Raw genomic sequence first — 56050 nt, 5'->3', positions numbered from 1 at the left:
CTGAGCCTGAACCCGGCCCGGCCGCAGACGGCAGGGATCGCCGGGGAACCCGATGCCGGCGGCAGCCGGGCTCTCGCCGCAGCGGCCCGACAGCTTGCCGGTCACCGCAGCGGACCCGAGCTGCATCTGCTCGACGGGGACAATTCGCTGAACGGCCTCTCCGGCCACCCCGCAGTCGCCTCCCTGCTGACGCCGGAGACGCTTCCAGAGGCGGAGCGGCTCATCAGTGAGCTGCGCACGGAGATGAACGCCCGCCGTCTCCTCGGCAAGGAGGATGCCGCACCCGTGGTGCTCATCCTGACCGGCTACAGCCAGTGGCATGCCGCCCTGCAGTCGAGCCCAGCGGAGCACGATCTCCTCACCCTCGCCGGGGAGGGTCCCGCCGCGGGACTCTCCGTGCTGGTCTCCGGGGGCCGTGAGCTGGCGATGGGCAAGCTGGGCGGCCGGCTCTCCACTGCGATCTACCTGCCCTTCGGGGCCAGCGAGGACATTCGCTACGTCTGGCCCAAGCTGCGCCGCGTCGACTCCCTGCCGGGCCGCGGCGTCGTCATCGACCCGGCGACCCCCTCCCCCGGCTTGGAGGTCCAGCTGGTGCACGACGTCGGCGCGATCCCCGCACCAGCGCCGCGCACCCGCCCACCTGCCGTCAGAGTGCGGCCGCTGCCGGAGCGCCTCAGCTCAAGCGACCTGAAGGATCCTGAGGCCGACGACGACGTGCTGACCGTCGGAGTCGAGCAGTTCAGCCTGGCCCCTGCCCAGCTTCGTCTGGGCCCGGTGAATCTTGTGGTCGGCTCCCCCAGCACCGGCAAGACCTCAGCGCTGCGGCTCCTGGAGAACAGAATTCGTGGGTCCGTTCTGCTCAGCGGCGGGACGGACTGGCAGCTGCCCGCGCAGCCTGGGGCGCTGCTGGTCGACGACGCCCACCGGTGCACCCCCGAGCAGCACGCCGCTCTGCAGCGCGCCTCTGCGGCCGGGACCGTGATCGTGGCCTCCGCTCTGCCGAGCCCCGCTGTGTTCAGCCACCTGCCGTGGTCCCATCCGGCCCGCACCCAGGGCGCGAACCTCCTGCTCAGCCCAGTGCATCGCTCTGAGGCGGACGCGTTCGCGATGATGGTCCCGGTCCTTCCGCGGCCGATTCCCGGGCGGGCGGTGCACCTGCGCCCTGAGGGACCGCGGATCATCCAGGTGGCCCACCGCGAAGACCTTCTGAGCGGATGAGGCCATACGACGCTCCTCATCCAAGCTGATGTTCAGCGGCTCCTAGGTGCTTTTGCAGACTCCGGGCGTACCAATGGGGGCATGGAGATCAAGAGCACCACTTTCGGAATCCTGTCCGTCGCTGCCGCCACCACCCTGGCCCTGGCCGCCTGCGCGCCTGACGAGGAGAACGGCGCCGGCACCGCGGACGACCAGAACGGTGCCCAGGAGGACACCGCTGACAACGGAGAGGCCGAGTTCGAGGAGGACGGCGCCGACGACGCCGAGACCGCGCCCACCGACGAGGCGACCGACACGGACGGCGCGGCGAACGAAGCCAACGGGGACGGCGCCGACGACCAGGCCGGCGGAGAGGGAGCGGCCTACGAGGCCGCCGAGGCGATCGCTGAGGAGTACCCCGACGCCGTGGTCAGCCAGTTCGAGGTGGAGTCCGACGAGATCGAGGTGGACCTCTACGACCTCGAGGCTGACGCCGAGCTCGAGCTGGAGCTGGACCCGGAGACCTACGAAGTCATCGACGAGGAGCAGGACGACCTCGACTCTGACGACCGTCAGAAGGCTGAGGCCGTGGAGATCGACTTCGTCGAAGCCCTGCAGGCCGCTGAGGACGAGGGCGGCGCTGAGCCGGAGGATGCCGACCTCGACGACGAGAACGGAACCGTGGTCTGGGAGATCGAGCTCGTGGACGGCACCGAGGTCTACATCGACGTGTCCACAGGCGACGTCGTCGAGAGCGGCTCCTGACCCCTCCCTGCCCCTTCCCCGCAGAGGGCCCGCACTCGGCCGCGGCTGGTGCGGGCCCTCTGCAGTCCCACGCTGTTCCACGCTGTCAGGGAGCCGATATAATGACGCTTCCATATGACGAGCACGCCTGAGGAGAGCCCTGTGACCGCCGAGCCCCGTTCAGCCGAGGAGCACGGCCGCAGCCTCACCGGCCACTCCCCCAAGGCGAAGGCCTGGCGGTCCTTCTTGGAGGCTTCGGCGCTGATCACCCAGCAGATGGAGAAGCGGCTGCACGCGGCCACCGGGCTGAAGCTGGCTGACTACAACCTTCTGCTCACCCTCGCGGAAGCTCCCCAGCAGGCGCTGCGCATGGGCGAGCTGGCCGAGCACATGATCTTCTCGCCTTCCCGCATCTCCTACCAGGTGAAGGTGCTCAGCGAGCGGGGACTGGTGGAGCGTTTCCACTGCTCCCAGGACAAGCGCGGGATGACGGCCCGCCTCACCCCAGCCGGCCAGGAGGCATTCGCCGCGGCGTCCAAGGTTCACGCTCAGCACATCAGGGAGCTGTTCCACCCCGCGCTGGACGATGCTGAGGCCGAGCAGCTCCGCGTGATCTCCGAGAACATGCAGCGGCACCTCGGCTCTGTCTGAGCCGATGAGCCGGACGGTGCCGAACTAGACGGCCTCGGCCGGCACAACCTCCGCCGAATCGGCCCGGCGCCGCAGCAGCGGCACCTCCTCAAGCCCGCTGGAAACAGCCGCGAGGGCGAGCCGACGGGCGACGTCGTCAGTCCCCTCATCCATCACCACGCCGATCCGCAGCTCCGGGCCCGTGCCGCCGCCGAGAACCGTCCGTCCTGACGGGGTGCGGGTGATGGTGCCGGGGCCGGGCTGAATGACCAGCTGGGCGACGCCTGGGGCCGTCTCAACCAGCTCGTGCAGCGCAGCGGCGAGCTCCTGGTCCTGATAGGCGGGGGTCCATGCGGTTCCCTGCGCGAGAGCCTCCACGGCGGGGCGGCGGACCACGAAAGTCAGTTCGGGCGCACTGTCAGCCTCGGGTCCTGCGGCCCCTGGGTCCAGGACCACCAGTTCGGCCCCCTCGGCCAGGGCTGCGAGGAAGACCCGTTCGGTCTCCGCGGCTACGGGACGGGCCTGTGGATGCCAGGCGGTGAGCGCCTCCACGGAGGTGAAGATCGGCATCGCCGAGCGTCCGTCCGAAGCGGTGAGGGTCACCAGGGAGATGTCTGCCTCTTTGTCGCCGTGCTCGGCGTCCCCGTGCCCGGCGGCGATCACCGGGGCGAAGAGGCGCTGCCCGGCCAGGGCGTTGACGAATTCTGCCTCGTCCGCCACGCCGTCGATCAGTGCTGAGCGCGCCTGCGCCACCGCGGGCGCGGCGAGGCCGTCGTCGCCGTCGAAGGTGTGAAGCGGGTTCCCCTCGCCGGAGAGGTCCCGGTGCTGCCACGGGATGCCCGCGGAGTCCGCCGGCCTCCCGTCGGCGCTCCGATGCTGCCTGCCCAGCAGGTTGGCGATGTGGGCGGGGAGCTCCTTGGCGCTGTCGTTCTCAGCCACGGACTGGGGTCGGCTCAGGCACTCTGGCGGGCGGCTTCGAGCGCCTGGGGAAGGGTGAACTTGCCCGCGTAGAGGGCTTTGCCCATGATGGCGCCCTCCACGCCGGTGGAGACCAGCTGGGCGAGGGCCTCAATGTCCTCGATGGACGAGATCCCGCCGGATGCGATGACGGGCTTCTCCGTCTTCCGGCAGACCTCGGCGAGGAGCTCAGTGTTGGGGCCGCGCAGGGTCCCGTCCTTGGTCACGTCAGTGACCACGTACCGGGGGCAGCCGGCATCCTCGAGGCGCTGCAGCACCTCCCAGAGGTTGCCGCCCTCCTTGGTCCAGCCGCGTGCTGCGAGGGTCTCACCGCGCACATCGAGGCCGACGGCGATGGCGTCGCCGTGCCTGCCGATGACCTTGGCGGTCCAGTCGGGGTCCTCCAGGGCGGCGGTGCCGAGGTTGACCCGGGCGGCGCCGAACTCGAGAGCCCGCTCGAGGGACTCGTCGTCGCGAATGCCCCCGGAGAGCTCAATCTTCACGTCGATCTGCTCGACCACGCGCTTGAGGACCTCGCGGTTGTGCCCGCGCCCGAAGGCAGCGTCGAGGTCCACCAGGTGGATCCACTCAGCTCCCTCCTGCTGCCACTTCATCGCCGCATCGAGGGGGTCGCCGTAGCCGGTGGCGGAGCCGGCCTCACCCTGGACCAGGCGGACCGCCTGCCCGCCTTCGACGTCGACGGCGGGCAGGAGTTCAAGGGCTGCAGTCATGGGGACTCGCTTTCGTTCTCTTCAGCTCGGTGGAGATGGCCGCCTCACGCGGCCTGTGCGTCAGCTCTTCAGGGAATCGATCCAGTTGCGGAGCAGCTTCTGGCCGGCCTCGCCGGACTTCTCCGGGTGGAACTGCGTGGCGGACAGGGGGCCGTTCTCCACTGCGGCGACAAAATCTGCCCCATGGTGGGCCCAGGTGACCCGGGGGGCGGCCATCTGCGGAATGGAACGGTCGAACTCCCACTTCTGCACCGCGTAGGAGTGGACGAAGTAGAACCGCTCGTCCTCAATCCCGTCGAAGAGCACGCTGCCCTCCGGAGCGTTCACGGTGTTCCATCCCATGTGGGGCACGACGACGTCCTGAGGCAGGGCCGTGACTTCGCCGGGCCACTCCCCCAGGCCCTCAGCGACGATGCCGTGCTCGACTCCGCGCTCGAAGAAGACCTGGTGGCCGACGCAGATGCCGAGCACGGGGCGGCCTCCGGCGATGCGCTGACCGATCCAGCGGGGGGCCTCGGTGGAGGTCAGAGCTTCCATGACGGCGGCGAAGGCGCCGACGCCGGGGACGACGAGCCCGTCGGCGTTCAGCAGCCTCTGGCGGTCCTGGGTGAGCTCCACTTCGGCGCCGGCCTGCTCGAGGGCACGCACCGCGGAGTGGACATTGCCGGACCCGTAGTCGAGGACAGCGACGGTGGGCAGGGTGCTCACAGTGCTCCCTTGGTGGAGGGAATCTCGTCAGTGCGGGGGTCAGATTCCACAGCCGCGCGCAGGGCTCGGGCGAACGCCTTGAACTGCGCCTCGACGATGTGATGCGGGTCGCGGCCGCCGAGGACCTGCATGTGGAGGCAGATTCCGGAGTGGTGGGTGATGGCTTCGAAGACGTGCCGCGTCATGGAGCCGGTGAAGTGCCCGCCGATGAGGTGGTACTGCTGGCCGTCGGGCTCCCCCGAGTGCACCAGGTAGGGCCGGCCGGAGACGTCGACGACCGCCTGGGCGAGAGCCTCGTCCAGCGGGACCATGGCGCTGCCGAACCGGCGGATGCCGCGCTTGTCGCCCAGTGCGGCGCGCAGGACCTCGCCGAGGACGATGGCCGTGTCCTCCACTGTGTGGTGGACATCGATGTGGGTGTCGCCCTGAGCCTGGACATCCAGGTCGATGAGGGAGTGCCGGCTGAGCGCAGTCAGCATGTGGTCGTAGAAGGGCACGCTGGTGGAGATGTTCGAGGTGCCGGTGCCGTCCAAGTCCATGCGCACGCTCACCTGCGACTCGCTGGTGGTGCGCTCCATCCGGGCGACGCGGCCCTCAATCAGTTCAGCTCCCATAGGTCCTCCAGTCTAACGGCCCAGTGAGCGGCGCAGTGAGTCGAGGAAAAGGGTGGTCTCCTCCTCGGTGCCGGCAGTGACCCGGAGATGGCCGGCGATGCCGACGTCACGGACCAGCACTCCGTCGTCAAGCAGGTGCCGCCAGACTGCCTTCTCATCCTCGAGGCCTCCGAAGAACACGAAGTTGGCGTCCGAGGGGCTGGGTGCCAGACCCATGGCGGTGAGCTCCTCGACGATCCGGTCCCGCTGAACCTTGATCTTCTCCACATTGGCCATGAGGCTCTCGGCGTGATCGAGCGCGGCGCAGGCTGCCGCCTGGGTGTAGATCGACAGGTGGTAGGGAAGACGCACCAGTCGCAGTGCGTCGGTGATCTCCGGCGCTGCGGCGAGATATCCGAGCCGGCCCCCAGCCATGGCGAAGGCCTTGGACATGGTGCGGGTGACGACGAGCCGGGGGCGGCCCTCCAGAAGCTCCAGAGCTGAGGCCACGCCGGGCTGGCGGAACTCACCGTAGGCCTCATCCACGATCACGATGGTCGCGGACTCGGCCGCGGCCTCATAGGCGGCCCGCACCACATCAAGGTCCAGAGCGGTGCCGGTGGGGTTGTTGGGCGAGGTGAGGATGACGACGTTCGGCCGGTGCTCGCGGATCTGCGCAGCGACATCCTCGGCGGACTGCGTGTAGTCCTCGTTGCGGGTGCCGGGAATGTAGTCGCTGTAGGTGCCCCGGGCATACAGCGGGTACATCGAATAGGTGGGAGGGAAGGCCATGACGGACCGGCCCGGGCCGGCGAAGGCCTGGAGCAGGTGCTGCATGATCTCGTTGGAACCGTTGGCCGCCCAGATGTGCTCCGCGGTAAAGTGAGCCTGCGGCAGGTCCCTGCTGAGGAAGTCTGCGAGCTTCTCCCGCAGAACGGTGAACTCGCGGTCCGGATACCGGTTCATCTGCGCGGCGGCCACGCGCACCTCTTTGGTGATGGCGTCCACCACGTCGGCGGGCACCTCATGCGTGGTCTCGTTGACGTTGAGCATCGCCCGCACGGTCAGCTGAGGAGCGCCATAGGGCTGCTGCCCCTTCAGCTCCTCACGGATGGGCAGTGCGGCCAGGCGGTCAGCGCGTGCATTCGAACTCTGAGCGTCAGTCACCGCTCCATCCTATGGCCGAGCGGTCAGGCAGGGTGTCCGTTACTGAGCAGCAGGCAGGTACAGGGTCTGTCCCGCCTCCACCTGGGAGGAATCCAAGTCATTGATCTCCGCGATGCGGGTGATGGTCTCCTGCACCGGAGCCTGCGACTCAGCCCGCTGGGCCAGTTCCCACAGAGTCTCCCCCGGTGCGACGGTGACCTCCACAGCCTCCACCCCAGAGACCTCCTGCGAAGAGGCCTGGGCCTGGTTCGTCAGGCCCGACAGGCCGAAGAGGAGAAGGGCCGCCAAGGCCGCAGCAGCAAGCATGGAGGGCAGGCCCAAGAGCACGAGCCGCCCCCTGCGGGTCAGCTGGATGCCCGAAGTCTGCGATGCGGTGCTGGTCATGGTGTCCTCCTGTAGTGAGCTCGAACGTCGATTCGAACATCTGTTCTATTTTTAGCACACATCTTCGATAGCTTCTACCTCGAATCGAACACAATGATGGAAACTGTGTCCGAACTCCCGTAGGCTTCGAACCAGCATTCGAGAGCGCTCGAAGACACAGACCATCCAACTGCGGGGGTATGACATGGAAAATGACGCGGCATCGCTGACGGAGCGGCAGCGGAGGATCGTCGACATCATCCAGGAGGCGCTGGCCGAGCGGAGCTATCCGCCGTCCATGCGAGAGATCGGCGACGCCTGCGGCCTGGCCTCCCTCTCCTCCGTCACCCATCAGCTGGGCAGGCTCCAGCAGCTCGGCTACATCCGCCGCGATCCTGGGCGGCCTCGGGCGATGGAGGTGCTCCGCGACTCCTCCGGCCGCCCCCTCGCCGAGCCGGTGAGCGCAGACGGCCCCGCCGGTTCAGCCGCAGACGCCCCCGAGGTGCGCGAGGACCCCTCCGGCGTCGTCGACCTCGACGCTTACCGGCAGCAGGTCGACTCGCGCGTCTCCCAGGTGCCTCTGGTGGGACAGATCGCCGCCGGCGGGCCCATCCTCGCCGAGCAGAACGTGGAGGACGTGATGGCCCTGCCGCGGCAGCTCACCGGAGAGGGCGAGCTGTTCATGCTGCAGGTCCGCGGCGACTCGATGATCGAGGCCGGAATCTTCGAGGACGATTGGGTGGTGGTGCGCCGCCAGGCCGATGCCGACAACGGGGACATCGTCGCGGCGCTTCTGGACGAGGAGGCCACCGTGAAGACCCTCAAGCGGCGGGACGGCCACCAGTGGCTGCTCCCGCAGAACCGGCAGTACGAACCGATCCTCGGCGACGAGGCCGCCATCATGGGCAAGGTCGTCACCGTCCTGCGCAGCCTCTAGGGGCGATGCACTCGGCTCCGCAGCCCGAACGGAGGCTAGCCTGAGCCGGACAGCCGACGGAGGGCGCCCTGCGCCACACTGCTGTCGGTGGTGGCCCAGAAGTCAGGCATGGACTGCTTGAGGTAGCTGCCGTACTGCTTGGTGGCCAGCCGGGAATCGAGCACCGCCAGCACTCCCCGGTCCTCCTGCGTGCGGATCAGCCGCCCCGCGCCCTGCGCCAGGCGCACCGCGGCGTGCGCCGCGGAGACCGCCATGAACCCGTTGCCGCCGGACCGTGCGACCTCCTGGCTCCGAGCGTTCATCAGCGGGTCGTCCGGGCGCGGGAACGGGATCCGGTCGATCGCCACCAGGCGGCAGGACTCCCCCGGAACGTCCACCCCCTGCCAGAGAGACATCGTCCCGAACAGGCATGTCTCCTGGTCCTCTGCGAACTCTCGCACCAGGGCAGACATCGTCGCATCGCCCTGGCAGAGGATCGGCACGTCCAGCTGCTCCCGGAGCTGCGCCGCGGCCTCCTCCGCGGCTCGGCGGGAGGAGAAGAGGGCCAGCGTCGCACCCTTGGACGCTTCGATGAGCCGGCCCAGCTCCTCCCTCTGGGCGTGCTGAGTATTCAGCGAGGGGGCCGGCAGATGCTTGGCCACGTACAGCATTCCCTGCTTGGGGTAGTCGAACGGGCTGCCGACATCCGCCGCATCCCAGCCCGGAGCCTTCGGGCCGGAGAGCCCCAGCTGCCCGGCCACAGGGTCGAAGCTGCCTCCCACCGCCAGCGTCGCGGAGGTCAGCACCACCGTGCGCGTGCCGAAGAGCCCCTCCCGCAGACGTTCGGCCACCGTGGTGGGCGCCACGTAGATCAGCGGCGGCTCGGTCGGGTCCGCCGGGGTGTAGCCCTGGCCGGGGGTGAAGGTTCCGGGCCGGGTGAGCCAGACGACGTCGGGCGTCTCGTCGGCCTGGAGGATGCGGTTGGCGACGTCGTAGACCGCCTGAAGCCGGGCACGTGCGGCAGTCCTTCCGGCCTCAGCCTCGCCGGCGGTGCTGTCCCCCGCGGGCTTGGAGTCGGAGAGGGCGGTCTTGGCGGCGTCACGGGCGGCCTGGACCGCGGAGAGCTGCCGCTCGCGGAGCCCCGTCGGCTTGCCGGGCGTCTTGTTCAGCAGTCCGTCCTCGATCCCGTCGAAGGCGGCGCCCACCGCAGCCGCGGCGTCCTGCAGCGGCTCCACCCGGATCGCCGTGTGCCGGCGGGCCGAGGAGGCCGCGGCCTGGATCATGGCCGCCGAGAGGTGCACCGTCACTGCAGAAGTCACCCGCTCAGCGAGCTCGTGCCCCTCATCGATGATCACGGCGTCATGCTCCGGCAGGACTTCCAGGCCCTCGAAGGCGTCGATGGCCAGCATCGCATGGTTGGTGACCACAATGTCGGAGTCAGCGGCCTGGGCCCTGGCCTGCTCCGTGAAGCACTCCTCCACCATCGGGCACTTCCGGCCCAGGCAGTCCACCGCGTTGACGGAAACCTGCCGCCATGCCTGGTCGGTGACCCCTTCGGGCAGGTCGTCGCGGTCGCCGGTCTCCGTCTTCTCCGCCCATTCGCGCAGCATCACCACCTGCTTGCCCAGCTTGGAGGTGGGCTCATAGGTCGTCACGCCCCCGCTGGGCTCAGCCGCGACGGAGAACAGCGCCTCAGCGTCGTCGTCCCCCTCGGGGAAGCCTCCGGCGAGCTTCTGCTTGCACAGGTAGTTCGCGCGACCCTTCACCAGGGCCACCTCCACCGGGCGCTCCAGCTCTGGTTCGAGGCTCTCCAGCAGGCGCGGGAGGTCCCGACCCATGATCTGCGCCTGCAGGGCGAGGGTCGCCGTGGAGACGATCACCGGCTTCTCCGCCTGCACAGCATGGGCGACGGCGGGCACCAAGTAGGCCAGCGACTTGCCGGTGCCGGTGCCGGCCTGCACCAGCAGGTGCTTGCCCCGGTCCAGGGCCCCGGCCACCCGGCGGGCCATCTCCTCCTGACCCTCGCGGCGGGTGCCCCCGAACGCCTCCACGGCGGTGCTCAGCAGCTGCTGCGCCTCCCTGCCCGCCGCGGGGGCATCCGCCGCCGTCCGGCTCATGCGGCGTCGTCCTGCACCCGGTACTGCTGCAGCTCGGCAGCCAGCGGGCCGCGCACCCTGACCTGCAGGCGGGTGCCGCCCTCCTGGTAATCGGTGTGCAGGATCTCCGCGTCCGCGGCGTGCAGTCGGGCGACCACGTCCCCCTCGGAATAGGGCACCAGCAGGTGCATCTCAATGTTCGGGCGCGGGATCGAGTCGGCGATCCGCCGCTTGAGATCCTCGATGCCCATTCCGGTGTGCGCGGAGACTACCGCCACATGCGGCTCACGGCGTCTGATCCGGTCGATGACGTGGTCCTCGGCGGTGTCGGCCTTGTTCAGGACGATGATCTCGTCGACCTCGTGGGCGTCCACCTCGGCAAGGACCGCGCGGACCGCGGCGATCTGACCCTCCGGCTCGGGGTGGGAGGCGTCCACCACGTGCAGGATCAGGTCGGCCTCGGCGACCTCCTCCAGCGTTGAGCGGAACGCCTCCACCAGCTGGGTGGGCAGCTGCCGGACGAACCCGACCGTGTCGGAGAGCGTGTAGCCGATCCCGTCCGGGGTGACCGCCTTGCGGGTGGTGGGGTCCAAGGTGGCGAACAGCGCATTCTCCACCAGCACACCGGCGTCGGTGAGGCGGTTGAGCAGGCTGGACTTCCCGGCATTGGTGTACCCGGCGATCGCGACCGACGGCACAGCGTTGCGCTTTCGGTTGGCGCGCTTGGCCTCCCGGGCCGGCTTCATGCTCCTGATCTCTCGGCGCAGCTTCGCCATCCGCTGGTTGATGCGACGCCGGTCCAGCTCGATCTTGGTCTCGCCGGGGCCGCGGGAGCCCATTCCGGCCCCGCCGGCGCCGGCCTGACCGCCGGCCTGCCGGGACATCGATTCGCCCCAGCCGCGCAGACGCGGCAGCAGGTACTCCAGCTGGGCCAGCTCCACCTGCGCCTTGCCCTCCCGGGACTTGGCGTGCTGGGCGAAGATGTCCAGGATCAGGCCGGTGCGGTCGATCACCTTGACCTTGACGATGTCCTCCAGGCCGCGCCGCTGGGACGGGGCCAGCTCGGAGTCGACGACGACGGTGTCCGCGCCCAGCTCAGCGACCGCGGCACGCATCTCCTCCGCCTTGCCGGAGCCGAAGAAGGTTCCCGGGTCCGGGGTCGCGCGCCGCTGCAGGAAGCCGTCCAGCACCGTGGAGCCGGCAGTCTCCGCGAGGGCGGCCAGCTCCCGCAGGGAGTGCTCTGCCTCCGCGGTGCTGCTGCCGGAGTAGAGGCCCGCCAGGACCACGCGCTCCAGGCGCAGCTGGCGATACTCGACCTCGGTGATGTCCTCCAGCTCGGTGGACAGCCCCTCGACTCGGCGCAGGCTCCGGCGCTCGACCAGGTCGAACTGGTCGCCGTCGTGCTCAGTGTGCTCGCTGATGTCGGCGAGCTCCCGGGCGCGGCCGTCCAGCACTGAACGGCGCAGGGAGTCACGGTTGGCCTGGGCGGTCTCGGCGTCCGACTCAGCCTGGTTGAAGGTAGCGGCTTCGGTCTCTCGGGAGGCGTCATCGGCCGCCAGGATGCGGGCGATGGTCTCATCGATGGACGCGTCAGTGGGGTGATTGTTCTGTTCAGTCATGAAAGTCCTTGGGAAGTTCTCTGGGCGTGACGCTCAACCGCAGCCGACGGCGCCGGGCGGGAGCAGGGTGCTGAAAAGCGCAGTTCAGCCGCGAAGGCGGATGAAAGCAGTACGAGCCCAGATCTTCATACGTACTACTCTAGCAACCCGTGAGCACCGCGCACTATTTCTCGTCCTCCCCCGAAGGCCCCTTCGAGCGTCAGCAGGTCAGCATCGTGCTCAACGGGCGGGAGGTCACTGTCTCCACCGCGGGCGGGATCTTCTCCCCCGGCGGACTGGACAAGGGCACCGCGGTGCTGCTCAAGCACGTCCCGGATCCGCCCCCCGCCGGGGATCTGCTGGACATAGGGTGCGGATGGGGGCCCATCGCTCTGACCCTGGCGATGCGCTCCCCCGAGGCGCGGGTGTGGGCGGTCGACGTCAACGACCGCTCCCGGCAGCTCTGCGCGGAGAACGCCGCGGCTCTGGGCCTGGACAATGTGACGGTCGCCGCACCGGAGGATGTGCCGCCGGAGACCAGGTTCAGCACCATCTGGTCCAACCCGCCCATCCGGGTGGGCAAGGCTGTGCTCCACGAGATTCTGCTGACCTGGCTGCCGCGCCTCGCCGACGGCGGGGAGAGCTGGCTCGTCGTCCAGAAGAACCTCGGAGCCGATTCGCTGCAGAAGTGGCTGGCATCGACCCTCGGCGAGCGGTACGACGTCGACCGGCCCGAGACGGACAAGGGCTTCCGTCTGCTGCGAGTGCGGCGATGAGGCCCCTGGCCGCGCTTGAGGCGCTGCCCTTCCCTGACCTGGAGGAAGCGGTGGTGTTCGCCGAGTGGGGACGGCTGCGGGCCGTCTCCTCCCGGTCGCTGGGGCGGACCCGGCAGCTGATGCGCGTGCTGCGGTATGACCCCGGCCTGGTGCAGCACCCGGTCATCGGAGTCGTCGGGTCCAAGGGCAAAGGCACCGCGAGCGCATACGCCTCCGCCGCGCTGGCCGGACTGGGCCACCACGTGGGAACAGTGATGAGCCCGGGAATCCTCAGCAACGCTGACCGCATCCGGATCGACGGGCGCGTGGTGGAGGAGAGCACCCGGCGTCGGGCGCTGCTGCGCCTTGAGGAGGCCCGCCGGAAGCTGCCCGAAGCGACCGCCGAGTCCGGGTACCTCGCACCCACGGGCCTCTTCCTGCTGATGGGAATGCTGATCTTCGAGGAGGCCGGGACGGAGGCGGCCGTGGTGGAGGCTGGGATCGGCGGGGCCTCGGACGATCTCTCCCACTGGCCGCTGGACGGCGTCGTGCTCACCCGGGTCTTCGGTGAGCACCTCGATCTCCTGGGGCCGACGGTGGCAGACGTCGCCCGGGACAAGACCGGGGTGATCAGCGAGCGGACCCGGTTCTGCGTCAGCCTGGCGCAGTCGGATGATGCGGAAGAAGCGGTGCGGCAGGCTGGAGCCGCGACGACGCTGCTCCGAGTCAGCAGCGAGGCCCGCTCCCTGGTCTGTCACCTGCCCTCCGGGTTCCAGCGCGAGAACGCCGCTGCGGGCGTCACTGCCGCCCTGCAGCTTTCGAGGGGCATCCTGGGCCATGAGGATGCTTCTTCTCCTCCAATGATGCGTGAGGGCGGGAAAGACGAGCCCGAAAGCACCATTCGAGGAGAGGCTCTGCCTGCTCTGCTGCGGTCGGTCAGCTATCCCGGGCGGCTCTCTGTTCACGACGTCCCGGGCGGGCGCTGCGTGATCGACTCGGCGGTCTCCGGGGAGGGTCTGGCCTCGGGGCTGGACTTTGCGCGGGGCGAGCTCGGCGACGTCGACCAGGTGCTGGTCTGCTTGCCACCGGGCAAGGACCTGGAGGGCTTCACCAGGACGCTGGGCCCCTTCGGCGGCGAGCGCAGGTTTGTGGAGCTGCCCGGGGCCTACACCGGCACCCCGGACCGGGAGGCCTGGCGGTGGGAGTGGGTCCGGCTGGAGGACCTCGGGGAGGCGGTGCATGAAGCCCCCGGCTCAGCCCAGCTCCAGGAGATCCTGAGGGGGCGCCGCACTCTGCTCGCCGGGACCGTCCTCTTCACCTCACTGGCGCTGCGGACCCTCGGCGCCGACGTCGGCCGGCTCTTCCCCTCTCCCCGATAGCCGGGCACGACGCGTCTCTTCGCGCAGGCCGTGTCAGGCCGCACAGGGCGCGCGGGCCAACGGCCCGGGGGATCAGGAGGTGGAGCGTTGGAAGATCCGGATGACGGAGCGCAGGGCCAGGACGCTGCCGCCGAAGGCGAAGCCGATCCCGAGGATCTCATAGAGGCTGAGGGCTCCGACCAGCTCGGGACCGCCCTCCCGGGTGATCAGCAGGGCGGCGACCAGCAGGCCGGCGACGGCGATGACCGCGCCGATTGCGTCATCCACCAGGCCCCGGACCCAGGTGCGGTCGTCACTGCTGGCGAAGGGCCGGGCGTCCACTGTGAGCCGCCCCTCGGCGAGCGCGGAGCTGACTTCCTCGACCCGCATCGGCATGCGTCGGGCGACCGCGGTGGAGACCGCCGAGCTGCCGATCGCCTGGGAGGCGAGCCGGCCGGGCGAGTTCAGGCGCCGCATGATGGTGCCCAGGCGGGTCCGGGCGGCCTCCAGCAGGGACATCCGGGGGTTGAGCAGCAGCAGGGAGGATTCGACGGCGGCGAGGCTGCGGAACGCGGCTGTCACCCCGCCGGGGATCCCGACTCCGTGGGTGCGGGCGAGCTCGAAGAGCCGGGCGAAGAGGCCGGCGTCGAGGTCGTGGGTGCCCTGCACCAGGGCGATCTCTCGGCCGATGTCGCGCTGCAGCTGGGTGTGGTCGAGCTCCTCCGGCACGTCGAAGCCGAGCACGAAGGCGTTGGTGGCGGTCACGGCGTCGTCGTGGACGATTCCGTATATGAGGGTGGCGAGCACCTGCCGAGCCTCGGAGTCCAGCACCCCGATGGACCCGAAGTCCAGCAGTCCCAGCTCCTGGCTGTCGAGCAGCATGATGTTGCCGGGGTGCAGGTCCGCGTGAAAGATCCCTTTGATGAAGATGCCCTCGATCAGGGCGGCGACCAAGTCGTCGGCGAGCTGGTCACGCAGGTCCTCATCCAGGGTGACGATCCTCTCCCGCGCCTCGCTGAGGGGGAGGCCGGCCAGTCGGGTGGCCACCAGGACCTTCGAGGTGGTGAGCTCCGCGATGGGCTCGGGGGTGCCGATCTGGTCAATGTCCTTCAGCGCGTGCTCCAGCGCCCGGGTGTTGGTCAGCTCCTGCCGGTAGTCCAGCTCTTGGCGGATGGTGTCCATCAGCTCGTGGACGAGGCTGGTCAGGTGCATGCTGCGGGCCCATTCGAACCGCTGCTCGGCGATCTCCGCGGCGTGCTGCAGCACCGCGATGTCGTCCCGGACCTGGGCCCTGGCAGCCGGCCGCTGAACTTTGACCGCCACCTCGCGGCCGTCATGGGTGCGGGCGGCGTGGATCTGGGCGACCGAGGCGGCGGCCATCGGCTCGGGCGTGAAGCTGGCGAAGATCTCCTCCGGCTCTGCCCCCAGCTCGTCGCGGATGACTTTGCGGACCTGCTCGAGCGGGACCGGGGAGGCGTGGGACTGCAGGGATGAGAGTGCGTCGGTGACGCTGTCCGGGAGCAGGTCCTGCCTGGTGGCGAGCAGCTGGCCGAGTTTGACGAATGTCACCCCGGACCGGTTGATCGCCGTGACCAGCGCGTCGGCGAAGCCTTGGTGGGCGGGGCCGGTGCGCAGGACCCTGGTCAGCCCGGAGGAGGAGGCGATCTTGGCCAGCTGGGCGATCCGGCGGGCCCGCCGGGCGCGCGCGTAGGTGCTGCGGATCAGATGGGGAAGCGAGGGCACCGAGGCGGTCGGAGCCAATGCTTCCAGGGTCACCAGAATCAGGACGGAGGCCACCTGGATCCATAGCAGCGCCAGCAGCACTGCGGCCAGCAGGGAGGGACCGCCGGCGTCCCACGCGCCGTCCGCGTCCACCAGCCCCAGGGGGCGGGCGAAGAGCAGGCCCAGCGGCCAGAGGCTCGCCACAGCCAGCACCGAGGAGACGATGGTGCGGCCCAGTCCGGTCTTGGTGCCGAGCGCGCGCCGCGCAGAGCCCACCAGGCCTGCGGTGAGCAGCAGTGCGGCAAGGATCAGGGCGGGGATCTCCATAGGCTCTAGGGGACCAGCTCTCCGGTGAAGACAATGGTGGCCGGGCCGGCGAGAGTGACCTCCTCGGCGCCGTCCTCCCGGGCGGCGAAGCTCACCGTGACCTCTCCGCCGGGGACGGCGACCTTCCAGGTGTCCACTGCGTCGTCAGCGACCCACACCCGCGTGGCAGCCGCAGCTGCGCAGGCACCGGTGCCGCAGGACAGGGTCTCCCCCGACCCGCGCTCATGCACACGCATCCGCACCTGGCCGACGCCGTGCTGCACCAGCGGGCTGCCGGGCACTACGAACTCCACGTTGGTGCCGTGCGGCGGCAGCGGCTCCACCGTGGGCGCTTCGGTCAGGTTCAGCTGCTCAAGGGAGGCTTCGTCCGGCAGCGCGACGACGGTGTGCGGGTTGCCCATGGAGATGCTTAGGGCGGGGCGCGGCTCATGCTGGCTGGAGGCTTTCACCAGTGAGTCGCTGGCCTGCTCTGCGGCCATCTGCGGGTCGATGAAGGACCAGACCCCCATGCCCACGGCGTAGCCCTCCGGGACCCGGCGGACCGCGCGCAGCCCGGCGCGTGTCATGATCGGCAGCTCCTCCCCCTCAGCGAGCTCCGCGAGGCCCTCCGCGGCGAGGAAGTGGACGAAGGCGCGGACCCCGTTGCCGCACATCTCAGCGACCGAGCCGTCCCCGTTGTAGTAGTCCATGAACCAGACCGGCGCCTCGTCGGTGCTGACGAGCTCGTGCTCGGCCAGCAGCCGGCGGCCCTTGGCCATCCAGTGGGAGGGCACCGCCCGGATCAGACCGTCGGCGCCGACGCCGAGGTGCCGGTCGCAGGATGCGGCGATGAAGCCGGCGTCCAGGTCCATCTGCCCGGCGGGGTCGGCCAGGAGGACGAAGTCGTTGCCGGTGGCGTGGGCCTTGGTGAACTGCATGCGTCTACCTAACCATGGGCGGCGGCGATGACTTCCATTGCCTGATCTGCGGCATCGCGCTCCAGGGCGGGGATCCAGGTGATGCGCCGGTCGGCGCGGAACCAGGTGTCCTGGCGGCGAGCGAGCTTCCGGGTGGCGTTGATGGTCTGCTCCACGGCCTCCTCGTGGGTGTGCCGGCCGTCCAGGACGCTGAGGAACTGCTGGTAGCCGATGGCGCGTGAGGCGGTCTTTCCTTCCCGGAGCCCCTGGGCCTCGAGGGCACGGACCTCCTCGAGCAGGCCGTGCTCGACCATCTGATGGACCCGCTGCTCGATCCGTTCCCGCAGCACAGGCCTTTCGACATGCGTGCCGATCTGTACCACCGGCTCCACGGAGGGCTCGCAGCGGTGCTCCGGCATGAAGGCGGTGAAGGTGCCGCCGGTGATCCTCACGACCTCAAGGGCCCGGATGAGGCGGCGGTCGTCCCGGATGACCGCCTCAGAGTCGGGGTCCTTGGTGCGCAGCTCCTGACGAAGCGTTTCGCTCCCCTGCTCTGCGAGCTCGCGTTCCAGCTGGGCACGGACCTGGGCGTCGGCGGGCGGGAAGTCGATGATGTCGATGGCGGCGCGCACGTAGAGCCCGGACCCGCCCACGAGGATGGGGGTCTTCCCTCGCGCTCGAATCTCTGCGATCTTCTGCCGGGCCTGCGGCTGGTACTCGGAGGCGGCGGCCTCTTCGGTGATGCTGAGGATGTCGAAGAGGTGGTGGGGCACCCCTCGCGTCTCTTCGGCGGTGACTTTTGCGGTGCCGATGTCCATGCCGCGGTAGAACTGCATGGAGTCGGCGTTGATCACCTCGCCGGGGGCACCCTCGGCCGTGAGCTGTTCGGCGAGCTCTACGGCGAGACCGGACTTCCCTGAGGCGGTGGGGCCCACGACGGTGATCAGAGGCGCGGTCACAGGCTGCTTCAGACCTGGATGCTGCCGGCCGGGCGCATGCTGGGCATCCCGAGGGAGACGGCGGCGGGCGTGTCCCCGGTGACCTGAGTGGTGCCGACGCCGCAGGAGTCAGCCTGCCGACGGTCCCAGGCGTCCCCGGCCCGGGAGCGGCGCAGGCTGTACTGGTGGGGCTCAGGGTCTGCGATGAGGTGGGTTTTGCCGGCTCGGGTGATCGGGACGGTGACGAAGTCTCCCGGCCGGGGCTGCTCGGCGCCGTCGGGGAGGCTGAAGTGGACGAGCCGGTGGTCGGGTGCCCGTCCGGAGAGTCGGCCGGTCTGCTCGAACTTGCTGCCGGAGTCGGCGGTGACCAGAAGCTCCTGGTCTGTGCCCAGGAGCTTCTGGTTCTCCTCGGCGCAGATGCGGTCCTGCAGGGCGAGGAGGCGTTCGAACCGTTCCTGGACGATCTCCTTGGGCAGCTGGTCCTCGAACTCGGCGGCGGGAGTTCCGGGGCGAGGCGAATACTGGAAGGTGAAGGCGCTGGCGAACCGGGACTCCTCGACGACCCGCATGGTCTCCTCGAAGTCCTCCTCGGTCTCCCCGGGGAAGCCGACGATGATGTCGGTGGTGACTGCCGCGCGCGGCATCCGCTCCCTGACCTTGTCGAGGATGCTGAGGAACCGGGATGAGCGGTAGGACCGGCGCATGGATTTCAGGATCCGGTCCGAGCCTGACTGCAGGGGCATGTGCAGCTGCGGCATCACGTTGGGGGTCTCGGCCATGGCATCGATGACGTCGTCGGTGAAGGACGCCGGGTGGGGGCTGGTGAACCGGACCCGTTCGAGCCCTTCGATCTCGCCGCAGGCGCGCAGCAGTTTGGCGAAGGCGCCTCGGTCCCGGAACTCGACGCCGTAGGTGTTGACGTTCTGGCCGAGCAGGGTGACCTCGACGGCGCCGTCGTCGACGAGCGCCTGGACCTCGGCGAGGATCTCGCCGGGCCGGCGGTCCTTCTCCTTGCCGCGCAGGGAGGGGACGATGCAGAAGGTGCAGGTGTTGTTGCAGCCCACAGAGATCGACACCCAGCCGGAGTGCACGGTCTCCCGCTTGGTCGGCAGGGTGGAGGGGAAGGTTTCGAGGGACTCGAGGATCTCCAGCTCAGCCTCAGCGTTGTGCCGGGAGCGTTCCAGCAGGGTGGGCAGGGAGCCGATGTTGTGGGTCCCGAAGACGACGTCGACCCAGGGCGCCTTCTCCAGGACGGTGTTCTGGTCCTTCTGGGCGAGGCAGCCGCCGACGGCGATCTGCATGCCTTCCCGGGCCGCTTTGATGCTCTTGAGCTGGCCGAGGTTGCCGTAGAGCCGGTTGTCGGCGTTCTCCCGGACCGCGCAGGTGTTGAAGACGACGAGGTCCGGGGTCTGGCCGTCCTCCGCTGGGCTGTAGCCGGAGCCTTCGAGAAGCCCGGAGATCCGTTCGGAGTCGTGGACGTTCATCTGGCATCCGAAGGTGCGCACCTCATAGGTGCGGGAGGGTCCGGTGCGCTGTGCGGGGCGGTCCAGGAGGGTGTCTGTCATCGGCTCTGCTCTGCGGTGCGTGGTACGCGGGTGCGTGAAGGGTGCGGGGTGTCCTGCGGATTCTACGCGGCGCGGGTGTCCAGGGCATCCCGGACGATGCTGAAAGCGGTTCCCGGGCTGTGCCCCCTGCGGGCGAGCATGTTGACCAGCCTGCGGGTGAGCTTGTCCCGCTCGCTGCGGTCCTCAGGTCCCATGCCGACGGGCACGACGACGCCGCGCAGCTTGTTCTCGACCAGTTCCCGGGCTGCCGCGTCCTGGTCCTCGACGGTCAGCTGATCCAGAGCAGCTTCGATGTCCTCGGGGCTGATCCCCTTCTCCTGCAGCTCCCGGCGGAGCGCGGAGGCCCCGAGGCCTTTGAGCTCGTGGCGGGTGCGCACCCAGGTATGCGCGAAGGCGGCGTCATCGATCAGCTGCACCTCCTCCATCCGGTCCAGCACCTGCCCGACGATCTCCTCGGAGTGTTCCTTCTCCCGGAGCGCTTCAGCGAGCTGGTGCCGGGACTTCGGCGATCCGGTCAGCTTTCGCAGGACCGCAGCCCGAGCTTTGGAGTATTCCGAGCCGGAGCCCTCAGCTGCTGCAGGCTCCTGCCGACTCCCCTTCCCGGAACCGGCAGGAGCCTCCGCGGCCTCCCCGTGGAAGAGGTCGGAGCGAATCTCTCCGGACTCCAGCTTCTCCACAGTCTGTCGGAGCTCTTCAATCTTGTCGTTCATCTGCCTCCCGTCTGATCTGGCCTGCGATGTGCTGGGCCGAGGAGTGCCCATTCAGTGCCCGCAGGCGTGTCAGACGGCCTTGAGCTCAGGCGCCTCTTCCTCACCTTCAGGCTTGATGATGCCGAGCTTCTCCTTGATGCGGCGTTCAACCTCATCGGCAAGGTCCGGGTTGTCCTTCAGGAACTGGCGGGCCTTCTCCTTGCCCTGGCCGAGCTGGTCGCCCTCATAGGTGAACCAGGCACCGGACTTCTTCACCAGGCCGTTCTCCACCCCTACGTCGATCAGGCCGCCCTCCCTGGAGATGCCTTCCCCGTAGAGGATGTCGAACTCGGCCTGCTTGAACGGCGGGGCCATCTTGTTCTTCACGATCTTGGCGCGGGTCCGGTTGCCGACCGCGTTGGTCCCCTCCTTGAGGGTCTCGATGCGGCGAACATCCACACGCACGGAGGCGTAGAACTTCAGGGCCTTGCCGCCGGAGGTGGTCTCAGGGGAGCCGAAGAAGACACCGACCTTCTCACGCAGCTGGTTGATGAAGATCGCGGTGGTCTTGGTCTGGGCCAGACGGCCGGCGATCTTACGCAGCGCCTGAGACATCAGGCGGGCCTGCAGGCCCACGTGGGAGTCACCCATCTCGCCCTCGATCTCCGCGCGGGGCACCAGTGCGGCCACCGAGTCGATGACGACGATGTCCAGAGAGCCGGACGAGACCAGCATGTCCATGATCTCCAGAGCCTGCTCACCAGTGTCGGGCTGGGACACCAGCAGAGCGTCGGTGTCCACACCCAGCTTCGCGGCGTAGCTGGGGTCCAGAGCGTGCTCCGCATCGATGAACGCGGCGATGCCCCCGTTCTTCTGAGCGTTGGCCACAGCGTGCAGCGCCACTGTGGTCTTGCCGCTGGACTCCGGGCCGTAGATCTCCGCCACACGGCCCCGGGGGAATCCTCCGATGCCCAGTGCGGCGTCCATAGCGATGGAGGAGGTCGGGATCGCCTCGATGGGGGCCCGGGTCTCATCGCCCAGGCGCATCACTGAGCCCTTGCCGTACTGCTTGTCGATCTGGGCCAGGGCCGCTTCCAGGGCCTTCTCGCGGTCAGGACTTGCTGCCATGGTTCACCTCACGGGTTGTGGTCTGTCGGTACGCAGTCGACACTATGACCGGCCTCTGACATGCCTTCTGACACTGCCTGGACTGCGGGCCGTTCGGCGTGGCGCCGACTGCGACTACCCTCAGTGCAAGACTCTAGCCCCACATCGAATATATGTTCGAACCAACACGCCGTGCATGCCCGGACCTTCAGCCCCTCTTGGGCGTGATGTCCCGTCCCAGCCAACGCTCTTCGGGGACATCCTGCTGAAGGCACAGCGAGGCCCATACCTGTCGCGGCTGCACACCGGCCTCCAGCGCCTGCCTGGCGGTCAGCTGGTACTCGCTGATGACCAGCTCTCCGGCGAGCACGTGGGCGTAGCCCTCGCCGAACTCACCCTCCATGAGTGACCAGAACCGGGACTCACGCACCGATGAGCTCGTCGGTGCTGAACTCCTGCTGGAACTCTGCGGGGACAGTGTCGGGGATGGTCACACCCTCAGCGACGGCGATGCGCTCGGCGACCTGGAAGAGCATGACGGCCAGCGGGACGTTCAGAGCTGCGCAGATGGAGGCGAGCAGCTCGGAGGACGCTTCCTTCTGGCCGCGCTCCACCTCCGAGAGATATCCGAGGGAGACCCGGGCGCCGTGGGAGACGTCGCGGAGGGTCCGGCCCTCCTCCTGGCGAATGCTGCGGAGCACGTCACCGATCTCCTGGCGCATGGTCACGCCCTTGGCCTCCGGCGCTTCGACGTGGGGGAGCTGCTCCTCGGTGTCCTTCCACCGGGTGACTCCGTTGACGGTGACTGGCTGTCGCACCATGTGCTGACTCCTTGCTGAGCGGCTGCGGCTGAGACTCGGATCGTTTTCGAACTGACCTGGAACAACGGGATAGGGGGCTGACTTGTTCCCACACTAGCCCGAAACCCTCTCCAGCGGGAGGCCCTACCCCTCCTGGCTTCCCGTCATGCCGGCCGGCTCGGTGAGGAGCAGGTCGTAGAGGACCTTCAGAGCCCCCTCTACGGAGGCGGACCGGATGTGGGCGCGCATGTCGTCGACGTCTTCGGCGTCGGGGGCAAGGTCAAGCAGGATCGAGCCGGTGACCCAGTCAGCGTCGATCTGATGGGGCGCGGAGTCCGGGGGCAGGGTGATGCCGAGCCGGGCGACGGCGTCTTTGGTGACCGCCGCACCCAGATAGACAGTGCCGACGTCTTTGCCGTCGTGCGAGGCGGGGCCTGCGACTCCGGTAGTGGCGATGCCGATGTCGGTCCGGCAGCGGCGGGCTGCGCCTCGTGCCATGCAGGCGGCCACCTCGCCGTCGACGGCTCCCCTCTCCTCCAGCAGGCTGCCGGGAACTTCGAGGACTTCCTCCTTGACGCCGACGGAGTAGGAGACCACACCGCCGAGCAGCACGGCGGAGGCCCCGGGGACGTCGGCGATCCGGGCGGCCAGCGAGCCTGCTGTCAGCGACTCCGCAGTGGCAATGGTGAGCCCGCGGTGGGCGCACCGCTGCACCAGCTCCACCGGGTCTTGGCGGCGGCTTGCCTCCTCGGCGACCTCTCCGGCTCCTCCCCGGACGGTCATGGAGTCTCCTTGGGGCCTGCGGCGGCCCGGCGTATCCGCAGCGCCTGGACCACGTAGTCGATGCCGGTGATGACGGTGACGACGGCGGCAATGATCATGATCCACAGGGCGAGAGTGTCGAGCCACCCGGCGATGACGGACAGGGGCAGCAGCATCAGCTGAAGGCCGATCGCCTGCAGGAGGGTCTTCAGCTTGCCGCCGCGGGAGGCGGGCATCACCTGGGTGCGGATCATCCACATGCGCAGCAGGGTGATCCCCAGCTCACGCACGAGGATGACGATGGTGACCCACCACGGCAGCTCGCCCAGCAGGGAGAGCATGATCAGGGCGGCGCCGACGAGCAGCTTGTCGGCGATGGGGTCGGCGATCTTGCCGAAGTCGGTGACCAGGTTCTTAGCCCGGGCGAGGTCCCCGTCGATCTTGTCGGTGATCATCGCGGCCGCGAAGATGGCCGCTGCAGCCCACCTCCAGGCGCCCTCGTGCGGCTCGAGCCCGTCGGCGTCGAGCAGCAGGGCGATCACGAACACCGGCACCAGCGCAATGCGAAGCATCGTGAGCGCATTGGCGATGTTCCACAGCGGGACTGGTGGCTGAGTGCCGGAATTCGGTGCGGTCATGGACTTGAGGGTACTAGCGTCTGCCGGTGAGGTCCCAGGCGTCCTCGTCGCCCTCGGAGTCGTGCCCGTCGTAGTACTCGGTGACCTCGGGGAGCTTCTGGGTGCGCTCAGCGAGGTCCGCAGCGATGAGGTCCTGGACCTCGCCGGTCTGGACGGCCCCCGTGGTTCCGCCCTGCGGGGGCTCCTGGGCGGGCGCGCCCTGCGGCTCGGCCAGGGGGACGGACTCTGCGGTCTCCACGCCGACGGCGTCTCCGTTGTAGGGCTCCTCGTCCTGCGGGGCGTCCTGGCCCTTGATGGTGGCGAGCACCTCGGCGAGATCGTCCGGCTGGACCAGCACGTCACGAGCCTTGGACCCCTCGGAGGCGCCGACGACGCCGCGGGACTCCATCAGGTCCATGAGCCGGCCGGCCTTGGCGAAGCCGACGCGGAGCTTGCGCTGCAGCATCGAGGTGGAGCCGAACTGGGTGGTGACCACCAGCTCGGTGGCCGCCACCAGCAGCTCGAGGTCGTCGCCGATGTCCTCGTCGATCTCCTTCTTCTTGGGCTCCAGCGCCTTCACGGCGTCGTCCACGTACTGAGCCTTCAGCTGGGACTTCACGTGCTCGACGACGGCGTGGACCTCGGACTCGTTGACCCATGCGCCCTGGACACGCATCGACTTGGAGGCCCCCATCGGCAGGAAGAGCGCGTCGCCCTGGCCGAGCAGCTTCTCCGCGCCCACGGAGTCCAGCACCACGCGGGAGTCGGTGGCCGAGGATGTGGCGAACGCCATCCTGGAGGGCACGTTGGCCTTGATGAGACCAGTCACCACATTCACCGAGGGTCGCTGGGTGGCCAGCACCAAGTGGATGCCGGCGGCACGGGCCAGCTGGGTGATGCGGACGATGCTGTCCTCGACGTCGCGCGGGGCAACCATCATGAGGTCAGCGAGCTCGTCCACGATCACCAGCAGGTACGGGTATGGCCGCAGGACCCGCTTGGAGTCCGGGGGCAGCTGGATCTTCCCCGCCCGGACGGCCTTGTTGAAGTCGTCCACGTGCTTGTATCCGAAGTGGGCGAGATCGTCGTACCTGTTGTCCATCTCCTTCACGACCCATTCCAGGGCCTCCGCGGCCTTCTTGGGGTCGGTGATGATGGGGGTGATCAGGTGGGGGATGCCCTCGTAGCCGGTGAGCTCCACCCGCTTGGGATCCACCATGACCATCCGGACCTCGTCCGGGGTGGCGCGCATCAGCACCGAGGTGATCATCGAGTTGATGAACGCGGACTTGCCGGCACCGGTGGCACCGGCCACCAGCATGTGCGGCATCTTCGCAAGGTTGGCGACCACATAGCCGCCCTCGACGTCCTTGCCCACGCCCATCACCATGGGGTGGTCGGTCTTGCGGGCGGCGTTGGAGCGCATGACGTCGCCCAGTGCGACGACTTCCTTGTCCCGGTTGGGAATCTCGATGCCGATCGCGGACTTGCCGGGGATCGGGCTGAGGATGCGGACCTCGTTGGAGGCCACTGCCAGGGAGATGTTCTTCTCCAGGCTGGTGACCTTCTCCACCTTGGTGCCGGGGGTCAGCTCCACCTCGTAGCGGGTGACCGTCGGGCCCCGGGAGAACCCGGTGACCTGGGCTTCCACCTTGAACTGGGCGAAGGTGCGGTTCAGCGCCTCGACGATCTCGTCGTTCGCGGCGGTGTGCTCCTTGGGCGCGGGACCGGCCGGCAGCAGCTTCTGGTCCGGCAGCGTGTAGGTGACGTCCCCGGCCAGTTCGAGCTGCTCGGAGCGCACGGGGAAGTCCGTGACAGGGGCCGGCTTCTCCGGCTCGCTGGTCATCGGGATCGATGCGGCGGAGGACGAGGCCTCGGACTGAGTCCCGGCAGGCTTCTTCTGCCCGACCATCTCCTCGTAGTCGTACAGCCCGGCGGCCTCCTTGGCGGCCTGGATCTCCCGCTGCTGCTTGGTGGGCCGCTTGGCGCCGGGCTTGGGCGCCGGCTCGGCCGCCGGATCCACATCCACCGGTGAGTCGTACGCTCCCTCAGCGGCGGCCTCCTCGCCGAGGATCTCAGTGGCCTGGGTGTGCGCGGCCTCAGTGCCGGAGGCGTCCTCGTCGCTGATCTTCGCAAAGAAGCCCGGTCGCTTCGACTTCGACTTCGTCTTGGACTTCGGCGCGGTCGGGGTGCCCCCGGTGTACTCAGCAGTCTTCTGCTGGGAGCCTCCGCCCGAGGGCAGGTCCTCGTGCTCCTCCTCGGGGGCCGGCCGCGGCGCCGACTCTCCGATCAGGTAGTGGCGTGCGACGTCGATCCGCTCCGGGATGCGGCGCAGCGGGGTGTCGGTGAGCACCAGCACGCCGGCGAGCAGCACCACGCTGAGGATCACCCACACCGGGTATGCAGTCACTAGGGATGCCATCGGCACGGCGACGAGGTAGCCGATCACGCCCCCGGAGGTCAGCATCTGTTCGAAGCCGCCCGACTCTCCCCGCTCGAACGTCTCGTTGATGCTCGGCAGACCCGCGGCGAGATGCGCCAGGCCTGCGCCCGCAGCGAGGATGATCGCCAGGCCGAGCGCGACCCGGCCGTTGGCGTCATGGGCCTGCGGGGTGCGGAACAGCCGGACTGAGGTGATCAGCAGGGCCAGCGGCAGGATGACGCTCGCCCACCCCAGGGATCCGGCCGTGAGCCGGTGCACCAGCTCCGGGGCCCAGTGGTCCCAGTGGCGTGCGCCCCACCAGTCGACGACGGCGGTCGCCGCGGCCAGCAGCAGGAACACCAGGCCGGCGGCGTCGCGCCGGTCGTCGGGGTGGATCTTCGCCTGCCGCCCGATTCCGCGCACGCTCGTGCCGACCGGGGTGGCGATTGCCATCCAGAGGGCGCTGAGTATGCGCAGAGGAAGCGGCATCTGCTCTTCAGCGGGCTGCTGCTTCTTGTTCTTCGACGTCGTCGCGCGGGACTTTCCGGACGTGGAGGAGCTCTTCTGTCCGGACGACCGCGAGGGGGAAGTACGTGTCGCCATACTCCCAACCTAGCCGGGAGCGGGCGACTTGACGTGTATATACGCGGCTTAGGTCTCCACCACCACGGGCACGATCATCGGCTTGCGGCGCAGCTTGCGGCTGACCCAGGAGCCGATGGTGCGGCGCACCACCTGCTGCAGCTGGTGGGTGGTGTGCTCCTTGTTGGACTGGATCGCTTCGGTGAGGGCCTTTTCGATCTTCGGCTTGATGCCCTTGAAGACGGTGTCCTCCTCGGCCACGCCCCGGGCGTGGATGTCCGGGCCGGAGATGATCTTGCCGGTCTGGCGGTTCACCACGGTGATGACCGAGATGAAGCCTTCCTCGCCGAGGGTGCGGCGATCCTTCAGGTCGGTGTCGGTGATCTCGCCGATGCTGGACCCGTCCACGTAGACGTAGCCGCATTCGATCTGGCCGGTGATCCGGGCCTTCCCGTCGCGCAGGTCGACGACGGAGCCGTCCTCGCAGAGCAGCACGCTGTCCGGCAGCACCCCGGTCTCCTCGGCGAGCTTGCCGTTGGCGATGAGGTGCCGCGTCTCGCCGTGGACGGGCATCGCGTTCTTGGGCCTGAGGATGTTGTAGCAGTAGAGCAGCTCGCCGGCGGAGGCGTGCCCGGAGACGTGCACGTTGGCGTTGTCCTTGTGCACGACGTCGGCACCGGTCCTCATCAGGCCGTTGATGACCCGGTAGACGCTGGTCTCGTTGCCGGGGATCAGGGAGGAGGCGAGGATGATGGTGTCGCCCTCGCCGACCTGGATCTGGTGGTCGCCGTTGGCCATGCGCGACAGGGCGGCCATCGGCTCCCCCTGGGAGCCGGTGGACATGAGCACGAGCTTATGGTCGGGCAGGTCGTCGACCTTCTTGATGTCGACCAGCAGGCCCTCCGGCACATCCAGGTAGCCGAGCTTCGCGGCGATCCCCATGTTCCGGACCATCGAACGCCCCACGAAGGCGACTTTCCGGCCGTGCTTGTGGGCGGCGTCGAGCACCTGCTGCACCCGGTGGATGTGGGAGGCGAAGGAGGCGACGATGATCCGGCGCTCGGAATCCCGGAAGTAGGATTCGATGACCGGCCCGATGTCCTTCTCCGGGGCGGTGAAGCCGGGCACGTGGGCGTTGGTGGAGTCGGAGAGGAAGAGGTCCACGCCCTCCTCCCCCAGCCGTGCGAAGTGACGCAGGTCGGTGATGCGGCCGTCCAGCGGCAGCTGGTCCATCTTGAAGTCTCCGGTGTGGAGCACGCTGCCGGCCTCGGAGCGGATGAACACGGCGAGGGAGTCCGGGATGGAGTGGTTGACGGCGACGAACTCGCACTCGAACGGGCCGAAGCTCTCGACGTCGCCCTCCTCCACGGTGAGCGTGTAGGGCTTGATCCGGTGCTCGGCGAGCTTCGCCTCGATCAGCGCCAGGGTCAGCTTGGAACCGATGATCGGGATCTGGTCGTTCTTGCGCAGCAGGTAGGGCACCGCGCCGATGTGGTCCTCGTGGCCGTGGGTGAGCACCAGGCCGACGACGTCGTCGAGACGGTCCTCGATGTAGCTGAAGTCCGGCAGGATCAGGTCAACCCCGGGCTGCTCCTCCTCCGGGAAGAGCACTCCGCAGTCCACCAGCAGGATCTTGCCGTGGAGCTCGAAGACCGTCATGTTCCGGCCGACCTCGCCGAGCCCGCCGAGCGGGACGATGCGCATGGTGCCGTTCTTCAGCTTGGGCGGGGTGAGAAGTGTTTCGGGCGTCACGGGCGACTCCTTGGGGTCTGTAGGAACGAGGGCCTGAGGGCAGCTCAGAGCTGCCAGCCGGCCTCACGCAGATCGTGGAGGATGAGCTTCTGCTCAGCCTCATTGGCCTGCACCAGGGGCAGGCGAACGTCAGTGCGGATGGGGAAGCCCATCCAGTTCAGGGTCAGCTTGGAGGAGACCGCGCCCTGCACGCGGGTCATCAGCGCACGGATGACCGGGCCCAGCTCGCCGTGGGCGATGCGGGCGTCCTTCAGCTGGTAGTTCAGCAGCGCGTCGATCATCCGGCGGAAAGTCGGAGACGCCACGTGGCTGGTCACCGAGACGACGCCGGCAGCACCCATGGCCATCCAGGCCAGGACGTTCTGGTCGTCTCCGGAGTAGATCTCCAGCTCGGTCTTGGTGAGCACCTCGGTGGTGGCGGTGATGTCGTTCTTGGCGTCCTTCAGGGACATGATCCGCGGGTGCTCGGCGAGCTTCAGGATGGTCTCGGTGGCGATCGGGATGCCGGTGCGGCCGGGGATGTCATAGATCATCAGCGGCAGGTCTGCGGCATCGGCGACGGCCCTGTAGTGGGCCAGCACACCGTCCTGGGAGGGCTTGTTGTAGTAGGGGGTGACCACCAGCTGGCCGTCCGCTCCGGCACGCTCGGCCTTCGCCGCCATCTCGAGGTCATGGCTGGTGTGGTTGGTGGAGGTGCCGGCGATGATCTTGGCCCTGTCCCCCACCGCGGACTTCGCCGCGCGGACCAGGTCCGCCTTCTCGTAGTCCTCCAGGGTGGAGGTCTCCCCGGTGGTCCCGGAGACGACGAGGGAGTCGTTGCCCTCTTCGACGAGCTTGTGCGCGAGCGCCTCAAAGGCCTCGAAGTCGATGCGGTCATCCGCGGTGAACGGGGTGACCATCGCTGTGAGCAGGTGCCCGAAGTGCGGATCCGTCTGGTCGGGGTGCTTGACCTGCCCCTCGGCCAGATACGGGTCGAACTCGCGGGTGGTCTCCTGGTCAGCGGTCATACAAAGTACTGTAACCCGTGTGATGTCTCGCACCGGCACCAACCCCCGGAAAGCCTCCGGACGCCTCTGGGGCGTCGATGCCGCCCGCGGGGTCGCGCTGATCGGGATGATGAGCGTCCACGTGATCAGCACCCAGAACCCGGACGGCTCCGCGTCCACCGCCGGGCTGGTCTTCTCCGGGCGCTCGGCCGCCCTCTTCGCCGTTCTCGCCGGGGTCGGACTGGCTCTGCTGAGCTCAAGCACCACTGACCGGCTGAGGCTGTCCTGGACCCGGCGGAGCGTCGTCGTGCGAGCCGTGCTGATCATCCTCATCGGCTGCGTGCTGGCGCTGATGAGCCACGGGGTGGCGGTGATCCTCGTCAACTATGGGCTGATGTTCCTGCTCGCGCTGCCGTTCCTGCGACTGGGGGCCAAGGCGCTGGCCGGGATCGCCGCCGGGTTCGCGCTGCTGGGGCCGGCGGCCCTCTACTTCTGGCAGAACGCGCTGCGCGAGACCCCCGTCAGCCACCCGGAGCGGCTGTGGCACTCGCCGACGTTCCTGGACCTCTCCGACAGTCCCGAGACCTTTGCGGACCCCGGCACCCTCGTCCTGGACCTGGTGGTCACCGGGTACTACCCGCTGCTGGTGTGGCCGGCCTACTTCTTCGCGGGCATGGCGATCGGACGGCTGAATCTGCGCAGGCTCTCCACCGCCCTCGCTCTCGCCGGGGCTGGGCTCGCCGGTGCCGCGGCGACCTGGCTGGTCGGATGGGCGACGGTGCAGAATTCGGGAATCTTCGCCCACCTGCAGCAGGCCTCCGGGTATGACCCGGTCGAAGTGCAGGGCGCCCTGGACACCAACGACCACCTGCTGCCGTTCATCACCCACCCTGCCTGGTTCGGGCTCGTCACCCCGCACCAGGGCTCACCGACTGATCTGGTGCACACCCTGAGCACCTCGATGCTGGTGCTCGGCGTCTGCCTGCTCCTCGCTAAGGCGCTGCCCTGGCTGATGGCGCCGCTGGCCGGAGCCGGGGCCATGCCGCTGACCCTCTACGTGGGCCACCTGCTGGTGCTGCATGTCTGGTCCCCCGACGAGGGCCTCCAGCAGACCATCACACCACCGATCCTCTGGGCCGGGTTCATCATCACGTTCCTCGTCCTCGGCCTGGCGAAGATCCTCCTGGACCGGCGCGGTCCCCTCGAGGCCGCCACAGCCGGCGTCGCTGCGGCCGTGGCGGGGCCGAAGCCCTAGACGGCCGGAGAAAGGCGGCTGAGTCCCGGATCAGCTCAGCGCTGACGTGTGCGCTCGGCACGCTCCATGTCGATGGCTCTGCGCATCGATTGGCGAGCACGGGAGCGGTCCCCGGCGGTGTCGTAGGCCATGGAGAGGCGGAACCAGGAGCGCCAGTCGTCCGGCTTGGCCTCCGCCTGGGCCTTGTACTTCTCGAACTGCTTGTCGGCCTGGGCGCGATCTGCCCGCCCGCCGGGGGATCGCTCCACGGTGTCCTCCGGAAGGCCGCCCTCCTGGTAGAGCTGGCTGCCGAGGCGTTCGATGCCGCGGCCGAAGCTGATCTCTCGGAACAGCACCCAGGAGCCGATGAGGGTCAGGGCGATGGTGCCGGCACCGATGAGCTGCGCGGTCACGTCACCGGTCCGCAGGAACCGGATGCCGATGAGCCAGGAGGCCACCAGGAATATCCCCAGCAGCCCCACCATCAGGAAGGTCCAGAACTTCGATTTCATCGTGCGCCTTCCTTCACAGGCCGAGGTTGAGGTAGCCGTCGAGCCCGTGGGTCAGGCCGGGGTGCTCCGCGGCTTTGCGCAGCCCGAGGAGCACCCCGGGCATGAAGCTGGCACGGTCGAAGCTGTCGTGCCGTATGCTCAGCTGCTCGCCGGCAGAGCCGAGCAGCACCTCCTGGTGGGCCACCAGTCCGCGCAGACGGACCGCGTGGACGTGGACATCCTCGACGACGGCCCCGCGAGCCCCGCCCGGGTCGGACTCGGTGGCGTCCGGGGAGGGACCCACTCCGGCGTCGCGCCTGGCCTGCCCCATCAGGGAGGCGGTGCGGGCAGCGGTGCCGGAGGGGGCGTCCACCTTATAGGGGTGATGCAGCTCGACGATCTCCGCGGATTCGAAGTACTGGGCAGCCTTGGCGGCGAACGCAGTGGCAAGCACCGAGCCGAGCGCGAAGTTCGGGGCGATGAGAACCCCCACGTCCGGGTGCTCAGCGAGCTTGGATTGGAGGGCCGCGACCCGCTCGTCGGTCCAGCCGGTGGTGCCGACGACGGCGTGCAGCCCGTTCTCCACGGCAAAGTGGACGTTCGCCTCAGTGGAGTCGGGGACGGTGAGGTCGACGATGTGGGTGGCGCCGGCGTCGAGGACCTCCTGCAGCGAGTCCCCCCGGCCGAGGGCGGCGACCAGCTCCATGTCCTCGGCGGCGCCCACGGCCTTCACCGCCTCGGAGCCCATCCTTCCGGAGGCCCCGAGCACAGCGACCTTGATCTGCGTAGTCATGCGAGCCACCTTATCGCTCACTGCCGCGGCGTCGGGTTTAATGGCAGGAATGAAGCTCTTAGTTACCGGCGGGGCCGGATACATCGGATCGGTGGTGGCCTACCAGCTGCTGGCGGCCGGGCACACTGTGGAGGTGCTGGACAACCTGAGCACCGGGCACGACGACGGCGTTCCAGCTGGGGCACGGCTGCACCGGCTGGCGATCAGCGAGGCCGGGCAGGTGCTTGACCACAGCTTCGACGGGGTTCTGCACTTTGCTGCGAAGTCCCTGGTCGGGGAGTCCGTGGCGCACCCGGAGCGGTACTGGCACGGAAATATCGTGGAGACCCTGCACCTGCTGGATGCGATGCGTCAGGCCGGTGTGGACCGGATAGTGTTCTCCTCCACCGCAGCGACCTACGGGGAGGCGAAGGTGCAGAACATCACCGAGGAGGAGCCTGCCCAGCCCACCAACCCGTACGGGGCCTCCAAGCTGGCCATCGATCACATGCTTGCTGCCGAGGCGGCCGCGCACAGCCTGGCCGCGGTCAGCCTGCGCTACTTCAACGTGGCGGGCGCGGCGTTCCCCGATAACGGTCAAGTCCTGGCGGAGCGGCACGACCCCGAGACCCACCTCATTCCGAACCTGCTGAAAGTCGCCGGCGGCGAGCGCGAGGCCGCGGCGATCTTCGGCACCGACTATCCGACCCCGGACGGGACCTGCATCCGGGATTACATCCACGTCTTGGACCTCGCGGACGCGCATGTGAGGGCGCTGGAAGCGGCGCAGCCGGGGAGCCACGAGGTGTTCAACCTGGGCACGGGGACCGGCACCAGTGTGCGTGAGGTCATTGAGGCGGTGCGGGTCGTGACCGGACACCCGGTGCCGGCGGTGGAGCACCCTCGCCGGGCGGGGGACCCGGCGGTGCTGGTCGCCTCTGGGGAGAAGGCGGCGCAGCGGCTCGGATGGCACCCCCGGCGCTCCATCAAAGAGATGGTCGAAGACGCACGGAGGGCTCTTCGCTGAGGCTTACAGCCCCCGTCCGCCCCGCGGCGCACCCAGAAAACCGCTGCCGCGGCTTCCCGGGGCCCGGTCGCAGAATCCCCGCTATAGGCCGACCCATTCTGAAGCTCCCGACTCAAACTGCTGCTTCTTCCAGATCGGCACCTCAGCTTTGATGGTCTCCACCAGTTCGGAGCAGGCGGCGAAGGCTTCCTGGCGGTGGGCGGAGGCGACAGCGGCCACGAGGGCGTGGTCGCCCACGGTGAGCGGGCCGACCCGGTGGGAGGCCCAGATGCGCACTGCGGGGAACTTCGCGGCTATATCGGCGGCCGCCTCGGCGAGCACCTGCTCAGCACTGGGGTGGGAGGAGTAGTCGAGCCGCTGGACGGACTGCCCCCCGTCGTGGTTGCGGACCACGCCGGAGAAGACGACCACAGCACCGGCCCGCTCATCCAGGGCGGCGGCCTCGGCCTCGGCGGGGCTGAGGGTCTCCTCGGTGATGGAGGTGTGCACCACCCGCTTCTCGGCGGGCTCCTCCCCCTGCCCGGGGCGAAGACCTTCTCGGCTCAGCTCAGCGGATGCGGCGTCGTGCTGCTCACTCATGGCTGGGCGCTTCTCCTTCGGGCACCTCGGAGGTGGGGGTTCTGCTGCCCCAGTCGTCGTGGGCGCGGATGTCGGCCACCTGGTCGCACAGGTGCGGCAGCAGCGGGACGAGCACCTCCATGCCTTCTCGGACCGCTTTGGGCGAGCCGGGCAGGTTGACGACCACGGTGCGGCCGGCCACCCCTGCGACCCCCCGGGAGAGGGAGGCCAGCGGGTTCTGGGCCCGGCCGTGGGCGCGCACAGCCTCCATGATGCCGGGGATCTCCTTGTCCAGCAGCGGGACCGTGTACTCAGGCGTGAGGTCATCAGGGGTGAGGCCGGTGCCGCCGGAGGTGACGATGACCTGCGGCTCGGTCTGCACCAGCAGCTCGGAGAGCGCGGCCAGGACCCCTTCGCCGTCGGGGATGATCACCGGGGGTCGGCAGACGAACCCGATCTCTGAGGCGAGCTCGGCGATGACCGGTGCGGACTCGTCCTTGCGTTGGCCGGTGGCGGCGCGGGTGGAGACGATCACCGGGGCGATCACCCGGGCGCCGGCGTCGTGATCTTCATAGAACATGTCAGGACCTCTCCCAGTCGCCGGATTTGCCGCCGGACTTGGCCAGGACCTTCTGGTCGGTGATGACGGCGGCCTTGTCCACGGCTTTGATCATGTCGTACAGGGTCAGGGCGGCCACCGCGGCGGCAGTGAGCGCCTCCATCTCCACGCCGGTCTGGCCTGTGGTCTTCACCCGGGAGGTGATGGTGACGGCGTTGGAGGCTGGCGCACCGACTTCCAAGTCTACGGTCACGTTGGTCACCGGCAGAGGGTGGCAGAGCGGGATGAGCTCGGGGGTCTTCTTGGCGGCCATGATTCCGCCGATGCGGGCGGTGGCGAGCGCGTCGCCCTTGGGCAGCCCGCCGCTGCTGAGGAGGGCGGTGACCTCGTCGGTGGTCTCGACCACGGCTTGGGCTTGGGCAGTGCGGGAGGTGGCGGCTTTCTCGGAGACGTCGACCATGTGGGCGCTGCCGTCCTCGCGGACGTGGGAGAGCTGCGGTTCAGTCACTCTGCCAGCCTAGCCCCGTCGACGCCCGTCCGCCCAGGTCATGGTGCGCTGCGTCCGGGAAGCAGCAGGGCTGTGCGGGGGGCGCCGGCGGGAACGTCGGTGTCCTGGGGGGTCAGTTCGAGGAGGGCGTCGGCGCGGGCGAGGTGGCCGAGCAGGTGCGAGCTGGGCCCGCCCACGGGCGTGGCGGAGGGCTCGCCGCCGTTGCCCGGGCGGAGCGTGACCCTGCGGTATTGGGCGACGCCGAGCTTGGAGGTCAGCGGTTCGGCGAGGCGGACCTCGATGCGGCGCTGCGGCGGGGTCTCTGGGGCCGCGTCGGTGAGGGCGGGCCTGACGAGGGTTTCCAGCGACACGGCCGCTGAGACGGGGTTGCCGGGCAGGCAGATCACCCCTGTCTGGTGCTGGCCGGTGTGAAGGGTGCCCCAGCCTTGGGGTCCCCCGGGCTGCTGGGCGACGGAGCCGAAGCTCACTCCGCGCTGGCCGAACGTCTGGCGGACGACTTCGTAGGCGCCGGCGCTGACGCCTCCAACGGTGACGAGCAGGTGCGGCCGGTGCTCGGCGAGGAGCGCGTCGAGCTGCTCGCCGAAGCTTTCGGGCTGGTCGGTGGCCAGCTGCGCGGAGCGGACCTGGTGCCCGAGCTCTTCCAGCACCCCGGTGAGCAGGGCGCCGTTGGCGTCGTACAGCTCCCCTGGGCTGAGGGTCTCACCGGGGGCGCGTATCTCTTCTCCGGTGGAGACCAGCAGGGTGCGGATCTGCTCGAGGACGGGGACTTGGGCGACGCCGCAGCCGGCGAGCGCGCCGAGCACCGCTGGGGTCAGCCGCTGCCCGGCCTCCGCGAGCACGTCCCCGGCGGCGATGTCTGAGCCGGCGCGACGGATGAAGGTGCCGGCCACGAGGTCCTCGGCGGCCAGCCCGTGGAATCGGACGGTTCCGCCTCTCTGCGCGTCCTTGAACCCGTCCTGGGTCTTCTCGACGGGGATGACGAGGTCCGCGCCGTCGGGGATGGGGGCGCCTGTCATCACCGCGATCGCGGTTCGTTCGGGGAGCTGCTGGGGCGCGGAGCCGGCGGGGGCGATGCCTGCTGCCGGCAGCTCGGCCTCGGGGAGGGCGAGGTCGGCGGAACGGAGGGCGAACCCGTCCATCTGGGAATTGTCGAACCCGGGCAGGCCCATGGGTGCGGTGATGCGCTGGGCGCTGACACGTCCGGCGAGCCTGTTGGCGCCGATGGGGAGGGTCTCGGTTCGCCGTGCTCGGAGGGCGGTGCTGAGCACTTCGGCGAGGCGGCGGATGTGCTCTTCGACACTGGCGCGGTGTGGTGCGTTGTTGTGATGACCTGCGGCATTCCCGTGTTCACCCGGCGCGATGAGCGGCTCTGCCCCCTGTTCAGCAGAGCTGGGACCCGTAGAATTGCCTGTCATGAAGACCAGCGTATCCATCATGCCGAAGGTGCCGGGGGCTGAGCCGCCGCCTGCGTCTCCGAATCCGCTTGAGGCGGGGCTGGTGGATCAGTTCGGCCGCCGGGCCACAGATCTGCGGATCTCTCTGATCGATAAGTGCAATCTGCGGTGCACGTACTGCATGCCGGAGAATGGGCTGCCGTGGCTGAAGAAGGATCAGCTGATGACCTTGGATGAGGTGGTTCGGCTGGTGCGCATCGGCGTGGACACCTTCGGGGTGCGGGAGCTGCGGCTGACTGGTGGTGAGCCGCTGGTTCGGCACGATTTGGTGGATGTGATCGCGGGGATCCGCGCGGAGCACCCGGACCTGCCGATCGCGATGACGACGAATGCGATCGGTCTGGAGAAGAAGGCGCAGGCTTTGGCGGATGCCGGCTTGGATCGGGTGAATATTTCTCTGGACTCCATCCATAAGGAGACGTTTGCGCAGCTGACTCGCCGTGATCAGCTGGAGAAGGTGCTGGTGGGTGTGCACGCTGCGGCTGAGGCGGGGCTGACTCCGTTGAAGGTGAACGCGGTGCTGATGCGCGGGATCAATGATGCCGAGGCTGCGGATCTGCTGGCATGGTGCTTGGAGAACGGCTTTGAGCTGCGGTTCATTGAGCACATGCCTTTGGACGCGGATCAGAATTGGAAGCGTGAGGGGACTGTTTCTGCGGCGGAGACGCGGGCGCTGCTGTCTCAGCGGTATGACCTCTCCCCCACTCAGGAGAACCGGGACGGCGCTCCGGCTGAGCGCTTCGATGTGCAGGATCAGGGCTCTGGTGAGCTGCTGGGGCGTGTGGGTGTGATTGCGAGCGTGACGGAGCCGTTCTGCTCCGCGTGCACTCGGACCCGGGTGACTGCGGAAGGCCGGGTGATGAGCTGCTTGTTCTCCGCGGAGGAGTATGACCTCATGCATCTGCTGCGTGATGACACCAAGTCTGATGATGATGTTGCGCAGCGGTGGGCGGGTGCGATGTGGGCGAAGCCTGCGGCGCATGGTTCGTCTCGTCCTGGTTTTGAGCGGGAGGGCTTTTCTCGTCCGGAGCGTTCGATGAGCGCGATCGGCGGCTGAGTGAGGAGACCGTGATGATGACTGAGTCGTTTGCGCATACGGATACGGTGCTGGCTCGCGGCACGTCGGTGGTGGTCCGTTTTTATGCGGGTGCGGCTGAGGCTGCGGGGGCTGAGGAGCTGACTCTGCCGCTGCCGCGCACTGCGATGCCGTTGGGTGATTTTGTGGACCAGCTGCCGGGGATGCTCCCTGCCGGGGATGGTTCGGCGCCGTCGATGGAGCGGGTGTGTGCGCGGTCGAGTTTCCTGGTCAATGGGACTCGCGCGAAGCGGGAGTCTGGTGTGATCAACGACGGCGACCGGTTGGACATCCTTCCGCCCTTCGCGGGCGGCTGAGGTTCGCTCAGCAGCGGCCGGTCTCTTCGCACCAGCCGTTTTCGACGAAGATCTGCGGCGTTTCGCCGTCGAAGGCTTCTCCGCATCCCCATTGGGATGAGTGTTCGCAGTCCCCTGAGACGGGGGCGCTTCTGATCCGCCAGATGTCTGATTCGCCCGGGTCCGCTTCTGCGGTGACTGTGCCGGGGATGGGGATCCAGGGTCCTCCCTCCACTTGGTATTCGCCGGTGTATGTGGTGGTTACGTTGACTTCGAAGGTCCCGGTCTCGTCGTAGACGTGGCTGGTGGGGGTTTCGATGTACTCGTCAGTGGGCTGGCCGGTGAGCTCTGCGTAGTCGACCCGGTCCATACCCGGGGTGTTCAGGAGCCGGTCGCCGGAGCCGTCGCCGTAGTTGAACCGGAACTGGGAGGGGATCGCCCGGATGGTGACATCGAAGCCGAACATCTCCTCCGTGAAGGTCTCCACGTCTCCGTCGACGAAGACGTTCAACGGCTGGTTCCGGTATCCGAAGCCCAGTCCGTCGGCGTCATACTGCACCCCACCGACGTCGAGGGTCAGCTGCGCGAACTCTTCGGCCACTTCGGAGTGAATGAGGACCGCCGGGTCGACGGGCTCATCGGCATCAGGAAGCTCTGGATCTCCAGCGGAGGGCGCATCGGGTGCTGCGCACCCCGAGACCATAGGACGCTCTAATCCAAGCTGGTTGAAGGTGTCTTCTTCGCCCGCTTCCCCATCATTCTCAGAAGACGGCCCACAGGCAGCATTGGATGCCTGCATGCAGTCATGATCAATAGTGGTGGCGTCAATGAGGCAAGGGTTCGACGACAACAACTCCAACTCGTCGGGATGCATCGGGGCCGGGGAGTCCCCGCCACCTCCCACACGCGGTAGGGCGGGAACGCTCACGCTGCTCTCCGAATTGTCGATGCTCCCAGGCCTTTCCGTTTGCTCCGTGTTCCGCTGCTGGCCGCGAACACTGAAGTTGCGGTTTCCTTCGAAACCGCGGAAGTCAGTCTCCGAGGAGTTCGATACTTCCCCCGATGCCAGTGCAGGTGGCTCGGCAATGAAGAACACCCCTGATGCAACAAAGAGCACAAGTACTCCAGCATCTAGGACTCGGAGCTTTTGATTCCGGCGCCTCCGTCTCATCCGCTTTCCTCCTGCTCCCCAACCTGCTCTGGGTCGACGATTTGGAGCTCGCTCGTCACCCAGTGCTCACCGTTGAACTCACCCCAGCCCGTCCAACCGACATCTGTGTGTGGATCGTCCGCCGTATAATCGTGCTCTCCGTCGATATAGAGCTCAAAAGGCTTGGAGTCGAGGGTGAAGATGTAAAACGACTCCCCATCGTCTTCCAGGCGGGAGTATGTGTTGTTGATGGCCGGAGCCTCATTTACCCACCACCCGTTCTCCTCGTCGTAAAGCTCTCGGGTGAGGTCGACCTCGTGTTGGCAGTAGATGCACTCACCGCTTGAGAACTGTTCAAGCAGGTCTGTGTCTCCCGTGTTCCGGGCGTAGTTCAGCACTTCCCACCAGTAATAAAGGAGGGCCTCCGCTCCCCCTTCGGTCTCCTCGTAGATTTCCTCAGGGATCTCTGGCTCGGGCCAGTTTTGGGCGGGGCCGTCTGAGGAGGCTGGGATGGGCGCGCTGTCCTCGTCCTCTTCCTCCGCTCCGCTGTCCCTTTGCGGTGCTTCTGAGGTATCGGCGTCGGGCTCTGCTGAGGAGGCCGCCTCGCTCGTTTCTGCCTCACCGCCGCAGGCGGTGAGGAGCAGGAATGTCAGGGCTGAGGTGCTGGCAGTGAGCACAGCTGTGCTGAGGGTGCGTGGAAGCACAGGAAAGTCCGTTCCGTCCAAAAGTTCCGTTCGTGCCGCCCGGGAGCAGAAACCCCTCCGTTCCCCGGCGTTCGCATGAGACTAGCCCGACCCGCACGCCTCGCGCTACTCCGCACGGGGAAACTGTGGAGAACAGTCAGAGGCCAAGCTCTGTCAGTCCGGGATGATCAGCCGGCCTCGGACCGGAGGGCCAGCGGAAGAGCCGGTCCTTCTCACGGATGGCCTGATCATTGATCGAAGCGACCCGACGCTGCATCAGCCCGTTGCCCGCCAACTCCCAGTTCTCGTTGCCATGCGAGCGGAACCAGCTCCCTGCGGCGTCGTGCCACTCATACACGAATCGGACGGCCAGCCGGCTCTCCCCATAGGTCCACAGCTCCTTGATCAGCTAGCACTGCGAGCGCCTCAGGCGGCGCCCCCTGTTGGAGGGACTTCTTCGGCGATGAGCGATCTCACCTCGTCCAAGTGACGCCGCATAGCTTCCGCTGCTACACCCGCATCATGCGCTTCCACTGCAGCCAGGATCTCCTCATGTCCTCTCAGCGAGGACGAACGTCCCTCTTGGGTTGTGTGCGAATGTGTCCGCAGCTCGATGGTCCATTCCGTGGTCATGCTGTGCAACGTAGTAATCAAGGGGTTGAAGGTTGCGTGCGCCAGGAGCAGATGAAATTCGCGATCGCACTCTAGGGAATGCGCGGCGGTACGTACATGCCGGCTTCGATCAATCACATCCCGCAACTGCACCAAGTTCGACTCGGTTGCCCGCTGGGCGGCGAGAGCGGCCACAGATGGTTCGACCAACCTCCGAAGCTCCGCGGCGCTGTCTTGCCCGTATCGGCTGGAGGAGAGATCCTGCAATGCCTGAACATGGCTTCCCTGCTCAACCACATGAGTACCCCGTCCGGGACGACGCTCCACCAGATTCTTGGCTTCGAGGTCGTAAAGCGCCTCTCTGAGAGAAGCTCTCGATACGGAAAGAGTCTTAGCCAGCTCGCGTTCCGCTGGCAATTTTGCACCTGGGGCCAGGATTCCAGTGGCGATCAGCTTCTCAAGGTGGGCCGCCAGCATGACTGCCACGTTCTGGCTTCGAAACGCCAATGGCGGGATATGTGCCTCAGCCACGCGGGGACTCCTCACTCTGATGTGATTCCACTTACACCGCAAAAGTACCAAAGGTTCGCTTGGGCTGACCAATGGACCAATATTCGTTTCGAGCTCGTTAAATCTTAGTTTCAGGATCGAAAAGTCACCTATATCACCATTTTGCAGTGCTAGCTTCTTCACAACTTGGTCTGACCAAGTGAACTAAAAGCTCGCACCTACGCCTAGGAGAACACGATGCGCTACAAGACTCTGGTTTCTGCCAGTGCAACCTTCGCTGCAACTGTCCTGACCCTTGCCGCCTGTGGAGGGGACGCTGAATCTGCCGCCGACTATGAAGGCCCATACGAAGATCTGGTGAGCAGCGACGAGTGTGAACAGTTGCGCGAAGACAACCCCGACCTGGTGGGGGAAACAAGGACCAACGCCCTAAACCCCCACGTCCCCGGGTACGCGACTGTTTCCGATGACAACCCCAACGAATACGAAGGCTTCGACATCGACCTCGGGGAAGCTGTCGGCGCTTGTTTGGGGTTTGAGGTGGATTACCTCTCAGTCGGCTTCTCCGAACTTATCCCGACGGTGGACAGTGGCCAGGCGGATTGGATCCTCTCCAACCTCTACGCCACTGAGGAGCGAGCTGAGGGCGGCGTTGATTTCATCAGCTACTCCCACGTCTATGACGGCATCCTGGTAGGAGACGGAAACCCTGAGGACATCACCGGTATCGACACATCCCTCTGTGGGACGACAGTCGCTCTGAACCGAGGATATGTAGAAGTCCCCCTGGTGGAGGCCGTGGGCCCAGACTGTGAGGAAATCGGCGAACCGGCGCCTGAACTCCTCCTTTTCGACGCGGCGGCAGACTGTGTTCAAGCCGTGCGTTCGGGACAGGCCGATTCGTACATGAACGACGTCAACACGGTGAACCGTTTCATTGCCGAACATCCTGACGAGCTCGACTCCGCCGAGACCGTCATGCTCGACTACGAAATTGCCATTGGTGTCCCGCAGGGCGAGCACGACTTCCGCGACGCTGTCCAGGAAGCCTTGATGGTTATTCAGGAGAACGGCCTTCAGGAGGAACTAGCTGAACGCTGGGAGCTTGACGCTAATCATGTCGCTGAGCCGAATATCCTCTCCGTGGGCTGACCATGACTGACTTCCTCCACTACCTCACTTTTGAGTACCTCTGGGGCGGGCTCTGGTTCACCCTGCAGCTAACAGTGGGCGCATCAATCGGCGGTGCCGCGATCGGCTTCGTCCTCGCGGCAATGCTGCTCTCGCCGTGGCGGGCAGTGGCGATGATCGCCCGGGCCTACACCACTCTCTATCGCGGCACCCCGCTGATCTTGCAACTGGTATTCGTCTTTACGGCGCTGCCCCAAGCAGGCATCACTTTCAGCCCCCTGCAAGCGGGCGTGATTGCCCTCGCTTTGAACGAGGCTTCCTTTTTCGCCGACATTTTCCGCTCCGGAGTGCTCGGAGTAGGCAAGGGACAAAAAGACGCCGGACGGGCACTGGGCATGAAGCCGCCCACTTTGATGCGGCGCATTATTGCCCCGCAGGGGTTCCGTCAGGCGATCCCCGCCCTTGGCAATGAAGTCGTCGCGACCATGAAAAACTCCGCCCTAGCCTCAGTCATCGCGGTCCCCGAACTGACTCTCCGCACCCAACAACTAGCTTCCTCCACCTTTGATTATTTCTCCATCTACTTCGCCGCAGCGGTGATGTACCTGCTCCTCACTGCAGCCATCACAGTGCTCCAGCTGGGGGTGGAGGCCGCCGTGACCCGACGTCGTCCTCCATTGCGCCTGCCGTGGAGCCGCTCAACAATGAGCGTGCCTCCACAGACGAAGGACAAGGAAACCACAGATGAGAGCGACATCATGGTCCCGGAGGATTTGCCGGAGGTCTCCGACCTCGCGCTTCGCAGCCAGGATGGGCCATCCACGATGATCAGCATCGAGAATGTCACCAAGTCCTACTCAAAGGACTTGCAGGTGCTCAAGGGCATCGACCTGGCCGTCCAGCAGGGCGAGGTAGTCGCACTGCTGGGGCCCAGCGGATCCGGGAAGTCGACATTGCTTCGCACCATTAACCACCTTGAGACGATTGACGACGGACAGATCCGCGTCAACGAGGTCACTGTGGGCTACCACCAGGGACAGCGAATTTCGGCAGGACGTGCAGCCGAACAGCGCGTCGAGGCCGGCGTCGGCATGGTGTTTCAGAACTTCGAGCTGTTCGAGCATCTCAGCGTCCGGGAGAACATCGCTGGCCCACTGCGCTGGGTTTACGGGTACAGCAACGAGGAAGCCTCCCAGCGCGCCGAGGGACTTCTCGGCCAGGTGGGTATGTCCGATCGAATTGACCACTACCCGGATCAGCTCTCCGGCGGGCAAAAACAACGCGTAGGCATAGCCAGGGCGCTTGCCCCCCGCCCGAAAGCCCTGCTGCTAGATGAACCGACGAGCGCCCTGGACCCGGAACGTGTGGCCGAAGTTCTCAAGGTGATTACAGATCTTGCCCGTAACACAGGACTGACCATGATTATCGCCACCCATCAGCTGCGGTTCGCCCGCAACGTAGCCGACAAGATCGTCCTAATGGCCGACGGTGTGATCATTGAAGAGGGAAGCCCCCAACAGGTCCTAGACAATCCCAGGGATCCTCGCACGCAACGGTTCGTGCGTGCCATGGACGCCGCGGAGGTCTGAGGTTGCCTACCCGCCTGGATTATAAGAATTTCACATCAAGAACGGGCGCGGCCACAGACTGCCCCCTTCCACAAGATGTTCAGCGGGAAGACCAGTTGCACGTCGCTGGTCCGACGCCCACCCATCACCCAATCCGTGAACTCATCTCAGCTGGCGTGACTAGTCGTGCTCATGGTTGGACTTATGTGGCTGACTCCGACGATTACCGGCCGTTCAATGCGAGTACCAGCGATGGTTCGCCGAGCCTCTCATCGCCTGAATCTGCATCGGTGCCACTGGGTTCGCCCTTGGGTCATTTGTCGAAATCGGCCTGACCGTCCATCTCCCCATCGCCAGCCCCCTAACAACCAGCCCCTAAAGAGGAGCCATGACACCATCACTTACCGACTCCCTGATCCTCCAGCCCGGCACCGGGCACATTCCTGGTGACGTCTACCTAGCTACGACCCCTGGAAGTGCCCTATGGGGATGGTTGCCGAATGCCGCATCATCCTCAGTAGCTGAGCTGAGCTCCGGCCGAACCATCACCATCGACACCCTCTCTCACGAGGGTCTACTCGAGGATCAGGGCCGCAATCCAGAGGGATACTTCCGTCAGTTCGACGTAGCGGACGTACTCCAGGACGCGGTGGACATGGCTGCCAGCGATAAGACCAACAGTCCGGAGGACGGACCACATGTGGTGACCGGCCCGATTCATGTCTCTGGCGCCAAGCCAGGCGACGTCCTGAAGATAGATATTCTGCAACTGGCCCGCCGTGTGCCCTACGGAATCATCTCCAACCGGCACGGGTTCGGAGCTCTGGCCGGGGAATACCCCGAAGACATGAACTCCACTCCGAGCCGGCACATCGATTCGATGGTTCGTGACGGCACCGTTTCCCATTTCTCCTGGGTGGAGGAGCACAAGGGGTTCGAGGTGGGATTGATCGACGCGGGACAAGGACGCCGAGCGAGGTTCCCCATCGAACCATTCCTAGGACTAATGGGAACGGCCCCGGCTACGAGCACACCGGTGCCGTCTTCGCCACCTGCCGAATACGGAGGAAATATTGACATCAAGCACGCAGTGGAGGGCAGCACCCTCTATCTTCCAGTTCTCACTGAGGGCGCGGGATTCTATGCGGGCGATCCGCACTTCGCTCAGGGCAACGGGGAAGTAGCGCTCACTGCCCTGGAGGCCTCATTGCGAGCGACACTGCGACTGACCGTGCTACCCGGAAGCGACAAAGGTGAGACCCTAGGTGGCGCACACGGGCCCGTGGTGGAGACCGCTGCCCATTGGATCCCCACCGGGCTAGACCCGGACCTCAACATAGCTGTGCAGAACGCAACCCGAAATGCGATCGCGTTCCTCCACGACCGCTTCGGTGTGCCTCGATCTGTTGCCCTGGCCTACCTGTCAGCCGGAGCGGACTTTGAGGTCAGCCAGGTGGTGGACGGGGTCAAGGGGATCCACTGCATGATCCGCAAGGCCGACTGGACCGCCTGGGTCTGAGCTATGCCTGCGCTGACGGGCCCACGAGGGTCGTCGCGCGGGGAGATTCGGCGAGACGGCGGGCCACCCGGGCGATGTCTTCGGCGGTGACCGCCTCGATCTCAGCCAGGGAGTCGGAGATGTCGACGAATTCGCCGCGGACCAGCTCCGCCCTGCCCAGCCGGTTCATGCGGGAGGCGGTGTCCTCCATGCCGAGGACCGTGCCGCCGCGCAGCTGCCCCTTTGCCCGGGCCAGCTCCTCCGCCGTCACCGGCTCCGAGGCGATCCGCTCCAGCTCCGCGACCATCACCTCCGTCACGATGTCCACCTTCTCGGGCAGGCAGCCCGCGTACAGGCCGAAGTACCCGGCGTCGGTGAACCCCGCGGAGAAGCTGTAGGTGGCGTAGGCCAGGCCGCGGCGCTCCCGGACCTCCTGGAACAGGCGGGAGGACATTCCCCCGCCCAGGATCGCGTGCATCAGGGAGAGCGCGAACCGGTCCTGGTCCCCCGCGGCGAGCCCACGTCCGCCGATGATCACCTGGGACTGCTCGATGCCCTTGCGGTGATGCGCGACGCCCTCGCGGACCGGGATGGTCTGCACATCGCCCACCCTCCTGGGTGCGGGCTCGCCGCGACCGCTGACGTCCCAGTCGCTGCCCTCCAGGGCCTCGGCGACGAGCCCGACGAGCTGATCATGGTCCACTCCCCCGGCCGCGGTGATCACCAGCTCCTCGGGCCGATACCAGCGCCGGTAGTGGTCCACCACATCCTCACGCGCCGCCGCCCGGATCGCTGCCGTCGTTCCCCCGATGGGCCGGCCCAGAGGGTGGTCGGAGAGGACCTGCTCGCTGAAGCGCTCATGCACGACGTCGGTGGGGTCGTCCTCGGCCATGGCGAGCTCCTCGAGGATCACCCCGCGCTCGGTCTCCATCTCCTGCGCGTCGATCACCGCGGAGGTCACCAGGTCGGTGAGGACCTCGGCGGCGATGGGCAGGTCAGTGTCGAGGACCCGGGCGTAGTAGCAGGTGGACTCCTTGCCGGTCATGGCGTTGGACTCACCTCCGGCGGCGTCGAACTCGGCGGCGATGTCCATGGCGGAGCGGGTGCGGGTGCCTTTGAACAGCAGGTGCTCCAGGAAGTGCGTGGAGCCGTACTGGTGCTCGGCCTCGTCCCGGGAGCCGACGGCGATCCAGTAGCCGATGGTCACGCTGCGGACCCCCGGCATAGCCTCGGTGAGGACCCTGACCCCGGAGGGCAGCACACTGCGGCGGACGGTGGACCCGGCGTCGTCGTTGAGCACGCCTTCAGTGGTGGGGTGAATGGTGGTGCGCATAGGCCCTCCACGCTACCCGGATGTCATGTGGGGTGCGTTAGGGTATCCGTGATAATCATCCGTGCATGTCCGCAGTCCGCCGAGGGAGGATAGAGCTATTCGCCGAATCCTTCCGCATGCCCTGGGAATCATGGTGCTGGGGGCGCGTGCCGTCTACGCGCTGCTGAAGCTTCTCCCGACCCGGCGCAAAGTGGTGCTGATGACCAGGGACCTGCGGCAGATCCGGGTGGACTTCGCACTGCTGAAGGACTCGATCCGCCGGAACCACCCGGACTACGAGATCAAGGTGATCCGGCACAGGAAGCTCTCCGCCGGGTACCTCCTCGCCGCACTCCGGGAGATGTACCACCTGGCGACCTGCCGGGCGATCCTCGTGGACGGCTACATCATTCCCGTCAGCGTGCTGAACCACCGCAAGGGCCTGCCCGTGGGGCAGATCTGGCACGCGCTGGGAGGGTTCAAGAACTTCGCCTACCTGGTGGCGGGCACCCCGGAGGGCCCGGACCCGGCGGTGGCGAAGGTGATGCGGATGCACGCCAACTACACCTTCATGTGCGCGGCCGGCACCGTGCCCGCCGAGGTGTTCGCCAAGGCGTTCCAGATTGAGCCGGACTCCATCCGTCCGCTGGGGATGGCACGGGTGGACTACCTGCTGGACGAGACGGGGAATGCGAAGCGCCGGGAGCGGATCCTGAAGCGCTACCCGCAGCTGGCCGAGGGCCGCACGGTGCTCTACACGCCGACGTCGCGGCTGAACAGAAGCCTGCCCTACCAGCAGCTCGCGGATCAGTTCCGGCACACGGACGCGAACCTGGTGATCATCCCCCACCCGGTGGACAAGACCCCTCTGCCTGACGACGGCGAGACCCTCATCGGCTCCGAGTTCGGAATCATGGACTGGCTGTCCGTGGCGGACGTGATCATCTCGGACTATTCGGCGGTGGTCTACGAGGCCGCGCTGCGCGATATTCCAACGATCTTCTGGGCCTATGACCTTGAGGAGTTCGGGCAGACCCGCGGCTTCCCCCTGGACTACGAGGCGGAGTCCCCGGGGCCGATCGTCTCCACCGCGGAGGAAGCGGTCGCGACGGCGCTCAGCCTGGGCTCGCTGGACTACACCGCGTGGCGGGCCCGGCATCTCGACTATGTGACCGGGCCCTCCGGCGAGCTCCCGACGGAGCCGGGACGGTGCTCGGACCGGATCGTCGAGGCCCTGAAGCTCAGCTGAGCCGCCCTGTCACCCGTAGGTGTAGTGGCCGGTCTCTGAGATCTCGAATCCGATGGAGGGGTTCAGGGCGCTGTAGCAGCTGACCCGGTCCTCCAGGGAGGCGCACTCGATGAACCCGTCGGTGCCGATCTCGTCGTACGGCATGGACTCGCGGCCCTCGTCGGGCTCCACGAGGTTGTCGCAGTCCATCTCGGCGCCGGTCACGGTCATGGAGTAGGTGGTGCCTTCGCCGCCGGGGCAGCCGTCGTTGTAGTTGTGCTCGTAGACGGTGCAGGTGACCCCGTCGGAGAAGTCGCATTCGATGTTGCCGTCGGGGGTGGCGAACCCGCTGACGGTCTGGGCGCCGCGGTCGCCGACGCCGCGGTCCACCCAGTCATAGCTGATCTCGTTGAGCGCGCCGGCGTCTGCGGCGTCTCGGGCTTCGCCGACGGTCTGGCCGGCGTGCTCGGCGTCGCAGGAGTCCTGCAGCCCGGAGAGGGCCTCCTGCAGGGTGCTGGTGTGCTCGTCCTCGGGGAAGCCGTCCTCGTCAGCGCCTGCGCTGAGCAGTGCGGCGAGGACGCCAGAGTCGTCGCCGGGCTCGCAGCTGGTCTCCTCAGGCAGGGATGCGAGCGCGGCCTGGGCTTCGCCCAGCTCATCGGCCTCCGGCTCGTCCTGGGCCTCGTCCTCAGCGGGCGGCTGCTCGCCCTCCTCCTCCGGAGTATCCTCCTCCTCGGGTTCGGCGGGCTCTTCGGCCCCGGGCTCGGCGACAGGGTCCTCCTCGTCCCCGACGAAGAGGAGGACCATCACCGCGACGACCATGCCCAGCGCCAGGACACCGCCGACAGCGGCGGCGATGGGCAGGACGAGGCTGCGGCGCTCCTTCTGCTCGGAGCCGGTATAGCCGCCGTTCATCTGGTGCGGTGCGGGCGGAATGGTCCGAGCGCCCTGAGACGCGGCGGGGGCGAGGGCATAGTCGGCTGCGGCCTCGTCCTCCTCCACGGGGGCGGGGCCGGCGGGCTCGGCAGTCTCTGCGGAGCCGTTGCGGGGCTGCATCTCGGATGCCCAGGAGACGGGCGCCGGCTCCTCGGCGGGCTGGGGCTCCTGGGTCGGAGCCTCTTCGGCCGCGGGGTCCTCCGGCTCCTCGGTGAAGGGGCCGGCGGGGAGGTCCCCGGTGTCCTGCTCCTCGGCGGCACCCGGGTAGGGGGTGTACTGGGAGTAGGCGGCGTAGTGGTCGTCGGTGTAGGCGGGGAGGCTCGTGGTGGTTTCGAACATCCCGGCGAGCGGGTCGGTGGATGCTCGCTGGGAGTTCACCCCGCGGCGGCCTCGCATGGCGATGGCGGAGTCGATCTCAGGGTCGCCGAGGGAGGCCAGGGCGTCGATGAGCTCCTGATAGGTGCCGGGGTTCGCGGCGACGGCTGGCCGCAGTTCGGGGTAGTTCTCGGCGATCCAGTGCAGAACCTCCCAGTCAGTGTCCGGGTGGTTCGCGAGCGCCTCAAGCTCTGCGGCGTCGTCCTGAGGGGTGGTCATGATGGTCCAGCTTACGGCGCGGCGGCCTGGCTGAACCAATCATGTCGCCTGTCAGAAGGTCAGTGCTGGGCGGCGTATTCGTCGAATGTGCCCTCGCGCATGGCTTCTCCGGCTTCGGTGAAGGCGTTGTAGTCGGCGATCACGATGGATTCGGAGCCGGCGGTGCCGATGCCGCCGTTGGGGAGGGTGAAGCTGGTGACGTCGCCGGAGCGGATGCTGCGCATGTTCCATCCGAGGTCGGCGATGTATCCGGAGTCGGCGAGCTGGGAGTCCACGGTCATGTGGGGGGTGAATCCGCTGACCATCTCGTGGACCCGGGCGGGGTTGGAGAGGGTCTGGGGGTTGAGGACGTCGCTGAGGACGCCCTGCATGAAGGCCTGCTGGTTGGCCACCCGGGTGTAGTCGCCGTCGGCGAAGGCCTGGCGCTCCCGGACGAAGCTGAGCGATTCGGAGGGGCTCATGTGCTGGGGGCCGGAGCTGAAGTGGTAGCCGTCGCGGGAGGTGAAGCTCTGCGGGGAGTTGACGTTGACGCCGTCCATGGCGCCGACCAGGCTCTGGAAGCCTTCCATGTCGACTGCGGCGACGTGGTCGATGGGCACTCCGACGAGGTCCTCGACGGTGGCGACGGCGGTGGCGGGGCCGTCGTAGCTGAGCGAGGAGTTGATCTTGGCTTCGCCCTGGCCGGCGATGGGCACCCAAGTGTCCCGCATGATGGACATCATCTGCACGGAGTCGCGCTCGTGGGGGATGTGGACCCAGATGATGCTGTCGGCGCGGGCGGCGTTGGGCAGCCACGGGACGTTCTCGTCCTCGCCGGAGCCTCCGCCGGCGTCGGAGCCGATGAGCAGGATGTTGATCTGCTCGGAGTCGGTCTCTTCGCCGTCCTCGTCCTCCGCGGTGGGTGCGTCGGGGCGGTCCTCGTCCTCGGGGAAGGTCTCGTCCTCGGGGATGACGTTGACGGATTCCTCGTAGCTGGAGCTGAGCGAGCTCAGGTAGAGGGCGGCCACGGCCACGCCGCCGACCACGATGAGCCCGGCGATCGAGAAGGTGATGAGGGCGATGCGCTTGCCCAACGACGCCTTCTTCCGCGGCTGCTCTTCAGGGGAGGGGGTGCTGTCGAGAAGCTGATCCGTCACAGAATCCAGAGTACGGCAGGCCTAGGACAATCACAGAATTATAACGAGGCCGCCTGTGTTGACGGTCGGCGCAGACTGAGTGTCAGCTGGCTTCGGTGCGTCCGGGTGAGAGGGCCGCCAGCGGGCCGTGCTCGAGCCGTTCGAGGTAGTCGGGCTCGGTCAGGGCGAGGACCTCAGCGGTGGTGCCGTGCGGGGTGATGAGGCCTGCTCGGGCAAGTCGCCGGGTGAGCCGGAATTCGTAGCCGAGGTCATGCATGAGGACCAGGTCGTTGAGCGCCGAGCGCGGCCCGAAGGTCTCTTCGTTGTGCCGGTATCCGGCGGTGAATGTTCCGAGGCCGGCATAGAAGTCGGTGTGGAAGAGCCCGATCTCGGCGGGGGCGAACTGCAGCAGGTCGTAGACGACCCGTTGGATGCCCAGGGGTGCCCCGCGGAAGTGGAGGCCGTATTCGAAGCGGGCGAACCGAAGCCATTCGGGGGCCTCTTCACCGTCGCGGGTGAAGAGCGTGTGCATCAGCGGCCGCGCCACGGCGAGCTTCAGCGGACTGCCCGGGATGGTCTGGAGAAGGTGGTCCCACTCGGCGGTGAGGTCTTTGGTCTGGAAGTAGGCGATGTCGGTCCGCTCCCCCGCCTGGGCCTCCCGGCCGGCGAGCGCCTCGGGCTTGTACTGGGTGCGGACGACGACGTCGTGGGCGTCGATGAGCTCGCCGAGCTGGTCCTGGGTGGCGGAGGGGCCGACGACGGCGACCCGTGCGCCGCGGACCAGTTCCAGCATCCGCCCCTCGCCGGGCAGCGGCAGCTCTTTGCGTCGGCGCTCGGCGTGGGCGGCCAGGGGTTCGGCGTCGCCGGTGTAGAGGGCAGCGTCGGCGGCGAGCTTCTCGGCGGCGATTCCGGCTTCGGCGGGGGCAGTGTCGAGCAGGGGTCGGCGGGCGGTGCGGGCAAGGCGCTTGTCGTCGTCGAGGTGGGCGTAGGCCCCGAGGAGGTGTTTGAGCCAGAGGGGGGATTCCAGCGGGATGCCGCGGAGTTCGCGGACCCGGTTCTCGGCCATGGCGGCGCGGAGGTCCTGGCCCAGGCGGAATTGGCCGAGGAACTGGAGGCGTGCGGCGATGGCGTCGAGGAGCAGCTGGTGCAGCCGGGTGACTTGGGGCCGGTACTGCTCGAGGAGGGGCTTTGCCCGGCGGATGGCTTCGGCGGGGGGCTGGGGCTGGAAGAGCTGGTCGATGGGGTCCCAGAAGAGGGAGTCTTCGCCGAGGAGGCCGCGGCGGGGCTTGAGGGTGGAGGCTGCGTCCCATACTCGTTCCCAGTCCCAGTCGGTGCGGCCGGTGGTGCTGAGGATGCCTTCGACGGCGCGCAGGTCGTGGGGGTTCTTCGCGAAGGCGGCCTCGTAGTGCTCGCGGGCCGCGTCGAGCTGGTTGACGTAGGGCCGGCGGGCTTCGGCTGCGGCGGCGAGCAGGTTGCCGGGGCTCGGGTCGGCTTCGGCGCGGGCTGCCAGGTCCTCGTAGGTGGGAAGCTCTGCGGGTGTCCCGGGGATGAGTCCTGCGACGGCGTCGAACACCGCTCCCTGGCCTTCTGCGGGGTCGGCGGGCAGCGCCTCGCGGAGCATTCCGGCGATGAGTCCCCGGTAGGTGCCGGTGGGCTCTGCTTCTCCGGCGGCGACGTCTTGGGGTTCGACGACGTCGGCGACTGTCCCGATCGCCTTGGCGACGGGCGAGGCTTTTCCGGCGCGGCGGACGACGGTTTTGACGACGGCGGCCGCGGCGATCTTGCCGCGCAGCCCGTGCAGTGAGACGGCCATAGTTTTTCCTATCGCAGGGCGCTTCCGGTTTCGAGGGCGTGGACGTATTCGTCAGGGGTGAGCGCGAGGACTTCTGCGGTGCGGCCGTGGGCGGTGAGCAGCCCGGCGTCCTGCATGCGCTGCAGGAAGGTGAAGTCGAAGCGGAGGTCGTGGTTGACGATGAGGTCGTTCATCGCCGAGCCCGGCCCGAAGACGGTGTCTTTGGTGTCCCGGTAGCCGGCGGCGAAAGCGTCAGTGCCGGTGTAGAGGTCGGTGTTGAGCACGGCGATCTCAGCGGGCTCGAACTGGGCGAGGTCGTAGACCATACGAGGGATGCCCAGCAGGGCACCGTGGTGAGAGAGCGCGAATTCCTGCCGGGAGAACCTCAGCCAAGGTTCGCCAATGTCACGGTGACGGCTGAGGCTGGGAGGGCGGGCGACGGCGAGCTGCAGCTCCCCCGCGCTGACGGCCTCACGCATGAGAGGCACGGCGGCGTGGATGTCGTGGTCGTTGAGGTAGACGATGTCGGTGCGGCTGCCCTGTGCGGCCTGGTCCTGCTCCACGAACTCGGGGGCGAACCGCGGCCGGACGATGACGTCGTAGCTGTCGATGAGCGCTCCGAGCCGGTCACCGGTGTCTACGGGGCCGACGATGACGACCCGCTTGCCGGCGACGACCTGTTCGGTGAGCGTCTCGGCGGGCATGGGGTCTTCCGCTCGGGCGGTCCGGGAGTATTCGAGGTAGGGCTCGGTGCTGCCGCGGAGCAGGTGGGTGTCTGCGGCGAGCTTCTGCAGCTGCTGCTCGGCGAGCCGGTTCTGCGGCTGCCAGGGCATGGGGTCGATGAGCTTGAGCGCCTCGTCGAGCCTGTCGAGGTAGACGAGGGCGGCGAGCAGCTTTCGTCGGTGGCCGACGTGCCCGCCGGAGACGGTGCCGAGCCATGCGCGGGTGCGTGCGGCGAGCTGTCTGCGCAGCCGGTAGCCGGCGCCGACGTGTCCGGCGAACTGGAGCCGGTAGGCGATGAGGGCTGTGGTCTGCCAGGAGAGCCGTCCGCGGCTGCTGCCTGTTTCTTCCAGGCGGACGACGGCGGCCTGAGCGCGAGCTTCGCTGATCGGCTCCCCCGTGAAGAGGTCCGCAAATTCCTGCACAAGGAGGCTCCGACGCCGGTGTCCTCCGCCGGGCAGCTTCCAGCCCCGAGAGGTTTCGTACCGTTCGGCACTGTCCCAATGGCGGGGCCAATTGTGGCCCGCCCGGCAGCCCAGAACGATCACGGAGCGGAAAACCTGACCATCGGTCGGATTGAGCTTCAAGGCTTTTTCGTACGCCGCGAGCGCGTCGTCGAGCCGACCGATGTGGGGTTTGCGGTAGCGCTGACCGATATCTTTGTACCAGGCAGCGCTGGGGCGAACGGTCACGGCTTGCTCCAGGAGGGCGAGGCCTTGGTCGGGGTCTCCGTGAGTGAATTCAAGGTGCCCCTGCTCGTGCAGGACTGCGGGATGGCTGGGGGCCAGCTGTTCTGCTTTGCGGAGCGATTCCCGGGCGGCATTCACCTGGGGATGCCCGCCGTCGCGGAGCCCGAGAACGGGGTCAGGGGTGGGCCCGCTCCTGGTGGCCCGCTGCAGAGCGCGGGCTAGGGCGAGGTGGCGCTGGGGGTCTTCGGGCTCGAGGGCGACGGCCCGGCGGCGCATGGCGAGGGCGGCTTCGAATTCGCCGAGCTTCATGTAGCGCACGGCCATGCGTTCGAGCTGGTCGGCGTTCTGGGCGGTCTCGAGGTCCAGGTCTTCGAGGACTTGTTGGGCGCCGCGGGGGTTTGCTTCGAAGAGGACTGTGGCCGCCTGGGCGTGGAGCCTGCGCAGTTTGGGGTCGTGACCGTTGAATTCTGCTTGAACGGGGGTGGGGACCGTGCGGGCGGAGGCGATGATGGCGCGTGCGAGTACCGGCTCCGCCCCTGGGATTCGCCCGAGGATCCGTATCGCTCGTCGTCCCGCTTCTGCGCCCAGCACCTGTGGTTTCAGCATCGTCGCTGAGTCTAGTGGGCGAGTACGGGTCGGGTTCAGAAGCCGCAGCGTGTGCTTGGCCTGGCAGGATAGTGCTCGATGAGTGTGATCCTGAACCAACGATCTCTGCGTCGTTTGCGTCGCCGCGCGCACAGCCGTTCCTCGAAGGTGCGAAGGTCCTTCTTGGCCTACCCGCGGAAGCGACCCTTGGTGACCGTGGGTGTCACCAGCCATAACGAAGGCGACAGGATCGCCCGTTGTCTGGAGAGTGTGGTGGAGCAGTCGTTGGGGGCTGAGCGGGTTGAGGTGATCGTGGTCGACGATGGTTCGACGGACTCGACGGTGGAGATCGCCTCGTCTTATGCGCAGAGGGCGGCGTGGGCTGGTTTTGAGGTCCATGCTCAGGGGAATACGGGCAGCCCGTCGCGTGGCCGGAATCTGGTGATTGAACGGGCGCGCGGGGAGTTCGTGTTCTTGATGGACGGTGATGATTACCTGGGTCCGGAGGCGCTGGCGGCGCTGACACGGGAGGCGGAGCGGCACCGGGCGGATGTGGTGACGGGCCGGTATGTGGGGGTGAATCGTCCGGCACCGAATATTCGGGACGCTGAGGGTTCCCGAGCCGGCAAGTATCACTCGGGGTGGTTGAACAGTCTGCATGTGCAGAAGCTGTTCCGGAGTGAGTTTCTGCGAGCGTTGCCGTACCGGTTCAATGAGGAGCTGATCTACTGCAATGACCACCCGTTCATGGTGGCGGCGTTCTTGTATGCGCGGCGGACGGCCCGGGTGAATGATGTGGACTGCTACTTCATCACGTTGGAGCCGGATGAGCCTTCGGAGGTGGAGGGCAGTGCGCGCCGCGGGCATATTTCTCGGGCGGAGATCACGGCGGTTCAGCAGCTGCGGTTCCTGCATGACGTGTTCGGGAACCTGGCCCTGGCGCGTGGCCGGGCCGGTGAGGTGGGCAAGCTGGCGGGCCGGATGCGTGTGCATTATTGGAACCGTTTCCTGAAGAACCAGTTGCCGGCACTGATGCTGCGCAAGCAGGACCCGGCGAAGGTGGTGGAGCTTGCGCAGCATGCCCAGTACATGAGCGTCCTCTACGGGGTGGAGGCCTCGGCGTCGGGACTGACGGAGGAGGCCCACCTCATGCTGGACGCGTTGCATAGCGATGACGCCCAGCAGATTCAGGCCACCGCCCTGGAGGTGCGTGAGCTGGCCCGCGCGAAGGCGGTCGGCACCGCAGGGTGATGCACGCGGCGTTAGGCGAGTCCGAGTTCGTGAAGCCGGGCAATAACCAGGGGGACATCGCCTGGGCGGTCTACGGGCATGGAGTCGTCTGACATTTCGAGGACTTCGACGGGCAGACCGAGTTCGAGGAACCGCATCACTTCGTTGTCTTCGATCTCCTCCAGGGGGGTCTTCTTGCCGGGGGCCGCGAACGCTTGGAGGACTTCGAGCGGGTAGGCGTAGACGCAGACTTGCCGGTAGCCGACCTGGAATTCGCCGGTGTGACCGTGGGGCACGGGGGCGCGGCCGATGTAGAGCAGCTGCTTGTTCTGGCCGAAGAGCAGCTTGATGTATTTGGAGTCTTTCCACTGCTCCTCGTCCATGTCGCAGTAGCCGATGTAAGTCTTGGTTCGGTCGGCTCGTGCGGCGTCGACGATGATGCGGAGGTCTTCGGGGTTGAAGACGGGCTCATCACCTTGAACGTTGATGTAGGTCTTCGCTGGGATCCGCGCGGCGACTTCTGCGACCCGATCGCCGCCGGTGAGGTGGTCGAGGCTGGTCATTTCGTACCCTACGCCGTGCTCGTGGCAAGCTTCAGCGATCCGTTCGTCATCGGTGGCGACGACGACGTGTTCCCGGTCCGTGACTTCGAAGCACCGCTCGGCGGTCCGGATGATCATCGGCTTGCCCACGAGGTCCACCAGGGGCTTGCCGGGCAGGCGAGATGACCGATAGCGGGCAGGGATGATGACGAGTTCGTCGAGCATGGTGAGTTGTCCCTCAGTCTGAGTGCGCTCCAGTAATTCAGGCGCCAGTATGCCAGAGCTCCTACGAGAGCAGCTGACTGCGGCCTTGTCCGCATCCAGCTGCTCCGCACGCAGGGTGATCCCAAGATCAGCAGTTCTTAGAGGCGACGCCGGCCGTCCCCAACGCCTGACTGACCCGCGTTACCGGACGGCCCGGTCTTGGCGGCGATTCGCGGTGGAGGAAGGCGATCATCAGTGCCGCTGCGCCGACCACCGGACGGAACCCGATATCCAAGCCTGTGGACCCGGTAGGGAAAATGCTGAAGAGCATCGCATCAGCGAATGGGAGGGGCGAGGAGCACGAGCCTGGCGCTCACTGACTGGAATCCCACGGAGGTATTTTGTAGGCGGGGTTAACCCTTTAGAATCAAAGATGAGTTCGATGACGAGCTTTGAAGGCTCGCGGCTGGTGCAGGGATAGGGTGACAGAGAGTACGGCAGGTCACCCGCATCATCGGCCGCAGCGTAGTTACTGCAGCCTCTGGCGACCGCTTCCCAGAACCGCTGCTGCCGCCACACTCCCGGATGTTCCGGGGACCGGGCGCCCGGTGTAGAAGGTCCTGTATCCCTTCGGCCGTCCCATAACAACACCTCTCTGAGTAGATGTTGCGATGACCAGTTGGATCCGATAACTACATCTCGATGACCTACTCCGACGCGCTGATCATCGCCGGAGTCCAAGCCTCGGTCGGATCAGTCGGGGACAGCTACGACAACTCCCTGGCCGAGACGGCCAACGGTCTCTACAAAGCCGAGCTCATTCACCGACGCCGCACCTGGCCCTCGGCCACCGTGGTCGAGATCGCCACCTTGGACTGGGTCAACTGGTGGAACACAAAACGGCTCCATGAAGCTCTCGACTGCCGCACCCCAGCCGAAGTAAAAGCGGCCTATACTTCCCCCCAAGATGACCACGCCCGCGCCCGCCTAACCACGGAACGA

At 67.4% G+C, this 56050-nt stretch carries 52 protein-coding genes and 1 pseudogene (1 of these 53 only partly in view); 16 read left to right on the top strand and 37 right to left on the bottom strand.

Features of this window, described 5'->3' with window-relative positions:
- The 3 genes from FWJ47_RS05560 to FWJ47_RS05550 form a co-directional block, all read left to right on the top strand.
- A protein-coding gene (locus FWJ47_RS05560; protein WP_170228497.1) for a type VII secretion EssC family protein crosses the window boundary here: on the top strand, positions 1-1218 show its end. The gene continues 2568 nt to the left of window position 1, outside the view; 1218 of the gene's 3786 nt are visible here — the last part of the coding sequence; its start codon lies beyond the left edge, outside the window; the stop codon is at positions 1216-1218.
- Positions 1219-1299: 81 nt separating this feature from the next.
- The gene (locus tag FWJ47_RS05555; protein ID WP_147105246.1) at positions 1300-1962 is read left to right on the top strand and encodes a PepSY domain-containing protein; all 663 of its coding nucleotides are present in this window, start codon (positions 1300-1302) and stop codon (positions 1960-1962) included.
- Between the two features lie 114 nt (positions 1963-2076).
- Positions 2077-2592, top strand: coding sequence for a MarR family winged helix-turn-helix transcriptional regulator (locus FWJ47_RS05550; protein WP_147105243.1), 516 nt, complete (start codon positions 2077-2079; stop codon positions 2590-2592).
- A gap of 24 nt (positions 2593-2616) precedes the next feature.
- On the opposite strand, the gene FWJ47_RS05545 is transcribed toward FWJ47_RS05550, so the two are convergent.
- Genes FWJ47_RS05545 through FWJ47_RS05520 form a run of 6 tightly spaced genes read right to left on the bottom strand, consistent with a single transcriptional unit; the run spans position 2617 to position 7111 of the window.
- A complete protein-coding gene (locus FWJ47_RS05545) occupies positions 2617-3510 on the bottom strand; it encodes an SseB family protein (protein ID WP_170228496.1) in 894 nt (297 codons plus the stop codon).
- Positions 3511-3524: 14 nt separating this feature from the next.
- Entirely contained in the window at positions 3525-4259 is a 735-nt protein-coding gene (priA, locus tag FWJ47_RS05540; RefSeq protein WP_147105237.1) for a bifunctional 1-(5-phosphoribosyl)-5-((5-phosphoribosylamino)methylideneamino)imidazole-4-carboxamide isomerase/phosphoribosylanthranilate isomerase PriA, read from the bottom strand.
- Positions 4260-4319: 60 nt separating this feature from the next.
- A complete protein-coding gene (hisH, locus tag FWJ47_RS05535; RefSeq protein ID WP_147105234.1) occupies positions 4320-4967 on the bottom strand; it encodes an imidazole glycerol phosphate synthase subunit HisH in 648 nt (215 codons plus the stop codon).
- Positions 4964-5581, bottom strand: a complete 618-nt coding sequence (gene hisB, locus FWJ47_RS05530; protein ID WP_147105231.1) for an imidazoleglycerol-phosphate dehydratase HisB — start codon at positions 5579-5581, stop codon at positions 4964-4966. The genes hisH and hisB overlap by 4 nt, the downstream gene beginning before the upstream one ends.
- Before the next feature lie 12 nt (positions 5582-5593).
- Positions 5594-6727, bottom strand: a complete 1134-nt coding sequence (locus tag FWJ47_RS05525; protein ID WP_147105229.1) for a histidinol-phosphate transaminase — start codon at positions 6725-6727, stop codon at positions 5594-5596.
- A 39-nt stretch (positions 6728-6766) separates the two neighbouring features.
- Positions 6767-7111, bottom strand: coding sequence for a LysM peptidoglycan-binding domain-containing protein (locus FWJ47_RS05520; protein ID WP_147105228.1), 345 nt, complete (start codon positions 7109-7111; stop codon positions 6767-6769).
- A gap of 184 nt (positions 7112-7295) precedes the next feature.
- Here FWJ47_RS05520 and lexA point away from each other — a divergent pair, with 184 nt between their 5' ends.
- Positions 7296-8027: a transcriptional repressor LexA gene (lexA, locus tag FWJ47_RS05515; RefSeq protein WP_147105223.1), complete on the top strand. Its 732-nt coding sequence runs from the start codon at positions 7296-7298 to the stop codon at positions 8025-8027.
- Between the two features lie 35 nt (positions 8028-8062).
- Here the strand turns inward: lexA and FWJ47_RS05510 are convergent, their stop codons facing one another.
- Together FWJ47_RS05510 and hflX are read right to left on the bottom strand one after the other, a co-directional pair.
- Positions 8063-10123, bottom strand: coding sequence for an ATP-dependent DNA helicase (locus FWJ47_RS05510; RefSeq protein ID WP_147105221.1), 2061 nt, complete (start codon positions 10121-10123; stop codon positions 8063-8065).
- Entirely contained in the window at positions 10120-11721 is a 1602-nt protein-coding gene (gene hflX / locus FWJ47_RS05505; RefSeq protein WP_147105218.1) for a GTPase HflX, read from the bottom strand. Before hflX ends, FWJ47_RS05510 begins: the two co-directional genes overlap by 4 nt.
- 149 nt (positions 11722-11870) lie before the next feature.
- Between hflX and FWJ47_RS05500 the strand changes: the two genes are divergently transcribed.
- Together FWJ47_RS05500 and FWJ47_RS05495 are read left to right on the top strand one after the other, a co-directional pair.
- Positions 11871-12476, top strand: a complete 606-nt coding sequence (locus FWJ47_RS05500) for a class I SAM-dependent methyltransferase (protein WP_147105215.1) — start codon at positions 11871-11873, stop codon at positions 12474-12476.
- Entirely contained in the window at positions 12473-13834 is a 1362-nt protein-coding gene (locus FWJ47_RS05495) for a folylpolyglutamate synthase/dihydrofolate synthase family protein (protein WP_147105212.1), read from the top strand. The genes FWJ47_RS05500 and FWJ47_RS05495 overlap by 4 nt, the downstream gene beginning before the upstream one ends.
- A 72-nt stretch (positions 13835-13906) precedes the next feature.
- Here the strand turns inward: FWJ47_RS05495 and FWJ47_RS05490 are convergent, their stop codons facing one another.
- From FWJ47_RS05490 to dapA, 13 genes are all read right to left on the bottom strand, one after another.
- The gene (locus FWJ47_RS05490; RefSeq protein WP_147105209.1) at positions 13907-15862 is read right to left on the bottom strand and encodes an ABC1 kinase family protein; all 1956 of its coding nucleotides are present in this window, start codon (positions 15860-15862) and stop codon (positions 13907-13909) included.
- A 5-nt stretch (positions 15863-15867) separates the two neighbouring features.
- On the bottom strand, positions 15868-16779 hold the full coding sequence (gene dapF, locus FWJ47_RS05485) for a diaminopimelate epimerase (protein ID WP_147105206.1): 912 nt from the start codon (positions 16777-16779) through the stop codon (positions 15868-15870).
- 8 nt (positions 16780-16787) lie between these two features.
- A complete protein-coding gene (miaA, locus tag FWJ47_RS05480) occupies positions 16788-17717 on the bottom strand; it encodes a tRNA (adenosine(37)-N6)-dimethylallyltransferase MiaA (RefSeq protein WP_147105203.1) in 930 nt (309 codons plus the stop codon).
- Between the two features lie 8 nt (positions 17718-17725).
- On the bottom strand, positions 17726-19261 hold the full coding sequence (miaB, locus tag FWJ47_RS05475) for a tRNA (N6-isopentenyl adenosine(37)-C2)-methylthiotransferase MiaB (RefSeq protein ID WP_147105200.1): 1536 nt from the start codon (positions 19259-19261) through the stop codon (positions 17726-17728).
- Positions 19262-19323: 62 nt separating this feature from the next.
- Positions 19324-19971: a regulatory protein RecX gene (locus FWJ47_RS05470; protein ID WP_147105197.1), complete on the bottom strand. Its 648-nt coding sequence runs from the start codon at positions 19969-19971 to the stop codon at positions 19324-19326.
- Between the two features lie 69 nt (positions 19972-20040).
- Positions 20041-21078, bottom strand: a complete 1038-nt coding sequence (gene recA, locus FWJ47_RS05465) for a recombinase RecA (RefSeq protein WP_147105194.1) — start codon at positions 21076-21078, stop codon at positions 20041-20043.
- Positions 21079-21265: 187 nt separating this feature from the next.
- Entirely contained in the window at positions 21266-21487 is a 222-nt protein-coding gene (locus FWJ47_RS05460; protein ID WP_147105191.1) for a DUF3046 domain-containing protein, read from the bottom strand.
- On the bottom strand, positions 21480-21878 hold the full coding sequence (locus FWJ47_RS05455; protein WP_147105188.1) for a helix-turn-helix domain-containing protein: 399 nt from the start codon (positions 21876-21878) through the stop codon (positions 21480-21482). Before FWJ47_RS05455 ends, FWJ47_RS05460 begins: the two co-directional genes overlap by 8 nt.
- Before the next feature lie 123 nt (positions 21879-22001).
- Positions 22002-22640 (bottom strand): nicotinamide-nucleotide amidohydrolase family protein, encoded by a 639-nt coding sequence (locus tag FWJ47_RS05450; protein WP_147105185.1) that lies wholly within the window; start codon positions 22638-22640, stop codon positions 22002-22004.
- Positions 22637-23257: a CDP-diacylglycerol--glycerol-3-phosphate 3-phosphatidyltransferase gene (gene pgsA / locus FWJ47_RS05445; protein WP_147105182.1), complete on the bottom strand. Its 621-nt coding sequence runs from the start codon at positions 23255-23257 to the stop codon at positions 22637-22639. The genes FWJ47_RS05450 and pgsA overlap by 4 nt, the downstream gene beginning before the upstream one ends.
- A 13-nt stretch (positions 23258-23270) precedes the next feature.
- Positions 23271-26261: an FtsK/SpoIIIE family DNA translocase gene (locus tag FWJ47_RS05440; protein WP_147105179.1), complete on the bottom strand. Its 2991-nt coding sequence runs from the start codon at positions 26259-26261 to the stop codon at positions 23271-23273.
- A 48-nt stretch (positions 26262-26309) separates the two neighbouring features.
- Positions 26310-27944 (bottom strand): ribonuclease J, encoded by a 1635-nt coding sequence (locus FWJ47_RS05435; protein WP_147109000.1) that lies wholly within the window; start codon positions 27942-27944, stop codon positions 26310-26312.
- 92 nt (positions 27945-28036) lie between these two features.
- On the bottom strand, positions 28037-28999 hold the full coding sequence (gene dapA / locus FWJ47_RS05430) for a 4-hydroxy-tetrahydrodipicolinate synthase (protein WP_147105176.1): 963 nt from the start codon (positions 28997-28999) through the stop codon (positions 28037-28039).
- Between the two features lie 22 nt (positions 29000-29021).
- Between dapA and FWJ47_RS05425 the strand changes: the two genes are divergently transcribed.
- Positions 29022-30233, top strand: coding sequence for a heparan-alpha-glucosaminide N-acetyltransferase domain-containing protein (locus FWJ47_RS05425; protein WP_246126319.1), 1212 nt, complete (start codon positions 29022-29024; stop codon positions 30231-30233).
- Positions 30234-30268: 35 nt separating this feature from the next.
- On the opposite strand, the gene FWJ47_RS05420 is transcribed toward FWJ47_RS05425, so the two are convergent.
- Positions 30269-30724, bottom strand: a complete 456-nt coding sequence (locus tag FWJ47_RS05420; RefSeq protein WP_147105170.1) for a tetratricopeptide repeat protein — start codon at positions 30722-30724, stop codon at positions 30269-30271.
- Positions 30725-30737: 13 nt separating this feature from the next.
- Entirely contained in the window at positions 30738-31496 is a 759-nt protein-coding gene (dapB, locus tag FWJ47_RS05415; RefSeq protein WP_147105167.1) for a 4-hydroxy-tetrahydrodipicolinate reductase, read from the bottom strand.
- A 49-nt stretch (positions 31497-31545) separates the two neighbouring features.
- Between dapB and galE the strand changes: the two genes are divergently transcribed.
- Entirely contained in the window at positions 31546-32502 is a 957-nt protein-coding gene (gene galE / locus FWJ47_RS05410; RefSeq protein WP_147105165.1) for a UDP-glucose 4-epimerase GalE, read from the top strand.
- 81 nt (positions 32503-32583) lie between these two features.
- On the opposite strand, the gene FWJ47_RS05405 is transcribed toward galE, so the two are convergent.
- Genes FWJ47_RS05405 through FWJ47_RS05390 form a run of 4 tightly spaced genes read right to left on the bottom strand, consistent with a single transcriptional unit; the run spans position 32584 to position 35542 of the window.
- Positions 32584-33081: a molybdenum cofactor biosynthesis protein MoaE gene (locus FWJ47_RS05405; RefSeq protein ID WP_147105161.1), complete on the bottom strand. Its 498-nt coding sequence runs from the start codon at positions 33079-33081 to the stop codon at positions 32584-32586.
- A complete protein-coding gene (locus tag FWJ47_RS05400; protein WP_147105156.1) occupies positions 33074-33640 on the bottom strand; it encodes a MogA/MoaB family molybdenum cofactor biosynthesis protein in 567 nt (188 codons plus the stop codon). The genes FWJ47_RS05405 and FWJ47_RS05400 overlap by 8 nt, the downstream gene beginning before the upstream one ends.
- 1 nt (position 33641) lies before the next feature.
- On the bottom strand, positions 33642-34127 hold the full coding sequence (gene moaC / locus FWJ47_RS05395) for a cyclic pyranopterin monophosphate synthase MoaC (RefSeq protein ID WP_281289233.1): 486 nt from the start codon (positions 34125-34127) through the stop codon (positions 33642-33644).
- A 38-nt stretch (positions 34128-34165) separates the two neighbouring features.
- On the bottom strand, positions 34166-35542 hold the full coding sequence (locus tag FWJ47_RS05390; RefSeq protein WP_170228495.1) for a molybdopterin molybdotransferase MoeA: 1377 nt from the start codon (positions 35540-35542) through the stop codon (positions 34166-34168).
- Between FWJ47_RS05390 and moaA the strand changes: the two genes are divergently transcribed.
- Complete coding sequence (gene moaA, locus FWJ47_RS05385; RefSeq protein WP_425465993.1) at positions 35541-36638, top strand: GTP 3',8-cyclase MoaA; 1098 nt, start codon at positions 35541-35543, stop codon at positions 36636-36638. The genes FWJ47_RS05390 and moaA overlap by 2 nt on opposite strands.
- A gap of 14 nt (positions 36639-36652) precedes the next feature.
- Entirely contained in the window at positions 36653-36973 is a 321-nt protein-coding gene (locus FWJ47_RS05380) for a MoaD/ThiS family protein (protein ID WP_211358970.1), read from the top strand.
- 7 nt (positions 36974-36980) lie between these two features.
- Here FWJ47_RS05380 and FWJ47_RS05375 read toward each other — a convergent pair whose 3' ends face one another.
- The 4 genes from FWJ47_RS05375 to FWJ47_RS05360 form a co-directional block, all read right to left on the bottom strand.
- Positions 36981-37655, bottom strand: a complete 675-nt coding sequence (locus FWJ47_RS05375; protein ID WP_147105150.1) for a hypothetical protein — start codon at positions 37653-37655, stop codon at positions 36981-36983.
- Positions 37656-38119: 464 nt separating this feature from the next.
- Entirely contained in the window at positions 38120-38779 is a 660-nt protein-coding gene (locus FWJ47_RS05370; protein ID WP_147105147.1) for a DUF6318 family protein, read from the bottom strand.
- A 163-nt stretch (positions 38780-38942) separates the two neighbouring features.
- The gene (locus tag FWJ47_RS05365) at positions 38943-39182 is read right to left on the bottom strand and encodes a DUF1348 family protein (RefSeq protein ID WP_281289257.1); all 240 of its coding nucleotides are present in this window, start codon (positions 39180-39182) and stop codon (positions 38943-38945) included.
- A 29-nt stretch (positions 39183-39211) separates the two neighbouring features.
- The gene (locus FWJ47_RS05360) at positions 39212-39928 is read right to left on the bottom strand and encodes a FadR/GntR family transcriptional regulator (protein ID WP_211358969.1); all 717 of its coding nucleotides are present in this window, start codon (positions 39926-39928) and stop codon (positions 39212-39214) included.
- A gap of 216 nt (positions 39929-40144) precedes the next feature.
- On the opposite strand from FWJ47_RS05360, the gene FWJ47_RS05355 reads away from it, so the two are divergent.
- The 3 genes from FWJ47_RS05355 (at position 40145) to FWJ47_RS05345 (ending at position 44125) form a co-directional block, all read left to right on the top strand.
- Positions 40145-41059 carry an ABC transporter substrate-binding protein gene (locus tag FWJ47_RS05355; RefSeq protein WP_147105144.1) on the top strand — a complete coding sequence of 305 codons (915 nt, stop codon included), beginning with the start codon at positions 40145-40147 and terminating at the stop codon, positions 41057-41059.
- A gap of 2 nt (positions 41060-41061) precedes the next feature.
- Positions 41062-42627, top strand: coding sequence for an amino acid ABC transporter permease/ATP-binding protein (locus FWJ47_RS05350; protein ID WP_147105141.1), 1566 nt, complete (start codon positions 41062-41064; stop codon positions 42625-42627).
- 367 nt (positions 42628-42994) lie between these two features.
- Positions 42995-44125: an acetamidase/formamidase family protein gene (locus FWJ47_RS05345; RefSeq protein ID WP_147105139.1), complete on the top strand. Its 1131-nt coding sequence runs from the start codon at positions 42995-42997 to the stop codon at positions 44123-44125.
- Between the two features lies 1 nt (position 44126).
- On the opposite strand, the gene FWJ47_RS05340 is transcribed toward FWJ47_RS05345, so the two are convergent.
- On the bottom strand, positions 44127-45437 hold the full coding sequence (locus FWJ47_RS05340; RefSeq protein ID WP_147105137.1) for a M16 family metallopeptidase: 1311 nt from the start codon (positions 45435-45437) through the stop codon (positions 44127-44129).
- Positions 45438-45567: 130 nt separating this feature from the next.
- Here FWJ47_RS05340 and FWJ47_RS05335 point away from each other — a divergent pair, with 130 nt between their 5' ends.
- A complete protein-coding gene (locus FWJ47_RS05335) occupies positions 45568-46665 on the top strand; it encodes a CDP-glycerol glycerophosphotransferase family protein (protein ID WP_147105134.1) in 1098 nt (365 codons plus the stop codon).
- Between the two features lie 9 nt (positions 46666-46674).
- Here FWJ47_RS05335 and FWJ47_RS05330 read toward each other — a convergent pair whose 3' ends face one another.
- The 4 genes from FWJ47_RS05330 to FWJ47_RS05315 all read right to left on the bottom strand — a co-directional run bounded on the left by FWJ47_RS05330 (position 46675) and on the right by FWJ47_RS05315 (position 53093).
- Entirely contained in the window at positions 46675-48171 is a 1497-nt protein-coding gene (locus FWJ47_RS05330; RefSeq protein WP_147105131.1) for a variant leucine-rich repeat-containing protein, read from the bottom strand.
- A 59-nt stretch (positions 48172-48230) separates the two neighbouring features.
- Complete coding sequence (locus tag FWJ47_RS05325) at positions 48231-49307, bottom strand: LCP family protein (protein ID WP_170228494.1); 1077 nt, start codon at positions 49305-49307, stop codon at positions 48231-48233.
- An 82-nt stretch (positions 49308-49389) separates the two neighbouring features.
- The gene (locus tag FWJ47_RS05320; protein ID WP_147105124.1) at positions 49390-51099 is read right to left on the bottom strand and encodes a glycosyltransferase family 29 protein; all 1710 of its coding nucleotides are present in this window, start codon (positions 51097-51099) and stop codon (positions 49390-49392) included.
- An 8-nt stretch (positions 51100-51107) separates the two neighbouring features.
- Positions 51108-53093 carry a tetratricopeptide repeat protein gene (locus FWJ47_RS05315; protein WP_170228493.1) on the bottom strand — a complete coding sequence of 662 codons (1986 nt, stop codon included), beginning with the start codon at positions 53091-53093 and terminating at the stop codon, positions 51108-51110.
- 195 nt (positions 53094-53288) lie between these two features.
- On the opposite strand from FWJ47_RS05315, the gene FWJ47_RS05310 reads away from it, so the two are divergent.
- The gene (locus tag FWJ47_RS05310) at positions 53289-54323 is read left to right on the top strand and encodes a glycosyltransferase family 2 protein (protein ID WP_170228492.1); all 1035 of its coding nucleotides are present in this window, start codon (positions 53289-53291) and stop codon (positions 54321-54323) included.
- An 11-nt stretch (positions 54324-54334) separates the two neighbouring features.
- Here FWJ47_RS05310 and kdsB read toward each other — a convergent pair whose 3' ends face one another.
- Positions 54335-55069: a 3-deoxy-manno-octulosonate cytidylyltransferase gene (gene kdsB, locus FWJ47_RS05305; RefSeq protein ID WP_147105115.1), complete on the bottom strand. Its 735-nt coding sequence runs from the start codon at positions 55067-55069 to the stop codon at positions 54335-54337.
- A 672-nt stretch (positions 55070-55741) separates the two neighbouring features.
- Between kdsB and FWJ47_RS12250 the strand changes: the two are divergent.
- Positions 55742-56002: pseudogene (locus tag FWJ47_RS12250) on the top strand (integrase core domain-containing protein); the annotation flags it as partial.
- Positions 56003-56050 lie beyond the last annotated feature (48 nt).

It is taken from the genome of Nesterenkonia populi (assembly GCF_007994735.1).
Classification (GTDB): Bacteria; Actinomycetota; Actinomycetes; order Actinomycetales; family Micrococcaceae; genus Nesterenkonia; species Nesterenkonia populi.
Note: the sequence above shows the minus strand (reverse complement) of the source record. Positions and strands in the feature narration are given on the sequence as shown.

Coding starts and splice junctions, on each gene's coding strand:
- FWJ47_RS05555 (WP_147105246.1), top strand. CDS start 1,300: ATGGAGATCAAGAGCACCACTTTCGGAATCCTGTCCGTCGCTGCCGCC.
- FWJ47_RS05550 (WP_147105243.1), top strand. CDS start 2,077: ATGACGAGCACGCCTGAGGAGAGCCCTGTGACCGCCGAGCCCCGTTCA.
- priA (WP_147105237.1), bottom strand. CDS start 4,259: ATGACTGCAGCCCTTGAACTCCTGCCCGCCGTCGACGTCGAAGGCGGG.
- hisB (WP_147105231.1), bottom strand. CDS start 5,581: ATGGGAGCTGAACTGATTGAGGGCCGCGTCGCCCGGATGGAGCGCACC.
- FWJ47_RS05520 (WP_147105228.1), bottom strand. CDS start 7,111: ATGACCAGCACCGCATCGCAGACTTCGGGCATCCAGCTGACCCGCAGG.
- lexA (WP_147105223.1), top strand. CDS start 7,296: ATGGAAAATGACGCGGCATCGCTGACGGAGCGGCAGCGGAGGATCGTC.
- FWJ47_RS05510 (WP_147105221.1), bottom strand. CDS start 10,123: ATGAGCCGGACGGCGGCGGATGCCCCCGCGGCGGGCAGGGAGGCGCAG.
- hflX (WP_147105218.1), bottom strand. CDS start 11,721: ATGACTGAACAGAACAATCACCCCACTGACGCGTCCATCGATGAGACC.
- FWJ47_RS05495 (WP_147105212.1), top strand. CDS start 12,473: ATGAGGCCCCTGGCCGCGCTTGAGGCGCTGCCCTTCCCTGACCTGGAG.
- FWJ47_RS05490 (WP_147105209.1), bottom strand. CDS start 15,862: ATGGAGATCCCCGCCCTGATCCTTGCCGCACTGCTGCTCACCGCAGGC.
- dapF (WP_147105206.1), bottom strand. CDS start 16,779: ATGCAGTTCACCAAGGCCCACGCCACCGGCAACGACTTCGTCCTCCTG.
- miaB (WP_147105200.1), bottom strand. CDS start 19,261: ATGACAGACACCCTCCTGGACCGCCCCGCACAGCGCACCGGACCCTCC.
- FWJ47_RS05470 (WP_147105197.1), bottom strand. CDS start 19,971: ATGAACGACAAGATTGAAGAGCTCCGACAGACTGTGGAGAAGCTGGAG.
- recA (WP_147105194.1), bottom strand. CDS start 21,078: ATGGCAGCAAGTCCTGACCGCGAGAAGGCCCTGGAAGCGGCCCTGGCC.
- FWJ47_RS05455 (WP_147105188.1), bottom strand. CDS start 21,878: ATGGTGCGACAGCCAGTCACCGTCAACGGAGTCACCCGGTGGAAGGAC.
- FWJ47_RS05450 (WP_147105185.1), bottom strand. CDS start 22,640: ATGACCGTCCGGGGAGGAGCCGGAGAGGTCGCCGAGGAGGCAAGCCGC.
- pgsA (WP_147105182.1), bottom strand. CDS start 23,257: ATGACCGCACCGAATTCCGGCACTCAGCCACCAGTCCCGCTGTGGAAC.
- FWJ47_RS05440 (WP_147105179.1), bottom strand. CDS start 26,261: ATGGCGACACGTACTTCCCCCTCGCGGTCGTCCGGACAGAAGAGCTCC.
- FWJ47_RS05435 (WP_147109000.1), bottom strand. CDS start 27,944: ATGCGCATCGTCCCGCTCGGCGGGCTCGGCGAGGTCGGCCGGAACATG.
- dapA (WP_147105176.1), bottom strand. CDS start 28,999: ATGACCGCTGACCAGGAGACCACCCGCGAGTTCGACCCGTATCTGGCC.
- FWJ47_RS05425 (WP_246126319.1), top strand. CDS start 29,022: ATGTCTCGCACCGGCACCAACCCCCGGAAAGCCTCCGGACGCCTCTGG.
- FWJ47_RS05420 (WP_147105170.1), bottom strand. CDS start 30,724: ATGAAATCGAAGTTCTGGACCTTCCTGATGGTGGGGCTGCTGGGGATA.
- dapB (WP_147105167.1), bottom strand. CDS start 31,496: ATGACTACGCAGATCAAGGTCGCTGTGCTCGGGGCCTCCGGAAGGATG.
- galE (WP_147105165.1), top strand. CDS start 31,546: ATGAAGCTCTTAGTTACCGGCGGGGCCGGATACATCGGATCGGTGGTG.
- FWJ47_RS05405 (WP_147105161.1), bottom strand. CDS start 33,081: ATGAGTGAGCAGCACGACGCCGCATCCGCTGAGCTGAGCCGAGAAGGT.
- FWJ47_RS05400 (WP_147105156.1), bottom strand. CDS start 33,640: ATGTTCTATGAAGATCACGACGCCGGCGCCCGGGTGATCGCCCCGGTG.
- moaA (WP_425465993.1), top strand. CDS start 35,541: ATGAAGACCAGCGTATCCATCATGCCGAAGGTGCCGGGGGCTGAGCCG.
- FWJ47_RS05390 (WP_170228495.1), bottom strand. CDS start 35,542: ATGACAGGCAATTCTACGGGTCCCAGCTCTGCTGAACAGGGGGCAGAG.
- FWJ47_RS05380 (WP_211358970.1), top strand. CDS start 36,653: ATGATGACTGAGTCGTTTGCGCATACGGATACGGTGCTGGCTCGCGGC.
- FWJ47_RS05375 (WP_147105150.1), bottom strand. CDS start 37,655: ATGGTCTCGGGGTGCGCAGCACCCGATGCGCCCTCCGCTGGAGATCCA.
- FWJ47_RS05355 (WP_147105144.1), top strand. CDS start 40,145: ATGCGCTACAAGACTCTGGTTTCTGCCAGTGCAACCTTCGCTGCAACT.
- FWJ47_RS05350 (WP_147105141.1), top strand. CDS start 41,062: ATGACTGACTTCCTCCACTACCTCACTTTTGAGTACCTCTGGGGCGGG.
- FWJ47_RS05345 (WP_147105139.1), top strand. CDS start 42,995: ATGACACCATCACTTACCGACTCCCTGATCCTCCAGCCCGGCACCGGG.
- FWJ47_RS05340 (WP_147105137.1), bottom strand. CDS start 45,437: ATGCGCACCACCATTCACCCCACCACTGAAGGCGTGCTCAACGACGAC.
- FWJ47_RS05335 (WP_147105134.1), top strand. CDS start 45,568: ATGGTGCTGGGGGCGCGTGCCGTCTACGCGCTGCTGAAGCTTCTCCCG.
- FWJ47_RS05330 (WP_147105131.1), bottom strand. CDS start 48,171: ATGACCACCCCTCAGGACGACGCCGCAGAGCTTGAGGCGCTCGCGAAC.
- FWJ47_RS05320 (WP_147105124.1), bottom strand. CDS start 51,099: ATGGCCGTCTCACTGCACGGGCTGCGCGGCAAGATCGCCGCGGCCGCC.
- FWJ47_RS05315 (WP_170228493.1), bottom strand. CDS start 53,093: ATGCTGAAACCACAGGTGCTGGGCGCAGAAGCGGGACGACGAGCGATA.
- kdsB (WP_147105115.1), bottom strand. CDS start 55,069: ATGCTCGACGAACTCGTCATCATCCCTGCCCGCTATCGGTCATCTCGC.